Source organism: Micromonospora sp. NPDC047670 (genome assembly GCF_043204915.1).
GTDB lineage: Bacteria > Actinomycetota > Actinomycetes > Mycobacteriales > Micromonosporaceae > Micromonospora.
Map to the genome: position 1 here is coordinate 281,384 of NZ_JBIDDA010000006.1, position 55,067 is coordinate 336,450.

The following is a 55,067-nucleotide window of genomic DNA, read 5'->3' on the forward strand; positions in this document are numbered from 1 at the left end:
GATGAACTCCAGCGCGAGGAACCGGTGCTCGCCGAGGGTGAACTCGTCGTGCACCCGGGGCACCTGCGGCAGGTCGGCGAGCCGGCGCAGCGCCTCGGCCTCCCGGGCCAGCCGGGCGACGGCGTCGGTGCCGTCGGCGTCCAGGCCGGCGTGCGGCCGGGCCTCCTTCAGCACCACCTGCGTGTCGGTGCGCAGGTCACGGCCGACGTAGAGGCCGCCGCCGTTGGAGAAGTGGATGACCTTCTCGATGCGGTACGGCACCTCGTCGGTGCTGGTGGCGTTGCGGGCGGCCAGGTGCGGGCCCAGGAAGTCGGGCAGCGTCACCCAGGACGGCACGTGGAAGACGGGGTCGCGGCGGTCGGGCACCAGGGTGCCGGTGTCGTCCTCGATCGCCGGGACCACCTGCCCGTCGGGGGAGTGGCAGTAGCGGGCGGCGAAGCCGCCGTAGCGTACGTACACCGGGCCGGCGCCGTGGCGCAGGTCGCTCAGGATGTACGGGCCGGGTTCGCCGGCGAGCAGCTCGTCGAGCTCCTTGCAGACCAGCTCCAGCTCCGCGTCGTCGCGGGGGTAGACGGTGACGAACTTGCCGCTGGCCGCGCGGGAGGCGTACTTGGAGTTGCGCAGCAGCAGGGTCCGCGGGCCGCGGAGGAACTTGAACGACAGCCCGCGCGGGACGCAGTAGTCCCAGACCGTGTCCAGCACCCGCTCGGCGTTGTCCAGGGTCGCCGACACGTGGATCTTCCAGCCCTGCTGGGGCAGCGTGCCGCCCTGCGGGGCGTAGATGAGCCAGTCGTCGAGCGGCTCCGAGCGCCAGCCGTCGGGCACCGGTCGCCGGGCCGCCGCGAAGGTGGGCTGCTCCACCGCGCTGCCGAGCGAGTCGTAGAACAGCCGGTCGGCGGCGCAGTAGCTGTCGTAGCGATCGTCCACCGTGACCACTCCCTCCGCTGTTCGGTCGAGCCCTCGGCCCTGCTGGTGGATATGAGTCTGTCCGTTCGGGCCATGGCGCTTCCAGTGCGATCAGTCATGACGATGAATGCGTGCCGCACGGCCGGCCGTGACAAATGTCAGGCGCGCCGGCAGGCCCGCTGGTCCCGCGGGCGCCGGCGGGCCCCGTCGTCCGCGCCGGGGCGGGCGGTGCGAGCGCGCTGGTCGGTGGCGGTACGGTGCTCGCCGTGACCGCAGACGATCACCCCTCCGCCGCCGGCGGACCCGTCGCCGTGCTGGCCAACCCGACGGCGGGGCGTGGCCGGCACCGGGGACTCCTGCCGCAGGTCCTGCACCGGCTGGCGGCCGCCGGCCGGCCGGTACGCCTGCTGCACGCGCGCAGCGCCGACGAGGCCGAGGCGGCGAGCCACGTGGCGGTCGACGGCGGCGCGTGCGCCCTGGTCGCGGTGGGCGGCGACGGCACGGTGCACCGCGCGTTGCAGGCGGTCGCCGGCACGGCGGTGCCGTTCGGCCCGGTGCCGGCCGGCACCGGCAACGACTTCGCGGTCGACACCGGCTTCCCGGCCGACCCGCTCGCCGCCGCAGACGTGATCGCGGCGGCGCTGCGCGACGGCCGCACCCACCCGGTGGACCTGGCGCGGATGACGGGCCCCGACGGCGTGCGCCGCTGGTACGGCGCGGTCCTCGCGGCCGGCTTCGACGCGATCGTCAACGAGCGGGCCAACCGGATGCGCTGGCCCCGCGGCCCGCGCCGCTACGACCTGGCGATCCTGGTGGAGCTGGCCCGGCTGCGCCCGCGCCGCTACACGCTGCGCCTCGACGGGGCGACGCACGAGGTGGACGCCGTGCTGGTGGCGGTGGGCAACTGCGCCAGCTACGGCGGCGGAATGCGGGTCTGTCCCGACGCCGACCCCACCGACGGGCTGCTCGACGTGGTGGTGGGCGGCCGGTTCGACCGGCGCACCCTGATGCGGGTCAAGCCGCGCATCTACCGGGGCACCCACGTCGCGCACCCGCTGGTGCGCAGCTACCGCGCCCGCACGGTCGAGTTGGTCGCCGAGGGCATCACCACGTACGCCGACGGCGAGCGCGCCCTGGGCCTCCCGCTGACCGTCACCGCCGTCCCCGCCGCCGTCCGCCTGCTGCGCTGACCGCGCCGGGCCTCCCGGTCGCGTCACCGTCCGCGGTGGCGGCCCGGCGTCCGTCGGCGGCGGTCAGGGACCGACGGTGCGGATGATGCGGTCGAGCCACTCCGCGAGGAGGGCGCGTTCGGCGGCGGTGAGGTCGGTGGCCAGGTCGTCGAGGGCGGCGCGCAGGGCCACCGCGTGCCGGACCGGGCGGCCGGCGCGGGAGGTCGCGCGGGCGGCGGGGGAGTCGGTGACCAGCGCGCCGAGCACCGCCTCCCGGGTCCGGGCCGACAGGGCGGCGTCGCGCTGCTGCGGGGGCGTGCGGATCAGGGCGAGGGTGACCCCGCAGGCCGTGGCGTGCAGCATGTCCGTCGCCTCGTCGACGCCGGTGCGCAGCCGGCCCGCCTCGGCCACCCGGTACACGAGCTGCCGCAGGATGTCGGCCGCGACCCGGGCCGCCGTCGTGGTCTCGCCGGGGCGCGGATCGCCGTACATCAGGGCGTGGAAGGCGGGGTTGGCCACGCCGAAGCCGACGTGCATGTCCCAGCCCCGGCGCAGGTCGTCGACCGGGTCGCCGGCGAGGTCCCGGGCCGCCTCGGCGTGCAGGTACGCGGCGAACCCGTAGCTGGCCGCCGCGTCCAGCAGGCCGCGCATGTCGCCGAACTGTCGGTAGATGGTCGGCGCCTGCACGCCCGCCGCCCGGCTCACGGCGCGCGTGGACACCGCCTCCCGCCCGCCCTCGGCGAGCAGGGCGGCGGCGGCGCGGACGATCCGGTCCCGGGGCGACGTCTCGGTGATCATGACAGCGACGATAACGCCCTCATGTTAGCGCCGTTGGTTAACGTCGCTGTCGGTGTGCCGTTAGCGCTGCTTCTCGACGCCGGCCACGTCCAGCACGGCGCCCAGCCCGTTCGCCCGGCCCGCCTCGGCGGCCGGCAGCACCAGCACCGCGCACCCCGCCGCCACCGCGCCCGCGTCCGCCGGGGTGTCGCCCACCATCAGTGCGCGCTCCGGGTCGGCGCCGAGCATGCCGCAGGCGCGCAGGAAGATCCCCGGGTCCGGCTTGCAGCGCCCCACCTCGTACGACAGCACGAAGGCGTCGACCAGGTCGGCCAGCCCCCACGCCGCGAAGATCGGCCGGATGTCGAAGCCGATGTTGCTGACCACGGCCACCGGAACCCCCGCGGCGCGCAGGGCGGCCATGGTCGGCGCGGTGTCCGGGTAGGGCACCCAGCCCTCGGGGACCAGCACCCGCTCGTAGAGCGCCTCGGCGAACCCCTCGATGCCCGCGTCGACCGTCTCGGCGAGCCCCGTGTAGGCGCCCCGGTGGGCGTGCGGGTAGAGATCCCGGTCGGCCCACAGCTCGGCCAGTCGGGGCGGCACCCGCGCCGGCGGCGGACCGCCCGCCCGGCCGGCTGTCAGCAGCCGGTCGGCCAGCGCGGTGGCGCGCATCCGCTCCAGCGTCACCCCGCAGGAGGCCGCGGCGGCGAGCACCCAGTCGCGGGGCTCCTCCACCTGCGCCAGCGTGCCGTGGAAGTCGAACAGGACCGCCTCCACCCGGCGGCGGGACGGGCCGGGGCCGACGGCGTCGTCGGCGCCGGGTGGGGCGTGGGGCGGTTCGGCATGGTCCGGCACGTCGTGCACCCTACCGACCACCTCCGACCGGGCTGTCGGTTGGCCTTGTCACGTGGCCACCGACGGCACGCATTAATCTTGGGGACATGTCGAGCCCCGCCGAGCGGTACGCCGCGGCGCGCCGCCGGGCCGCGCAGGCCTCACAGTTCCCGGCCCTCGAAGAGTTCGCCCTCGACCTGGGGTTCGATCTCGACGACTTCCAGCGGGAGGCGTGCCAGGCCCTCGAACGCGGCAGCGGCGTGCTGGTCTGCGCCCCGACTGGCGCCGGCAAGACCGTGGTCGGCGAGTTCGCCGTACACCTGGCGTTGCGCGGCGCGCCGGCACGCGACGCCGCCGCGGGCGACGCGGTGGCGCCCACCGGCGGCGACGAGGTCGCCCCGGCCGCGCCCCGGCGGCGCAAGTGCTTCTACACCACCCCGATCAAGGCGCTGTCGAACCAGAAGTACCACGACCTGGTCGACCGCTACGGCGCCGAGCAGGTCGGGCTGCTCACCGGCGACAACGCCATCAACGGCGACGCCCCCGTGGTGGTGATGACCACCGAGGTGCTGCGCAACATGCTCTACGCCGGCTCGGCCACCCTGGACGGCCTGGCGTACGTGGTGATGGACGAGGTGCACTACCTCGCCGACCGGTTCCGCGGCGGGGTGTGGGAAGAGGTGATCATCCACCTGCCCGCCTCGGTCACCCTGGTCTCCCTGTCGGCGACCGTGTCCAACGCCGAGGAGTTCGCCGACTGGCTGGTCACGGTGCGCGGCGAGACCGCCGTGGTGGTCAGCGAGCACCGCCCGGTGCCGCTGTGGCAGCACATGCTGGTCGGCAAACGGATGTTCGACCTGTTCCACGACGCCGACGCCGCCCGCAAGCACGACGTGCATCCGGAGCTGCTGCGCTACACCCGCGACACCATACGCCGGCTGGAGCTGGGCGAGGGGCGCAGCGCCGGCCCCGGCGGCGGACGGCGCGGGCCGCGCTGGCGCGGCCCGATGCGCCCCGACATCGTCGACCGGCTCGACCGCGAGGGCCTGCTCCCGGCGATCCTGTTCATCTTCAGCCGCGCCGGCTGCGCCGCCGCCGTGCAGCAGTGCCTCGCCGCCGGCCTGCGGCTCACCTCACCAGAGGAGCGGGCGGAGATCCGCCGGGTCGTCGAGTCGCGGGTCACCGCCATCCCGGGCGAGGACCTGTCGGTGCTCGGCTACTGGGAGTGGCTCGACGGCCTGGAGCGCGGGCTTGCCGCCCACCACGCCGGCATGCTGCCGGTGTTCAAGGAGGTCGTCGAGGAGCTCTTCGTCCGGGGCCTGGTCAAGGCCGTCTTCGCCACCGAGACGCTCGCCCTGGGCATCAACATGCCGGCCCGCTGCGTCGTGCTGGAGCGCCTGGTCAAGTACAACGGCGAGGCGCACGTCGACCTGACCCCGGGGGAGTACACGCAGCTCACCGGCCGCGCCGGCCGGCGCGGCATCGACGTCGAGGGGCACGCCGTCGTCGTCTGGTCCCCGGAGACCGACCCCCGGCACGTGGCCGGCCTCGCCTCCACCCGCACCTACCCGCTGCGGTCCAGCTTCCGGCCGTCGTACAACATGGCGGTCAACCTGGTCGGCACGGTCGGCGCCGAGCCGGCCCGGGCGCTGCTGGAGTCCTCGTTCGCGCAGTTCCAGGCGGACCGCTCGGTGGTCGGCCTGGCCCGCCAGGTGCAGCGCAACACCGAGACCATCGAGGCGTACGGCGTGGAGGCGGCCTGTCACCACGGCGACTTCGACGAGTACTTCGCGCTGCGGGTGGCGATCGCCGACCGGGAGCGCGCCATGGCCCGGCAGGGGCAGAGCCAGCGCAAGGCCGCGGCGGTGGCCTCGCTGGAGCGGCTGCGCGTCGGCGACGTGATCCGGGTGCCGTCGGGCCGGCGCGCCGGGCTGGCGGTCGTGCTCGACCCGGCCACCGGCGGCTTCGGCGAGCCCCGGCCGCTGGTGCTCACCCAGGACCGGTGGGCCGGCCGGGTCAGCCCCGGCGACTTCACCACCCCCGCCGAGGTGCTGGCGCGCATCCGGGTGCCGAAGCACTTCAACCACCGCTCTCCGGCCGCCCGGCGGGACCTGGCCGCCGAGGTCAGCGGCACCGGGCTGGACCGGCACGGCGGTCGCCGGGGCGGCCGGTCGCGGCAGGCGGTCGGCGAGGACCACCGGCTCAGCCAGCTCCGCGCCGAACTGCGCCGGCACCCCTGCCACGCCTGCCCGGACCGCGAGGAGCACGCCCGCTGGGCGGAGCGACGCCGCCGCCTGGAGAAGGACACGGAGGAGCTGCGGCAGCGGGTGGCCGGCCGCACCGGTTCGCTGGCCCGTACGTTCGACCGGATCGTCGCGCTGCTCACCGCCCGCGGCTATCTCGCGCCCGACGGCGCGGTGACCGACGCCGGCCGGATGCTCGGCCGGATCTGGACGGAGGCGGACCTGCTCGTCGCCGAGTGCCTGCGCCGAGGGGTGTGGGACGGGCTCTCCCCGGCCGAGCTGGCCGCCGCCGTGTCGGTGGTGGTCTTCGAGGCCCGCCGCGACGTCGACGAGCGGGCGTCGCTGCCGCGCGGCCCGGTCGCCGAGGCGGTCGACGAGACGCTCAAGCTGTGGAGCGAGATCGAGGCCGACGAGGCGGCCCGCGGCCTGGCGGTCACCCGCGAGCCGGACCTCGGCTTCGCCTGGCCGATCTACCGGTGGGCCCGGGGCGAGGCCCTGGCGAAGGTGCTCGCGAGCGGCCACGAGATCGACGGCGAGATGCCGGCCGGCGACTTCGTCCGGTGGGCCCGGCAGGTGGTCGACCTGCTGGGTCAGCTCGCCGACTCCGGCGGCGCGTCGACGGAGCTGAGGTCCACCGCCCGGCAGGCGATCGCCGCGGTCAACCGGGGCGTGCTGGCATACCACGCCCCGGCCTGACCGTCACTGCTCGCCTCGGCGGATCGGATCCGTCGGCGCGACGGCATCCCCCGAGTTGTCCCGGGGATGCCGTCGGATCTGATGAGGGCCTCCGCAGGTCCTGCTCAGTCGAGCGCCGACTCGCCGCCGGGGTAGGCGAAGGACGCGCGCGGTGAGTAGAAGCCCCAGACGATGTCGAGCGGCTCGGCGGGGCGCAGGGCGTAGACCGGGTGCTCGGGAGCCAGGAACTCCACCGACTCGATCTCGAAGGGGTCGACCGGCTCCGCCACGAAGGGATAGTTCCCGCTCAGCAGCGTGCCGTCGAGCCGGGTGAGGTAGCGGAGCTGGCCACGGTTCACGGCATCACCGGTGCGACCGACCCGGGCCGTCGTGCGGATCACCGGTACGCCGTCCGCCGCCGTGGTGGCGACCAGCCGGTGCCCCGTCACCTCGATCGTGGTGGTGCCGGCGCTCGCCGGCACGCCCCGCGCGGTGGCGTAGTCGCGGACCACCGGGCTGGAGTTGACGTAGTGCGTCCACCAGCGGCCGGGGGTCACCCCGTCCGGGGCGTCGACTCCGGACAGGTCCGGACCGAGGTACGTCAGCGAGTAGGCGCCGAAGCCGGAGGTCTGCGCGGCGTCGTCGACGACGTACTGGTTCATGAAGACCTGCCGGTTCGGGGCCGGTTCGAGGCCCTCCGGCACCAACGCGGCGACCGCGTCGGGGTCGGCCGGAACCCAGCCGAAATAGATCATCCGGCTGTTCACCACGAGCTGCGGTGCGGCGAGCTCAGTCATGAGGCTCCTTCCACGCATCCGATCGATGGCTACGACGCTACGTGGCGCGCACCGCGCGGACACCGACGGATTGGCGACACCGGCAGCGCTGGCAACGGTGGCACGGCTGCCGTCTCCCGTCGGTCCTGGCGGGAAAGCGCGGTTGCGACGCGTACGGCGTGGTTGACGGGGCATCGGTTCATGATCGCGAAGCTAGGACCGGACCGGCTGCGCCGGGCGTACCCGGCGTTGACTCCGCCTGACGATCCGGTAACGGTCGGGTCGCCGGCTACCGCGTCAGGCCGATGAGCTGTCCGCGAGGATGCGTTCCAGCGTGCGTCGACCCATCCGGCTCATGGCCGGATTGCTGTCGACGTAATACCAGACGACCCCCATCGCCTGCTCCAGGGCCCACGCCTTGCCGCGCTCCCATTCGAGGTCGTCGCAGCCGAGATCCTCGCGAAGCACCTGCCGCGGCCCCGCCTCGAGCAGATGCCACGCGCTGACGAGATCCAGGGCAGGGTCGGCCGGTCCCAGGCCGCCGACGTCCAGAATCCCGGCCAGGCGGCCGTTGGACACGAGAACATTCCCGGGAATCAGATCACCGTGATTCATCACGTCTCTGGCCGCGCTGCGCGGCAGGTTCCGCAGGACTGCCCACAGCCGGCGCAGGCGCGGTACGTCCAGGAGTCGTTCGCTGTTGCCGAAACAGGTCTCCATCCACGCGTCGCTGGATCTGAGGTCGCCTCCTCGGCCTCCGCCGCGGAACGTCCGGCCGCGCGTGTCGATCGCGCGTACGTCGTGGATGAACTCGGCCAGATCGTGCGCGAACGCGACCGATTCGGCGGGATCCTCGTCGGCTGCCACGACACCTGGCACCCAGGTCTGCACGGACCACGGAAGTGGGTAACCCGCCCCGGGCTCACCAAGCGCGACCGGCTCGGGCGTGCGGAACCGCGTACGCCCCACCAGCTCGCGGGCTGCTTCGGCCTCAGACTCCAGCCAACGCCGCGCCGACTCGACGTCCCGCGGCTCGAGCGGGAAGCGGGCCGTGAGTCGGTCGCCGATGCGGAAGATGGCGTTGACCGTTCCCTGCGAAGGAACGCTCCTGATGGGCAGGGTTCGCCACTCGGGGAACTGCTCAGCTATCAACTCGCGTACCGTCTCGACCGGCACGGCCAGCTGGTTGGCATGCATCTGCACGCCGGAAGCATCGCCGACTTGATCATCCGCCGCAACGTGCTTCGAGACACGTAGGTCCTGTCAGGCGTTCCTCTGACGGGCGGGCCGGCCCCGGTGACCGCGCGGACGTGGGTCAGGCGCGCTGGGCGAGGGCGTCGACCAGGCGGCGCGCGGAGCCGGCCAGGTTCCACGTGTCGGCGAGCTCCAGCAGCCGGTCGGGGTCGGCCGGGGCGGCCGGCAGCGCGGTGGGCAGCTCGGGCAGCGGCACGTCGAGGGCGACCCGCACCACCTTCGGCGCGACGGCCAGGTAGTCCCGGGCGGCGGCGAGCTTGGTGCGCAGCCCGGGGGCGAAGCCGGAACCCGGCTCGTCCAGGGCGGCCAGGATGCCGGCGATGTCGCCGTAGCGCTCCACGAGCCGGGCGGCCGTCTTCTCGCCCACGCCCGGCACCCCGGGCAGCCCGTCGCTCGGGTCCCCGCGCAGGGCGGCGAAGTCGGCGTAGCGGGCCGCCGGCACGCCGTAGCGGGACCGCACGGCGGCGTCGTCGCAGTCGTCCAGCTTGGCCACGCCCCGCCCGACGTAGAGCAGCCGCACCGGGCGGGCGTCGTCGACGAGCTGGAACAGGTCCCGGTCGCCGGAGACCACCTCGACCGGCGCCGGCTGGGTCACCGACAGCGTGCCGAGCACGTCGTCGGCCTCGTAGCCGGCCGCGCCGACGTGGGTGATCCCGACGGCGTCGAGCACCTCCAGGATCAGCGGCACCTGCGGGCTGAGCGTGTCGGGCACCACCTCGCCCCCCTCGGGGGCCAGCCGGTGCGCCTTGTACGACGGCAGCAGCGCCACCCGCCACTCGGGTCGCCAGTCGTGGTCCATGGCGCAGACCATCCGGTCGGGCCGGCGGGTGCGGATCAGGGTCGCCAGCATGTCGAGGAAGCCGCGCACCGCGTTGACGGGGCTGCCGTCGGCGGCCCGGGCGGCGGACTCGGGGATGCCGAAGAAGGCCCGGAAGTAGAGGCTGGGCGCGTCGATGAGCATGATCGGGGGTTCCTGTGCCACGCCCGACAGCCTGGCACACCGCACCGACGATCGGGGGGCGCGGCGCGGCGGGCCGGCGCGGTCAGGGGCGCTCGTCGCCGGAGTAGAGCGTCTCGCGGCGGGCCAGGTACTGCACGGCGTAGCTCGCCACCAGCAGCGCGATCGCGACCGCCACCTCGATCCAGGCCGCCGTGCCGTCGGCGATCGTCAGGCCGACGACCAGCAGCGCCAAACCGGCAACCGCGAGGATCCCCGACCAGAGCAGCCGGCGGCGGCGCGCCGCCGCGCGGTCGTGGTCGGTGGGTGCCACGGCTGTCGTCCTCTCCTCGGGTGAGGCGCTCGCAGCTCCAGGCTATCGGCGCGGACGGTCGGTCGGGCCGGAACAGTACTGCGACCGTGCCGCGGCGGGGCGCAGACTGGCCGGTGTGACGTTCCTTCCCGGTCTGACGCTCGGCCGACGGTTCCACGACGAGGTGCTCGCGCCGATCCTGCGCCGGCGCTTTCCCGGCCTGCGCTACGCGGCCGGCCTGCTCGACGGCGGCTCGGAGCTGCTCGGGCTGGACACCGCACGCTCCACCGACCACGACTGGGGGCCGCGCGGGCAGCTCTTCGTGGCGGCCGCCGACGCGTGGCGGATCCCGCGGCTGCACGCGGCGCTGGAGGCCGACCTGCCGGCCGACTTCCTCGGCTGGCCGACCCGCTTCGCCGGTCACGGCCGCCTCGGCGTGCTCGACCCGGCGGGGACCCGGCACGGGGTCAAGGTCGACGAGCTGGGCGGCTGGTGGCGCGACCGGCTCGGCTTCGATCCGGCCGCCGGGGTGAGCGCCGCGGACTGGCTGGCCACCCCGACGCAGCGGCTGGCCGAGGTGACCAGCGGCGAGGTCTTCCACGACGGCCTCGACGGTGCGCTCACCGGGGCGCGGGCCGCGCTGCGGTGGTACCCGGACGACGTGTGGCGGCACGTGCTCGCCGCCGGGTGGAGCCGTGTCGCCCAGGCGGAACACCTGCCCGGCCGCTGCGCCGAGGTCGGCGACGACCTCGGCAGCCGGGTGGTCACCGCCGGGCTGGCCCGGGACGTGATGCGGCTCGGCCTGCTGCTGCGCCGCCGCTGGCCGCCGTACGACAAGTGGCTGGGCACGGTGTTCGCCCGGCTGCCGGACGCGGCGCCGGTGACGGCGGCCCTGTCCGACGCGCTGGACCCCGGCGACTGGCCGCGGCGGGAGGACGGGCTGGTCCGGGCGTTGGAGACGGTCGCCGCCTGGACCGACGACACCGGCCTGGCGGCCCCGGTGCGCGCCCGTGCGCGACCCTTCCACCGGCGGCCGTTCCTGGTCCTGGACGCGGGCCGGGTCGCCGCCGCGCTGCGCGCCGCCATCACCGACCCGGCCCTGCGCGCCCGTCCGCCGCTCGGCGCGGTCGACCAGTACGTCGACTGCGTCGACCTGCTGACCCACGCCGACCGGGCCCGGCGGCTGGCCGCCGCGTCGCCCGTCGTGGCGGACGGGCCGGACTGAGTGCGGGGTCGGCCGTCAGCGGCCGGCCGGCATCGGGTCCGTCCGGCGGTCGCCGGCCTCCCGGTCGTGGTCGGTGAGGTCGCGCAGGCGACGGACGGGGGAGAGCAGCAGCGCCAGGGCGCGCGGACCGCCGCGCCCGCGAAGACCAGCAGGATGGCGCGGGTCCCGGCGAGCAGGCCGCCGACCGGGATGGCTCCCCAGGAGACGAACCGGACCGTCGCCATCACCCGGGGGAGCAGCTCGGGCGGACTGGCGATCTGCCGGTAGGTCCGGGTGGTCACGCTGAGCACCACGACGCCGACGCCGCCTCCGCCGAGGCGCACCGCGGGCACGACCTGGTCGGCCGGCGACTGCCCGACGTCGTCCTGCCCGCGCACGACGGCCGACCGGTCGCCACCGCCGACCCGCAGAGCTGGAGCGTGCTCTATCTCTTCCCGGGGCGTTCGCGCCCGGGGCGCGGGCCCTTCCGCCGGGCTGGGCGGGCTCGCCGACTTCGTGGCGCACGCCGGGCTGCCCTTTCCGCTGCTGTCCGACCAGGACGGCCGGCTCGCGGCGGGGGGTTGCAGCTGCCCACCTTCCGGGCCGGCGGCGTCGAGCGGTTCAAGCGCCTGACCCTGCTGGTCGGTCCCGACGCCGTCGTCCGCGCGGTGCAGTTCCCGCTGACCGACCCCGCCGGCTCCGTCGACGAGATGCTCGCCCTCGTCCGGCGCCGGGCCGCCTCGTGGACGCCCGGCGGGGCAGGCCGCCGGAGCGTCGGGCGGGCTGGGTCGTCGCCCGAACGAACGTTAAGCTGACCGGATGGGATCCGAGGAGCTGTACCCGCCGCAGCGGCTGACCGCCGCGCAGCGCGCCACCGCCGCCGCCGGGCTGGACGCGCTGCTGCTCACCCCCGGCTCAGACCTGCGCTACCTGACCGGCTACGACGCGCACGCCGGCGAGCGGCTGACCTGCCTGGTGCTGCCCGCCGAGGGCGAGCCGACGCTGATCGTGCCCGCCCTGGAACGGCCGGCCGCGGAGGCGTCCCCGGCCCCGGCCACCGGGGTGCGCATCGTCGACCACGCCGACGGCAGCGACCCGTACCCCCTCGTCACCGCCGCCCTCGGCGGGCCGGTGGCGGCGGTCGGGCTCGCCGACCGGATGTGGGCCGAGCAGGTCCTCGCCCTGCGCGCGGCACTGCCCGGCGCGCACCAGCGGCTCGCGTCGGAGGTGCTGCGTGAGCTGCGGATCCGCAAGTCCCCGGCCGAGGCCGCCGCGCTGGCCGAGGCCGGCGCGGCGATCGACGCGGTGCACCGACGGATGGGGGAGTGGCTGCGGCCCGGCCGCACCGAGGCGGAGGTCGCCACCGACATCGCCGCGGCGATCCGGGCCGCCGGCCACGTCACCGTGGACTTCGTGATCGTCGCGGCCGGCCCGAACGGCGCCAGCCCGCACCACGGCACCTCCGACCGGCCGATCGGCGCGGGCGAGCCGGTGGTGGTGGACATCGGCGGCACGATGCCCTCGGGCTACCGCTCCGACTGCACCCGCACCTACGTCGCCGGCGGCGAGCCGCCGGCCGAGTTCGTGGACTACTACGCGGTGCTGCACGCCGCCCAGCGCGCGGCGGTGGCCGCGGTCCGCCCCGGCGTGACCGCCGAGGCCGTCGACGCCGCCGCCCGGGAGCCGATCTCCGCCGCCGGCCACGGCGCGGCGTTCCTGCACCGCACCGGCCACGGCATCGGCCTGGACGGCCACGAGGAGCCGTACGTGGTGGCCGGCAACGCCCGCCCGCTCGAGGCGGGGATGGCCTTCTCCGTCGAACCGGGCATCTACCTGGCGGGCCGGCACGGCGCCCGCATCGAGGACATCGTCGTCTGCACCACGGACGGCGTGCAACGGCTCAACACCACCCCCACGGAGCTCATCGCGCTATGACTGTCGACCGGATCCTCCCCACCGACGAGGCCCACGACCTGCTCGACCTCGCCACCGAACTCGCCGACCGGGAGCTCGCCGGACGGGCCGCCGGGTTCGAGGAGCGCGCCGAGTTCCCCCGCGAGGTGCTGCGCACCCTCGGTCGCGCCGGCCTGCTCGGCCTGCCGTACGCCGAGGAGCACGGCGGCGCCGCCCAGCCGTACGAGGTCTACCTCCAGGTGCTGGAGATCCTCGCCAGCCGGTGGCTCGCCGTCGCCGAGGCGGTCAGCGTGCACACCCTGTCCTGCTACCCGCTCGCCCAGTTCGGCACCGACGAGCAGCGCAAGCTGCTGCCCGACATGATCGGCGGGGAGTTGCTGGGGGCGTACTGCCTCTCGGAGCCGCAGGGCGGGTCGGACGCCGCCGCGCTGACCACGAAGGCCGTGCGCGACGGCGACACCTACGTGGTCACCGGCACCAAGGCGTGGATCACCCACGCCCGGGTCGCGGACTTCTACAACGTCTTCTGCCGCACCGGCAGGCCCGGCGCGAAGGGCATCTCCTGCCTGCTGGCCGACCGGGGCACGCCCGGCATCGTGCCGCAGGCGGCCGAGCGGACGATGGGCCTGCACGCCTCGCCGGTGGCGCAGATCGCCTTCGACGACGCCCGGGTGCCGGCCGAGCGGCTGATCGGCGGGGAGGGGATGGGCTTCACCATCGCCATGTCCGCCCTGGACTCGGGGCGCCTCGGCATCGCCGCCTGCGCGGTGGGGCTGGCCCAGGCGGCGCTGGACTACGCGGTGGGCTACGCGAAGGAGCGGCAGCAGTTCGGCCGGGCGATCATCGACTTCCAGGGGCTGGGCTTCACCCTGGCCGACCTGGCCACCCAGATCTCCGCCGCCCGGGCGCTGATGCTCGCCGCGGCCCGGCTGCGCGACGCCGGCCGGCCGTACTCGATCGAGGCGGCGAAGGCCAAGCTGTTCGCCACCGACGTGGCGATGCGGGTGACCACCGACGCGGTGCAGGTGCTCGGCGGCGCCGGTTACGTGACCGACCACCCGGTGGAGCGCTACATGCGCGAGGCCAAGGTGTTGCAGATCGTCGAGGGCACCAACCAGATCCAGCGGCTGGTCATCTCCCGGGCGCTGGCGAAGGACTGACGGTGGGTGACCGCACCGGTACGGAGCATGCGCCGCGTCGTGGCGGCGGAGGGCGCGTCGTCGCAGCCGGGCCGTTTTACCGGTAGGTTGCACGCCGTGGAGGAGATCGACCGTGCCATCGTCGCCGCGCTGACCGCTGACGGTCGGCTGTCGTACACGGACCTGGCGGAGAAGGTGGGCCTGTCGGTGTCCGCCGTGCACCAGCGGGTGCGCCGGCTGGAGCAGCGGGGCGTGATCAAGGGGTACGCCGCCCGGGTCTCCTTCGAGGCCCTGGACCTGCCGCTGACCGCGTTCGTGGCGATCCGGCCGTTCGACCCGTCGCAGCCGGACGACGCGCCGGAGCGGCTGGCCCACCTGCCGGAGATCGATTCGTGCTACTCGGTGGCGGGGGAGGACTTCTACCTGCTGCTGGTGCGGGTGGCCAGCCCGACCGACCTGGAGCGGGTGCTCCAGGAGATCCGGACGGCGGCGAACGTGACCACCCGCACGACGGTGGTGCTGTCGACCCCGTACGAGAACCGGCCGCCGAAGATCAGTGCCGAGCCCCCGGCTCGGGCGCGTTCCCGGGCGGCGGGGGAACCGGCTGGTTCCACCGCAGGATGACCGGTCGGCCGTGCTCGTGGCCGAGCACGCTGACCGTGGCGGTGTCCAGCCGCAGCAGCCCGCCGGCGGACGGCGGCAGGCCGACCCAGCGGGCACCGAGCACGCGCAGGCTGTGCGCGTGCCCGACGAGGGCGACGGTGCCGTCGTCGAGCAGGGGGTGGACCCGGGCGAGGACCCGGTCGAGGCGCTCGCCGACCTGGCTGGGGGACTCCCCGCCGGGGCAGCCGTCGGTCCAGAGGTTCCAGCTCGGGTGCTCGTCGTGGATGTCGGCGGTGGTGCGCCCCTCGTAGTCGCCGTAGTGCCACTCGGCCAGGTCGCCGTCGGTCCCGCTGACGTCGAGGCCGGCGAGCTGGGCGGTGTGCAGGGCCCGGACGCGGGGGCTGGTCAGGACGGCGGTGAAGCGTCGACCGGCGAGGAACCGGCCGAGGGCGTGGGCCTGCCGCTCGCCGTCGGGGGTGAGCGGCAGGTCGGTGTACGAGGTGTGCCGGCGGCTGGCGCTCCAGGTGGTCTCGCCGTGCCGGATCAGCAGGATCTCTCCCATTGGCCCAGTCAACCAGACACCCCTCACTCCCGTTCACCTAGTGTCCTAGGATGCTCTAGCGGGTATGAGGCCGCCGGGCCACAACAACCGGGTTTCCGACGGCCAAGGAACGGCTGGGCGGCGAGGGCGCAACGCAGCAGAGCGACGCGCGTGCCCGGCGGGTCGGCGAACACGCCACGTACGCCGGACGTGACGTGAAGGACGCCTTCACGAGGTGATGTCGCGGACGGCGGTGGGTCCGGCCCAGGGCTGGACCCACCGCACGGACGCGTCACCCCCGGGGCCGGCGGTCGGCTCCGGGGGTGACGGTGTACGGACGGTCAGTCGTCCAGGCGGTGGTCGGCCCACCACTTCTGCCCGGTCTCGGGCAGGGTGTCGATCGGGTCGTAGTAGGCGTAGCGCTTGTTGAGCGCCTCGGCGTCGGCGGACTCGATGGAGGTGCGGTAGTTCTTCGTCCAGTAGGAGATGCCGCGCTCGCGGTCGTACTCGGTGAGCATGTGCACCCAGCGCTTGCCGACGAAGGGGACGTCGCAGACGATGCGCGGCGTGGCGTAGCCGGGCAGGTAGCCCATGATGTCGTGCTGGAGCTGCTGGGCGTGCCAGACGGGGACCCGCCAGTGCTCGGCGTTGGGGATCATGTCGCACATGTAGAAGTAGTACGGCAGGATGCCCGCTTCGCCCTGCAGGGCGAAGCAGAGGTCGAGCAGGTCGGGGGCGGTGGCGTTGACGCCGCGCATGAGGACGCCCTGGTTGCGGACGTCGCGCACACCGACGTCGAGGGCGGTCTGGGCGGCCTTGGCGACCAGCGGGGTCAGCGACTGGGCGTGGTTGACGTGGGTGTGGATGGCGAGGTTGACGCCGCGGCGGGCGGCGGTGCGGGCGACGCGTTCGAGGCCCTCGACGACGTCGGGCTGCAGCCAGTGCTGGGGCAGGCCCATGAGGGCCTTGGTGGCGAGCCGGATGTCGCGGACGGTCTCCAGCTCCAGCAGCCGCATCAGGTACGACTCGAGGTTCTTCCACGGGACGTTGGCCACGTCGCCGCCGGAGACGACGACGTCGCGGACGCCGGGGTGGGCCTTGAGGTAGCTGATGTGGGCGTCGTAGCGGTCGACGGGCTTGAGGGTGAGCTTGAGCTTGTCGACGGCGGGGGTGGAGTTGCCGACGAGGTCCATGCGGGTGCAGTGCCCGCAGTACTGCGGGCAGGTGGAGAGCAGCTCGGCGAGGACCTTGGTGGGGTAGCGGTGGGTGAGGCCCTCGGCGACCCACATGTCGTGTTCGTGCAGCGAGTCGCGGCTGGCGTACGGGTGGGAGGGCCAGTCGGTGCGCCGGTCGGAGGCGACGGGGATCATGTAGCGCCGGATGGGGTCGGCGAGGAACGCCTCGGTGGTCATCGGGGCGAACGGGACCATGGTGTTGAGCATCTGCGGCGGCACCAGCATGGACATGGTGGCCAGGGCCTTCTGGTCGGCCTCGAGGTCGGCGTAGAAGGTGTCGTCGACGAGGTCGCCGAGGACGTTGCGCAGCTGCTTGATGTTCTTGACGCAGTTGACGCGCTGCCACTGGGCGCTCTCCCACTGGTCGCGGGTGATGTGGCGCCAGCCGGGGAAGCGGGTCCAGTCGGGTTCGACGAGGGGCGCGCGGCGGTATTCGTAGGGCTGTCCGGCGGTGGGGACCGCGACCGGCGCGGGGCGGGACGCTGGGATGGTCTCCACCGGTTGTGTCTGGGTCACGGCCCCTCCTCGGGTGGTGCGGTTGTTCAGCGGTCCGAAGGCTACTGGAAAATATCCGGTGAAGAAATTAGTCTGCCGGAAGTTTTCCCGCTACGCGAGCCCTGGCCGGGGCTTCGGGCGGCTTGACAGGGGAGGTCGGCGTGACGTCACCGGTGGGTCTGCACCGCGTTGTCGAACCGGCGGGGGTGCTGCCGCAGGCGGCGTGGCGGCTGGACGCGCGCCCGGAGATCGGGGCGAACGAGGTTCGTATCCGGGTGGAGCGGCTGAACCTGGACGCGGCGAGCTTCCGGCAGTTGTGGGAGAAGCACGGCGGCGACGGCGACGCGGTCCGCGCCGAGGTCCTGGAGATCGTGTCGACCCGGGGGAAGATGCAGAACCCGGTGACCGGGTCCGGGGGCATGCTGATCGGCACGGTGGAGGAGGCGGGGCGGCGGTCCCCGCTGGGGCTGAAGCCGGGGGAGCGGGTGGCGACGCTGGTGTCGCTGACGCTGACGCCGCTGACGATCCTCGACGGGCTGGCCCGCTGGGACGGGCGCAGTGAGCAGGTGCCGTGCGACGGGTACGCGATCCTGTTCGCCCGGTCGATCGCGGCGGTGCTGCCGGCGGATCTGGACCCGCAGTTGTCGCTGGCGGTGCTTGACGTGTGCGGTGCGCCGGCGTTGACGGCGCGGGTGGTGTCGCGGCACGTGGCGGACCGGGAGCGCGCGGGTGACCCGTCGCCGGTGCGGGTGGCGGTGATCGGTGGCGCGGGCAAGAGCGGGTCGTTGTCCCTGGCGGCGGCGCGGCGGGCGGGTGCCGCCCGTACGGTCGGGGTGGTGCCGGTGGCGGCGGAGCGGGACGCGCTGACGGCGGCGGGCCTGGCGGACGCGGTGGCGTTGGCCGACGCGCGGGATCCGGTGGCGCTGTCGACGGCGGTGACGACGGCGCTGGGGGCGCCGGCGGACGTGACGGTGGTCTGCGTGGACGTGCCGGGCTGCGAGCACGGGGCGGTGCTGGCGACGGCGGACGGCGGCACGGTGATCTTCTTTTCGATGGCGACGAGTTTCGCGGCGGCGGCGTTGGGCGCGGAGGGCCTGGCGGCGGACGTGACGATGCTGGTCGGCAACGGTTACGTGCCGGGGCACGCGGAGTTGGCGTTGGGGTTGCTGCGTTCGGAGCCGGGGGTCCGGGCGCTGTTCGAGTCGCGGTTGGCGGCAGACTGACTGTCATGACGAACCCCTCGACTCTGTACCGCGGTGGAGTGCTGCACTGTCCGGCCGATCCGACGGCGACGGCCCTGCTGGTGCGCGACGGCAGGATCGCCTGGCTGGGGGCGGACGCGGACGCGCCGGCCGCCGACCGGGTGGTGGACCTGGACGGGGCGTTGGTGACGCCAGCGTTCGTGGACGCGCACGTGCACGCGACGGACACGGGGTTGGCGTTGTCGGGGCTGGACCTGTCGGCGGTGCGGTCGGCGGGGGAGCTGCTGGACGCGGTGGCGGCGTTCGCGGCGGGGTTGGCGTCGGACGCGGTGGTGCTGGGGCACGGCTGGGACGAGTCGGGTTGGCCGGTGGCGCAGTTGCCGGACGCGGCGGCGTTGGACCGGGCGGCCGGGGGCCGGCGGGTGTACCTGTCGCAGGCGTCGATCCATTCGGCGCTCGTGTCGGCGGCGTTGCTGGCGGCGTGTCCGCAGGTGGTGTCGGCGGCGGGCTACGACCCGTCGGGCTGGTTGCGGCGCGACGCGCACCACGTGGTGCGGGCGGCGGCGTTCGGGTCGGTGACGCGGGCGCAGCGGGTGGCGGCGCAGCGGGCGGCGTTGGCGCACGCGGCGTCGCTGGGCATCGCGGCGGTGCACGAGTGCGGTGGCCCGGAGATCTCCGACGAGGAGGACTTCACCGGCGTGCTGGCGTTGTCGGGTGACGGCGTGGCGGAGGTGTACGGGTACTGGGGTGAGCTGCTGGGGGCGGCGCGGGCCCGGGAGTTGGGTGCGGTCGGGGCGGGGGGTGACCTGTTCGCCGACGGGGCGTTGGGGTCGCGCACGGCGCACGTGTCGCGGGACTACCTGGACGGCGAGGGTGGGTGCGGGCACGGGTACCTCAGCGCGGAGCAGGTGCGTGAGCATCTGCTGGACTGCGCGGCGCACGGGGTGCAGGGCGGGTTCCACGCGATCGGTGACGCGGCGATCTCGACGGTGCTGGAGGGTTTCGCGGGCGCGGCGGAGAAGCTGGGCACGGACCGGGTGCGGGCGGCGCGGCACCGGGTGGAGCACGCGGAGATCATGAACAAGCGGCTGATCGCCGGGTTCGTGGAGTACGGGATCGTGGCGAGCATGCAGCCGGCGTTCGACCGGTTGTGGGGTGGCGCGGGTCGGATGTACGAGTCGCGGTTGGGGTTGGACCGGTCGTTGGAGTCGAACCCGATGGGGGCGATGCACGGTGTCGGGGTGGCGTTGGCGTTCGGTTCCGATTCGCCGGTGACGCCGCTGGATCCGTGGGGTTCGGTGCGGGCGGCGGTGTGGCATCACAACCCGACGCAGCGGATGAGTGTGCGGGCGGCGTTCGCGGCGCACACCCGTGGCGGGTGGCGGGCGGTGCACCTGGACAGCGAGGGTGTGCTGGCGTTGGGGGCGCCGGCGACGTTCGCGGTGTGGTCGACGCCGGCGGGGGTGGAGCGGGGTTTGCCGGTGTTGTTGGCGCGGGATCCGGAGGCGCGGGGTCCGCAGGATCCGACGCCGCTGCCGGTGTGCCGGCGCACGGTGTTGCGTGGTGACGTGATCTACGAGGAAGGGTCTGCGTGAGCGAGCGTAGCGAGCGGGGCATCGATACCGCGCGGGCGTGCCGGGTCGTCGGCGAGCGCGGGGTGATGGCGTGACGGGCAAGCTTGACCTGGACCCGCGGCTGGTGGCGCGGGCGCGGGAGTTGGCGCGCCGCGCGGGGCAGCCGGTGGTGGATCTGGCGCGCAGCCACACGACGGTGTCGGTGGAGCGGGCGGTGTTGCGGCTGGCCGGGGTGAGCGGCGCGGACCCGGACGGCATTCCGTGGGTGAACCGGCTCGTCGACGTGGTGGTCGCGGACGTGGGGTTGGGGCACGGGGTGGCGCTGCCGGTGTTCGACGCCCTGGCGCGGGAGCAGATCAGCGACGTGACATTGCTGGCGCAGAAGGCGGCGGCCGGGTCGGTGCGGTTTCAGCAGCCGACCGGGAAGGCGGCCACCGCGGCCCGGAAGGCGGCCCGGAGGGCGGTCGGGGCGGGTGTGCGGTTGATCGACCGGCGGCGCGCGGAGCGGGATCGTCTGGTGCGGCGGTTCGGGGATCCGAAGCAGCGGCCGTGGATCTACCTGATCGTGGCGACGGGTGACATCTACGAGGACATTCCGCAGGCGCAGGCGGCGGCGCGGGCCGGCGCGGACGTCATCGCGGTGATCCGGTCGACGGGGCAGTCGCTGCTGGACTACGTGCCGGAGGGCGCGACCCGGGAGGGGTTCGCCGGCACGTACGCCACGCAGGAGAACTTCCGGTTGATGCGGGCGGCGTTGGATCAGTCGTCGAGGGAGTTGGGCCGGTACGTGCGGCTGACGAACTACGCGTCGGGGCTGTGCATGCCGGAGATGGCGACCCTGGCCGGCCTGGAGCGGCTGGACATGATGTTGAACGACTCGATGTACGGGATCTTGTTCCGCGACATCAACCCGATCCGTACGTTCGTGGACCAGCGGTTCTCGCGGCAGGTGCACGCGCGGGCGGGGATCATCATCAACACCGGTGAGGACAACTACCTGACCACCGCGGACGCGGTGGACGAGGCGCACACGGTGACGGTGTCGCAGTTGCTCAACGAGTTCTTCGCGCACGAGGCGGGGCTGGCGGACTGGCAGTTGGGGTTGGGGCACGCGTTCGAGATCAACCCGGACGTGCCGGAGTCGTTGCGGTTGGAGTTGGCGCACGCGCTGCTGGCGCGGGAGCTGTTCCCGGACGCGCCGCTGAAGTGGATGCCGCCGACGAAGCACATGACGGGTGACGTGTTCCGCGGCAACCTGCTCGACGGGTTCTTCAACCTGGTGGGCACGATGACCGGTCAGGGCATCCTGCTGGTGGGGATGATGACCGAGGCGGTGGTGACGCCGTGGTTGTCGGACCGGGACATCGCCCTGCAGAACGTGCGGTACGTGCTGGGTGCGGCCGGTGGGTTGCACGAGGACTTCGTGCCGGCGCCGGGCGGGTTCATCCAGCAGCGGGCCAACCGGGTGCTCGCTGAGGCGGTCGACCTGCTGGAGCGCATCGGTGAGCAGTCGCTGTTGACGGCGATCGCCGAGGGCACGTTCGGGATCATGAAGCGGCCGGCGGACCGGGGCAAGGGCCTGGCGGGGGTGGCCGCGCACGAGGCCGACTACTTCAATCCGGCCACGGAGCTCCTGGAAGGGGATGCGGCGTGAGCGCCGTCGAGGTCGGCGCGGCGGCGCCCGCCGAGAAGAGGATCGTGCGGCCGTACGGGGACACCACCGGCGACGGCATGGTGCAGGTGTCGTTCACGTTGCCGGTGCCGCACGACAAGCGGGCCGAGGGCGCGGCGGTGCAGTTGGCGAACAAGATGGGCATGGACCCGGCGATGCTGGTGCACGCGAAGCCCATCGGTGAGGGTTTCACCTTCTTCGTGGTGTACGGGCGGGTGAACCACCTGGTGGATCTGTCGGCGGTGCAGGTGGTGGAGCGTGACTTTCCGCTGCTGAGCGCCAAGGAGGTCAACGCGGTGGTGAAGCAGCGGTTGCGGCGCAAGTTGTCGGTGGTGGGGGCGTGCATCGGCACGGACGCGCACACCGTCGGCATCGACGCGATCCTGAACGTCAAGGGGATCGCGGGGGAGAAGGGCCTGGAGTACTACCGGGAGTTGAAGGTCACCAATCTGGGTGCGCAGGTGAGTGTGCCGGAGTTGGTGGAGGCGGCCCGGGTGGAGAGGGCCGACGCGGTGTTGGTGTCGCAGGTGGTGACGCAGCGTGACGCGCACCTGCACAACACCCGGGAGATGTCGGCGGCGTTCCGGGAGGCGATGCCGGCCGGGAAGCGGCCGCTGCTGATCGTGGGTGGGCCGCGTTTCGACGAGACGATGGCCGGTGAGTTGGGCGTGGACCGGATCTTCGGTCGGGGCACCACGCCGGGCGAGGTGGCGAGCTACCTGGTGCACGCGTTGATCACGGAGAAGAAGGCGAAGGCATGAGTGATTCCCGGGTCGGTCTGACGGTCACCCACCGGCGGTACGTGCCGTACTCGCATGCCCACTACGCGGGCAACCTGGTCGACGGGGCGTACGCGTTGGGGTTGTTCGGGGACGTAGCGACGGAGGTGTGTATCCGCACCGACGGCGACGAGGGGTTGTTCGCGTCGTATTCGGATGTGCAGTTCAGGGCGCCGATGAAGGCCGGGGACGTGCTGGAGGTGACGGCGACGGTGACCCGGGTGGGTACGCGCAGCCGCACGATCGACTTTGTGGCGCGGGTGGTGTGCCGGGGTCGTCCGGACAGGGGTGAGTCGGCGGCGGAGGTGCTCGACGAGCCGGTCGTGGCGGTCACCGCGACCGGCACGGTGGTCGTTCCGCCGGCGGCGTGAGGCACGCGGTCTGCGCCGACGTCGGGTCCACGTACACGAAGGTGGCGGTGGTGGACCTCGACGCGGGCGCGTTGGTCGCGGCGGCGTCGGCGCCCACGACGGTGGGCACGGATGTGCTGCACGGCTTGGACGCGGCGGTCAGCGCGGCCACCGCCGCGCTCGGGGTGGGTGACGCGCCGTGGTACGTGTGTTCGTCGGCCGGTGGTGGGTTGCGGCTGGCGGTCGTCGGCTACGAGCATCTGGTGACCGCGCAGGCGGGCCGGCGGGTGGGTCTGTCGGCGGGCGCGAACGTGGTGCACGTGGCGGCGGGGCGCCTCGGCGCGGCGGAGCTGGCGGGGTTGCGGGCGGCCCGCCCGGACGTGGTGCTGTTGGTGGGTGGCACCGACGGCGGTGACGCCGAGACGCTGACGCACAACGCGACCCGGTTGGCGAGGGCGCGTTGGCGGGTGCCGGTGGTGCTGGCCGGCAACGTCGACGTGCGTGCCGATCTGCACGCGCTGCTGGCTTCGGCGGGGGTGCCGGTGACGGTGGCGGACAACGTGTTGCCCCGCATCGGGGTGCTGGCGCCGGGGTCGGCGCGCGCGGCGATCCGGGAGGTGTTCCTGCGGCACGTCATCGGCGGGAAGCGGCTGTCGCGGGGGACGCGGTTCGCGCGGCTGGTGCGGGCGGCCACGCCGGACGCGGTCCTCACCGGTGTGGAGGTGCTCGCCGACGCTCTCGGCGGCGACCTGGTGGTGGTGGACGTGGGCGGCGCCACCACCGACGTGTATTCGGTGTTGACGCCGGATGAGCGGGCCAGCGGGCCGGGCCGGGAGGTGGCGGGGTCGCTGTGGCGGGCGCGCACGGTGGAGGGGGATCTGGGGATGCGGTGGAGCGCGCCGGGGGTGGTGCGGGCCGCCGCGGAGGAGCGGTTGCTGAGCGACGTGGAGCGTGAGGACCTGGCCGCGGCGGCGGTGGTGCGCGCCGACGATCCGGGGTTTCTGCCGGGCGGGGAGGCGGACCGGGCGGTGGACGCGCGGATCGCGGCCCTGGCGGCGACGGTGGCGTTGCGGCGGCACGCCCGTGGTGCGGCCACGGGTGAGCGGGCCGGGCGGGATCTGCGGGACGTGCGGCTGCTCGTCGGCTCCGGTGGGGTGTTGCGGCACGCGGCGCCGGGCGACGCGGCCGGTGTGTTGGGGGCGGTGTTGAGCGATCACGCCGGCGGGTGGGCGCTGCCGCGTGCGGCCCGGCCGGTCGTCGACTCCGACTATGTGCTGGCCGCCGGTGGGCTGCTGGCCGCCGAGCATCCTCGGGCGGCGGCGGCGTTGTTGCGTCGCCATCTGGCAACGGATTGAGACTCGCCGACGCGACACGCCGTGGCACATCACACGACAGGCCGGGGTGGGTTGACAGCGGCGGGGGTCTACGCCGTACCGTCTTTGAGTCCTACTACGGGAAGCGGCTGTTGTTCGCTTCGTCCCTTCGTCCGCTGGCCGAGCGACATGTGAGTGGTGCGTCGCGGCGGCCAGGTCCAGCGGGCGGGGGTCGGCGGGGCGGCGCGAACCGGCCGCGGTTACCGGTGTACGGGCAGGGTGAGGTGCACGGCCAGTAGACAACGGCCAGGCGGGGGCAGCCAGTCCGCGTCGGGTCGGTCCGAAGGTCGGCGCAGCTCATTCTCGCCCCACCGGCCGGGAAGGGCCTGGGAGCATCGGGGCGCGGCGCGAGCCGCGCCCCGATTTTCGTCTCCCCGCCCGGTGTTCGTTTCTTCGGCCGTGACGCTTCGGGCCGGGCCCGCCTCACGGGCGGGCGGGGTGGGCCTGGGTGCGGTAGGCGTCGAGTTGGTCGGCGAGGCGCCGCGGTTGGCTCAGCGCGATGAGGTGGCCGCCGGGCAGCACGTCGACGCCGACGCCGAGGCGTTCGCGGGCGAGGCGGCGTTGGAACTCGGCGGGGAAGAACCGGTCGTCGCGGCCGGTGATGACGCGGGTGGGCACGTCCGGCCAGCGGCGCAGCGGGTTGGGGTGGGTGAACACCGCCTCGGACTCCTGCGGCGCGTCGGCGGCGGTGAGGCGGGCCACCACCGGTTCGGCGACGTCGTGGAAGAAGTCGACCGCCAGGTCGACGTGGTCGCTGGGGGCGCGGCCCTGCGCGGCGGCGTGCGCGGCGCGGGCCTGCGCGTGGCCGGTCGCCTCCCACCACTGCCCGGCCGTCTCGCCGGGGGCGGGGATCATCGGGTTGACCAGGACGATCATCGTCACCCGCGGGTCGTCGGCGAGCAGCGGGGCGGTGAACGCGCCGAGGGAGTGGGCGACCAGCACCACCTGGCGGCGCTCGCCGATCGCGGCGCGGACCGTGTCGGCGTACTCGGGCAGGGCGGCGGTGTCGTCGGCGGCGGGCAGGTCCACCGCGACCGTGTCGTGGCCGCGGCGGCGCAGCTCGTCGACGAGCAGGTGCCAGTAGTCGGCGCTGCCGCCGGCGCCGGGGATCAGCACGTAGGTCACGAGCGGCCCCGGGCGGCGAAGTCCTCGGCGGTGCCGCCGCCGGGGAAGCGGGTGGTGAAGTCCAGCACCCCCACCCACGCCGGGCGCAGCCCGATGCGGGCCATGCGTACGTGCTGGCCGTGCATCTCGGCCAGCACGGCGTCGTGCTGCTCCTGCCCGCCGTAGCGGTGGTGGGCGGCGAGGTATTCGGGCGCGGGTCCGTCGACGTCGGTGACGGTGACCGGGCCGCGCAGCAGCAGCACCTGCGGGGGCGTGGCGGCGGTGTCGATGGTGACCGCGACGTCGGGTCGCGTCCGCAGGTCGCTGATCTTGCGCGCGCCGGCGAAGGTGCAGAAGACCACCTCGTCGCCGGTGAAGTGGAACAGCATCGGCAGCACCCGTGGGGTGTCGTCGGGCGCGACGTAGGCCAGGCGGGCCAGCTCCGTGGAGGCCAGCAGCCGCTGCGCCACCGGATGGTCGAGCAGTCGTACGTCGCCCTGCGGCAGGGCGGTGGTCGCGGTCATGGCGTCTCCCTCGAACGGCTCACTCCTACATTAGGAGTGATCGCTTCGTCCGGGCAAGCGCTTTGGCTACCCTGGTCGCATGCGTTCCTACGACGACCTGTGCGGCCTCGCCCGCGCCCTCGCCGTGGTCGGCGAACGCTGGGCGCTGCTGATCGTGCGGGAGCTGCTGCTCGGGCCGAAACGCTTCTCCGACCTCAACCGTGGCCTGCCCACCATCAGCCAGAACGTGCTCTCCGCCCGGCTGCGCGAGCTGGAGCAGGCCGGCGTGGTGACCCGCCGCACCCTCGGCCCCCCGGCCAGCGTCCGCGTGTACGAACTCACCCCGCGCGGCCGCGAGTTGGAGGAGAGCCTGCTGGCGCTGGGCCGCTGGGGCAGCCGGCAGCCGCTGCCGGCGAGCGGTCAGCTCAGCGTCGACGCCCTGATGCTCGCCCTGCGTACCACGTACGACCCGGGCCCCGCCGGCGGCCCGGCGGGGCCGGTGGGGCTGCGCCTGGGCGCCGACCGGTTCGTCGCCGACACCGACGCGGCCGGGCTGCGCATCACCCGCGGCGGCGGGGAGCGCTGCGCCGCCGTCGTCGACACCGACCCGCGCACCCTGCTGGAGGTGGTCTACGGCTACCTGCCCCGCGCCGAGGCGCAGCGCCGCGGCGCACTGCGCGTCGGCGGCGAGCGGCAGGTCGCCGAGCGGTTCCTCGGCTGCTTCACCCGCCCGGTGACCACCGGCGACGCCGGTGCGGCGCCGACCGCCGGGTAGCCTTCGGCGCGTGATCGAGGTGAGGTGCCCGTGACGACCGTGGACAGCAGCCAGCCGCGCGCCGACGCCCCGCGCGTGCCCGACGCCGTGGCGCGCGCGCTGCCGTTGCGGGTGGCCGCGCCGATGGCCGTGGCCGCCGGTCTGGCGTTGCTGGCGGCGTTTCCCCCGTACGGGGTGTGGCCGCTCGCGCCGGTCGGTGTGGCGCTGCTGGCCGCCGCGACGCACCGCCGCCGCGTGCGCGCCGGCGCCGGGCTGGGCTTCCTGACCGGGGTGGCGCTGTTCGCGCCGCTGCTGAGCTGGACGAACCTGCACACCGGCTACCTGCCGTGGGCGCTGCTGTCGCTGTTGCAGGCCGGCTACCTGGCGCTGCTGGGCGCGGCGAGCGCGTACGCCACCCCGCTGGCCGAGCGCGCCCGGTGGGGCTGGCCGGCGCTGACCGGTGTGCTGTGGGTGGGGCAGGAGGCGCTGCGCGACCGCACTCCGTTCGGCGGGTTCCCCTGGGGGCGGTTGGCGTTCAGTCAGGGCGACTCGCCGCTGCTGCGGCTGGCCGCGCTGGGCGGCGCGCCGCTGGTGACCTTCGCGGTGGCGCTCACCGGCGGGCTGCTCGCCACGGCGGCGTGGCGGGCGTGGGACGGGCCGCGCCGGTGGGTGCCGGTGGCCGGGCTGACCGCCGGGGCGCTCGCGGTGCCCGTCGCGGGGTTGCTGGTGCCGGTGGCCGCCGCCGGGGACGGCGACACCGTCACCGTGGCGATCGTGCAGGGCAACGTGCCGCGGCTGGGGCTGGACTTCAACGCCCAGCGCAAGGCGGTGCTCGGCAACCACGTCGACGCCACCGTCGAGCTGGCCGAGCGGGTGGCCGCCGGCTCCCAGCGCCGCCCGGACCTGGTGGTGTGGCCGGAGAACTCCAGCGACATCGACCCGTTGCGCGACGCCGACGCCGGCGCCCAGATCTCGCGGGCCGCCGACGCGATCGGCGCCCCGATCCTCGTCGGCGCGGTGCTGCGCGGCCCCGACGACGGTCAGGTCCGCAACGCCGGGATCCTCTGGCGTCCCGGCGCCGGACCCGACCTGGGGCAGGTCTACACCAAGCGGCACCCGGTGCCGTTCGCCGAGTACGTGCCGATGCGCGACCTCGCGCGGATGGTCAGCAAGCAGGTCGACCGGGTGCGGGCCGACTTCGTGCCCGGCACCGAGCCGGGCGTGCTGCGCGCCGGCGCGGCCGTGCTCGGCGACGTGATCTGCTTCGAGGTCGCCTACGACGAGGTGGTCCGCGACACCGTCACCGGCGGGGCGCAGCTGCTGGTGGTGCAGACCAACAACGCCACCTTCGACGTGGCGGAGGCGCGCCAGCAGTTGGCCATGGTGCGGCTGCGCGCGGTCGAGCACGGCCGGCCGGCGTTGATGGCATCCACGGTCGGAGTGTCCGGGTTCGTTGCCCCGCACGGGCGGGTAAGCGACGCCACCGGGTTCAACACCCGAGCGGTCGTGGTGCGGCAGCTGCGGCTGGACGACGGGCGCACCCTGGCCACCCGCGTCGGCCTGTGGCCGGAGGTGGCGCTGGCCGCCCTGGCGGTGGCGGCCCTGCTCGGCGCGGCCGTGCTGCGCCGCCGGCACCGCGCCGGATGACACCAGCCGGTACGCCGGCGGAGGGGGAAGCGACGGTGGGCCAGACGACCGACACCCGGGGACCGCACGCCGCTGAGCCGGGGGTGGGTCGGGTGCTCGTGGTGATCCCGACCTACAACGAGGCCGACAACGTGGCGCGGATCGTGGCGCGGGTGCGCCGCGCCGCCCCGGCGGTGGAGATCCTCGTCGCCGACGACAACAGCCCCGACGGCACCGGCGCGCTCGCCGACGCCCTGGCCGCCGCCGACCCGCGGGTGCACGTGCTGCACCGCGAGGGCAAGCAGGGCCTCGGCGCGGCGTACCTGGCGGGCTTCGCGTGGGCCCGCGAGCGCGGCTTCGACGCGGTGGTGGAGATGGACGCCGACGGCTCGCACGCCCCGGAGGACCTGCCCACGCTGCTGACGGCCGCCCGCGACGCCGACGTGGTGATCGGCTCCCGGTGGACCAGGGGCGCGCGGCTGGTGAACTGGCCGCTGCGGCGGCTGCTGCTGTCGCGCTGCGGCAACCTGTACGCGCGGCTGGCGCTGGGCATGCCGGTGTCCGACGCCACCGGCGGCTACCGGGTGTACCGGTTGTCGGCCCTCGACGAGATCGACCTCAATTCGGTGTGCTCGCAGGGCTACTCGTTCCAGGTGGAGCTGTCCCGGCTGGCGCACCGGGCCGGGGCGCGCATCGTCGAGGTGCCGATCACGTTCGCCGAGCGGGAACGCGGCAGCAGCAAGATGAGCCCGTTGATCATCGTTGAGGCGCTGTGGCGGATCACGGCGTGGGGCGTGCAGGACCGGCGTACGGCGGTGCGGCGGGGCCTGCACGGCACCCCCACCGGTCAGGTGCGGTGGCCCTGAGCCCGGGCGTGTCATGCTGGAGGCGACGCCTGCGCGGACCGACCGCAACCGCAGGCGTCGCGGATGGCGGATGAGGTGAGATGCGCCGAGGACTGAGGTACGTTCCGCTGGGCCTGTTGCTGGCGGTGCTGCTGGAGCTGGCGGTGTTCGTCGTGGTGGGCCGGGCGATCGGGTTCGGCTCGGCGCTGCTGGTGGTGTTCGCGGTGTCGCTGCTGGGGCTGGTGCTGCTGCGGCGGGAGGGGATGCGTGCCTGGCGCGGCTTCCGGGCCTCCGCCGAGGCCGGCCAGCCGCCGGGCCGGCAGGTCACCGACGGGCTGGTCGGGCTGCTGGGCGCGCTGCTGCTGGCCGTGCCGGGCCTGGTGAGCGGCCTGGTGGGGTTGTTGCTGCTGGTGCCGCCGGTGCGCCGCCTGGCCCGCGGCGGGGTGCAGCGTGCCGCGGAGCGCCGGGTGTCCTCGATGCTCGCCGGTGACCTGTTCGGGCCCCGTCGGGTGCGGGTGCGCCGGGGTGCGCCGCACCCGACGCCCGAGCCGCCGACCGTCATCGACGCGGGCCGCGCAATCGAGGGCGAGATCGTCGAACCCGGCCGCAACTGACGCGGACACGACGGCGCCCCGGGAGCCTGGCTCCCGGGGCGCCGTCGTGTCGCGGTGCGGCTCAGGCGCGGCCGCGGCGGGTGCGGACCTCCTGCAGCCGCTCGGCCAGGATGTCCTCCAACTCGGCGATGGAGCGCCGCTCCAGCAGCATGTCCCAGTGCGTGCGCGGCGGCTTGGCCTTCTTCTGCTCCGGCTCGCTGCCGTCGACCAGCCGGGCGACGCTGCCGTCGAACTTGCACTCCCAGGTCGTGGGGACCTCGGCGTCGACGGCGAACGGGACCTCGAACTGGTGACCCTTGGCGCAGAGGTACTCGCGGGTCTGGCGCGGCGCGAGCTCGGTGTTGCGGTCGGATTCGTAGCTGACCGCGCCCAGCCGGCTTCCGCGCAGCATACGCTCGCCCATGATCGACTTCCCCTCGTTCGTGGTGCTGGTCTTCTCTGTGTAACGGTCCGTTCCCGCCGGGCCATTCCCGCCCGGGGCGCTGCCGCGCCGCCGGGCGAGCCTGCACAAGGGTAGCCGGCCATGCCAGCCGCCCGGCGGGGTCGTCCCGGGCCGGGTCGGTTGGGTGGAGTGTTTCCGCTGCCAACGGGGATGTTAACCGCCCGAGTGGAGCGGAGGTCGCGATGGTCGGTGACGCGCCGGTACAGTCCCGGGCGCCCTCCGGGCGGACGTTCTTCGGCCACCCGCGGGCCCTGTCCACCCTCTTCCTCACCGAGATGTGGGAACGGTTCAGCTTCTACGGCATGCGGGCGATCCTGGTGCTGTACCTGACCGCGTCGCTGGCCGACGACGGGCAGGCGATGAGCGAGGCCAGCGCCAGCGCCGTCTACGGCACCTACAACGCCATGGTCTACCTGATGGCGCTGCCGGGCGGCTGGGTCGCCGACCGGCTCATCGGCGCGCGGCGCAGCGTGCTGTGGGGCGGGGTGGTCATCGCCGCCGGGCACTACGTGATGGCGATCCCGACGCGGTGGAGCGTCTTCGCGGGCATGGCGCTGATCGTCGTCGGCACGGGCCTGCTCAAGCCCAACATCTCCACGATGGTCGGCGACCTCTACGACCGGGACTCCCCGCGCCGCGACGCCGGCTTCTCGATCTTCTACATGGGCATCAACCTCGGCGCGTTCATCGCGCCGCTGATCACCGGATACCTCGGCGAGAAGATCAACTGGCATCTGGGCTTCGGGGCCGCCGCCATCGGCATGACCGTCGGCGTCCTACAGTACGTGCTCGGCCGGCGCAACCTCGGCGACGCCGGCGCGCGCCCCGCCGACCCGCTGCTCGGCGCCGACCGGCGCCGCGCGCTGACCCGCGTCGGCGCGGTCGCCGCCCTGCTCGTGCTCGTGGTCGCCGTCCTCGCCGTGGCCGGGGCGTTCACCGTCGACACCGTGGTCAACCTGCTCGCCGCCGCCACCGTGCTGATCACCATCGGCTACTTCGTGCGGATCATGGTGGACCGGGAGCTCAGCGCCACCGAACGCAGCCGGATGAAGGCGTACGTGTGGCTGTTCGTCTTCGCCGCCGCGTTCTGGCTGATCTACGACCAGGCCGGGTCGGTGCTGAACATCTTCGCCGCCGACAACACCGACCGCGAGGTCGCCGGGTTCACCTTCCCCGCCTCGTGGCTGCAGTCGGTCAACCCGATCCTGATCATCGTCGGGGCGCCGCTGTTCGCGCTGCTCTGGCTGCGGCTGGGCCACCGGGTCTCCACCCCGGTGAAGTTCGCCGTCGGGCTGGTGCTCAACGGCCTGTCGTTCGTGCTGATGGCCGCCGCCGCCCAGGCCGCCGTCGGCGGCGACCTGGTCTCGCCGTGGTGGCTGGTGGCCGTGTACGCCATCCAGGTCGCCGGCGAGCTGTCGCTGAGCCCCGTCGGCCTGTCGGCCACCACCAAGCTGGCGCCGGTGAAGTACGCCAGCCAGATGATGGGGCTGTGGTTCCTCGCCACCGCCGTCGGCGACGCGATCGGCGGGCAGGTGGCCCGGCTGGCCGACACCTGGCCCGAGCCGACGTATTTCCTCACCTTCGGCCTCGCCTCGGTGGCCCTCGGGCTCGGCGCGGTGATGTTCGCCCGGCGCATCCGGGGCCTGATGGCCGGCATCCACTGACCCGGCCAATCGGCCCGCACGCGCGCGGCGCGTGCCGTGTCCGGGCGTGGCAGGCAGGGGGGTCAGGCCGCCGGGGTCGGCGGCAGCGGCAGCGGCAGGCCCGGCAGCCCGTCGATGCTGCGGGCCACGTGCTCCTTGCCGGCGAAGTATTCGCTCAGCGACGCGTCGTCCTCCCGGGCGAACCGCTTGCCGTGCAGGTCCCGGTCGGCGTCGTACGTCATGAACGGCACCGCGTAGCCGCAGGTGTCGCGGATCAGCTCGGCGCGCACCACGATGACCGCCCGCAGGCCGTGCGCGCTGGTGTCGACGTCGGGAAAGTGCCCGACCAGCTCCCGCCAGCGGGGATCGTCGCGGAACACCGGCTCGCCGCGCCCGTGCACCCGCACGATGTTCGGCGGCCCCTGGAACGCGCACCACATCAACGTGATCCGGCCGTTCTCCCGCAGGTGCGCGATCGTCTCGGCGTTGCTGCCCGCGAAGTCCAGGTACGCCACGGTGTGCGCGTCGAGCACCGCCCAGGAGCCGCGCAGGCCCTTCGGGGACAGGTTGATGGTGCCGTCGCCGGACAGCGGGGCGGTGGCGGTGAAGAACATCGGCTGCTGCTCGATGAACGTACGCAGCCGGCCCTCGATGCGTTCGTGTGTCTTTCCCACCCGGACATCATCGTCGCGCCGCGCCGGTAACCGCCGCCCCGGTGTCGGTGCCGTCCCACCCGTCGGGCTGCCCCGGGCGCGCTCGCGTACCGAAGGCGTGCGCGAAAGTACCTAAGCACGTCAGATTCCCCGTCGTCGCCGCCTGCCTAACGTGGTGGTCATCAGGGAGCACGACCACTGAGCACGACCACTGAGGAGACAGCCATGAGCGACATGAACGAGCTGGTCCAGCGCTACCTCGCCGCGTGGAACGAGACCGACGCCGCCGCGCGGCAGGCCGTCCTGGCGGAGGTCCTCGTCGAGGACGCGACGTACACCGACCCGCTGGTGTCCGTGCAGGGCCGCGACGGGCTCGACGCCACCATCGCGGCGGTCCAGGGGCAGTTCGGCGGGCTGGTCTTCAGCCTCGGCGGCGCCGTCGACGCCCACCACGACACCGCGCGCTTCACGTGGCACCTGGGACCCGCCGGCGGCGAGCCGGTCGTCATCGGCTTCGACGTCGTGGTCATCGGCGCCGACGGGCGGATCCGCCAGGTGCTCGGCTTCCTCGACAAGGTGCCGGCCGGGATCTGAGCACACCTCCGGGGCGGACCGCCCGGCCGGTCCGCCCCTCGTCGTCGATGCCACATGGGGAGGAAAACATGACCGCCTACGTGATCGCACACCTTCGTGACTCGGAGGAGCTGCACCCGCAGGTGCTGGAGTACCTGGAGCGCATCCAGGCGACGCTGGACCCGTTCGCCGGCCGCTTCGTCGTGCACGGGGGACCGGTGGACGTCCGCGAGGGCTCGTGGCCCGGCAGCGTCGTCATGCTCGAGTTCCCGACGGGGGAACACGCGCGCAACTGGTACGAGTCGCCGGCCTACCAGGCGATCCTGCCGCTGCGCACGGAGCACCTGGACGGCGAGGTGATCATCGTCGACGGTGTCGGGCCCGACCACGACTCCGCCGCGATGGCCGCCGAACTCAGGAAGAGCGGTGACGTCGCTCAGGGGTGACGTCGTAGTTGAAGCCGAAGGCGCGCACACCGGTCACCGTACGGGGCCGGTGGCTCGTCTTCGGACCGAAGGCCACGTACGTGCCCGGTCCGTGGGTGCGCTCGCCCTCGATGAGCTCACCGCGCACGACGAAGTACGCCTCGCCGTAGGTGTCGTGGACGTCGAGCTGCGGCCACTGTGCGCCCGGGGCGATGTCGATCACCCACGTCCTGATCCCCGGCATGCCCGGCAGCGGCCGTACGTGCACGCCGGGCCCCAGCTCCACCGGCGGGACCGCGTCGACGTCCACGGGGAGCACCTGCCCGGGCAGCACCTGTTCCGGAATGGTCATCCGGACAAGATCTCACAGGCCCAGTCGGTCGGCGAAATCCCTCAGCTCGCCGCGGGAGGCGACGCCGAGCTTGGGATAGGCCTTGTAGAGGTGGTAGCCGACCGTCCGGTGGCTGAGGAAGAGCTGCGCGGCGATGTCGCGGTTGGACAGGCCCTGCGCGGCGAGCCGGGCGATCTGCAGTTCCTGCGGCGTGAGGCCGGCGGCCACGCCCTCGGCGGGCGCGGGACCCTGCTCCTGGGCGCCGGTTGCGGTGAGTTCGCCGCGGGCGCGTTCGGCCCACGGCCGCATGCCGAGCCGGTCGAAGACCTCCAGCGCGTCGTGCAACGGCCCGCGTGCCTCCGCCTTGCGCCGTGCCCTGCGCAGCCACTCGCCGTGCAGCAGCGCGGTCCTGGCGTACTCCAGCGGGCGGGCGTCGCGGTCGTGCAGGTCGAGGGCCGCCGTGTAGCACGCCTCGGCCCGGTCGTCGGTGGCGAGCAGCCCACGGCAGCGCAGCACGAGCGCGTCGGCCCACGGCTGCCGTACCGATCCGGCCCACCGCTGCAGGCGCGCCAGGGGCCCGGCGGCGCGTTCGGGTGTCCCCACCCGCACGGCCGACTCCACCAGGTCCGGGATGGAACGGGTGGCGCAGATGTGGTGGCGCATGGGCTCGCGGGTCAGGCGCTCGAAGCGGGCGAGCGCGGCCTCGGCGCGGCCCAGGCCGAGGTCCAGCAGCCCGAGCGACCAGTGCGCCCAGGGGGCGCCGGGGGAGATGGCCCCGGCGGTGGCCCCTGCCAGCCCCTGCTCGGCGTGGCGTCGGCAGGCCACCTCGTCGCCCCTGGCCGCGTCGAGGTGGGCGAGCACGCTGCTGAACTGGCTGACCCACTGCTGCTGCCCGGTGTCGCGGGCGAGCCTGAGGGCCTCGGTCGCCGTGGCGAGCGCGTCCAGGTGCCGTCCGGCGAACACCTCGCCCTCGGCCGCGAAGAACAGCACCGTCGGCAGCCGCCCGGCGCCGCCGCGGGCGCGGTGCTCGGCGGCGAGCGCGGTCGCCAGCTCGTAGGCGTCGGCGTCCTGACCCAACGCGAGCGCCGCTCCGCAGAGGATCGTCAACACCTCATCGGGGGCGCCGCCCCGGCGCCGCACCGCCGCGACGGTGTCGGCCAGCGGCGGCGGTCGCTGGCCGCGGCGCGGGTCGAGGTGCACGAGGTGGCGCCCCACCGGCGCGAGCGGGTCCGCGTCGTCCAGTGGCAGCGCGACCAGCCGGTCCAGCGTTGCCGCGAGCGGCCGTTCCCCCAGGTACCAGGAGGTGTGCACGGCTTCGATCAGCAGCACGGCGGCCCGGCCCGCATCGGTGTCGCGGATCAGCTCGGCGCCGTCGAGGAGCAACCGGTGGGCGGTGGGGTAGGAGCCCTGCCAGAAGTCGGCGAGCGCCCGCACGTGGGCGACGCCCGCTCGCACCGCCGCCGGGGCGTCGTCCAGCCGCCGGGCCGCGCGGCTGCCGAGCGCCCTGGCGCGTTCCAGGTCACCCGCCTCCAGCGCCGCCTGCGCCGCCAGGGCCTCGCGGCGAGCCCTGGCGGTGGGCTCGACGCTCAGGCGGGCGGCCCGCTCGTACGCCGCCGCGGCCGCCTCGTGGCCGCTGCGGTCGCGGGCGCGGGCGGCGGTGCGTTCCAGCGCGGCGGCGGCCTCCTCGTCGGCTCCGGTGGCGGCGGCCGCCAGGTGCCAGGCCCGGCGGTCGGCGTGCTCGGGCGAGCCGAGGGCCGCGGCGAGCGCGCGGTGCACGGCGAGGCGTTGCCCGAGCGGCGCCCGCTGGTAGACGACGGCGCGGATCAGTGGGTGGCGGAAGCGGATCGTGGTGCCGTCGGCGTCGCCGCGCAGCACCAGGCCGGCCCGCTCGGCGGGGGAGAGGTCGTCGACGCCCGCCCCCAGCGCGGCGGCGGCACGCAGGATCACGGCGAGTTCGCCGGTCTCGTCGGCCGCCGCCACGAGCAGCAGGCTCTGGCAGGACTGCGGCATCCGGCTGACCTGGCCGTGGAAGGCCAGTTGCAGGCGGTCGGTGAGGGGGAGCGCCCCCGGCGAGAACACGCTGCCGCCTTCGGCGGCCAGGGCGACCGGCAGCTCCAACAGGGCCAGCGGGTTGCCGTCGGCCTCGGCGAGCAGGCGGTAGCGCACGGCGGGCGCGAGCGGATGCCGGTCGAGCAGGGCCGCGGCGGCCTGCGGGGCCAGCCCGGACAGGCGCAACTCCGCGAGGCCGGGGGCGGGGAAGGCTCCCTCGCCGTCGCGGGCGGCGAAGATCATGACCACGCCCTCGGCGTGCAGGCGTCGGGCGGCGAACAGCAGCGCCTCCCGCGACGCCCGGTCGAGCCACTGCGCGTCGTCGACGAGGCACAGCAGCCCCGTCCGGTCGGCGTGCTCCGTCAGCAGGGAGAGCACCGCCAGTCCCACCAGCATCGGCTCGCAGCCGGCCGCGGACCCCAGCCCGAACGCCGCCTGCAGCGCCGCGCGTTGCGGGCCGGGCAGCGCGGCGAGGGACCCGAGCGCCGGGCGCAGCAACAACTGCAGTCCCGAGAACGGCAGCTTCGCCTCGACCTCGACGCCCGTACCGCGCAGCAGCCGCATGTTCCCGGCCGACGCGGCGGCATGCTCGAGCAACGCCGTCTTGCCGATGCCCGGCTCCCCGCGCAGCACCAGCGAGGAGCTGCTGCCCGCCCGGGCGCCCGCCAGCAGTTCGGCGATCGCGTCCTGTTCGGGCTCGCGCCCGTGTAGCTGCGCCGCGCTCATGAGCCCGCTTCGTCGCGGGGGCCGAGGCGGGACAGGGCGGCGGCGAGGTGGCTGACCTGCTCGGCCAGCTGGGCCACCCGCCGGTGCGCCTCGTCGCGGTCGGTCTCGGCGGCGCGCAGCCGTACCGCCAGCTCGTCGAGCCGGCCCTCGGTGGCGCTCGCGGCGTCGCGGGCGGCGGCCAGCTCCGCCCCCAGCGTGTCGTGCCGGCCGGCGAGCGCCGCCAGCTCCGCGCGGGCGTGGTCGGCCTGCGCCGCCGCCTCCCGGCGGGCCGCCTCGGCCTGCTCGCGGGCCCGCGTCGCCTCGGCGGTCGCCGTCCGGGCCGCGTCGGCCTCGGCGCGTGCCCGCTCGGCCTGTTCGCGTGTCCGCTCGGCATGCTCGCGCGCCGCCTCGGCGTCGGCGTGCAGGCGCTGCGCCCGCTCGAGCGCCTCGGCGGCGGCGCGGGCCGCCCGGTCGGCGTCGGCGCGGGCGGTGTCGCGCTCACCGGTCGCCTCGGCGGCGCGGCGGCGCTCGGCGTCCAACTCGACGCGCAGGGCACGCAGCTCGTGGCGGGCCGCGTCGCGGTCGCGTTCGGCCTGCGCGCGCAGCGCCTCCGCGGCGCTGGCCTGCCGGCGGGCCTCGTCCCGGGCGGCCTCGGCCTGCTCGGCGCGCTCCCGCGCGGCCGTGGCCTCCTCGGCGGCGCGGCGGGCCTCGTCGCGGGCGGCGTCGCGCTCGGCGGCGGCGGCCCGGGCCTGCTCGCGGGCGCGGACGGCGGCCGCGGCGGCGTCCTCGGCGTCGCGGCGGGCCTCGTCCCGCTCGGTCTGTGCCGCCGCGACCTGGGTCGCCGCGTCGGCGCGGGCCTGCGCCAGTTGGCGTTCCACCCCGACCGGGGACAGCTCGGCGTGCAGGGCCTCGGCGAGGGTCTCCGCGACCTGCTCCAGCCGGTCCACGGCCTCCCAGGTGCGGGCCACCTGACCGGGCAGGCCGGGGGCGTTGCGGTGACGCATCCGGCTGTTGCGCGAGGCCCGCTGGCAGGCACCGTCGTTGTCGCGGCAGTAGCGGAACGGCCGGCCCGCGCCGGCGCGCTGCGGCACGTCGCGTCCGCAGTGGGCGCAGGGGCGGGTGTCGGCGGGGGCGGGCTGGGCGTCCATCGAGGGCGGAGTCTACTGCCGGGCCCGACCGTCGCCACCGCAGCGCCCGCCCGCCCCGACCCCCGCCGGGGCCGATCCGGGTTGGTCGCGCCGGTGTGGCTGTCACCGGGCGGTCGGCCGCGCCGCCGGCGGGCCGGCCAGGCCGGGCTGCTCAGTCGGCTGTGCGGGCCGCCGGGTTAGGGTGTAGCGGCGTTGCGGCAGCAGCGCGACGAGCATCGCCGCCGCGGGCAGCAGCCCGAAGCCCCAGCGGATCGCGGTCAGCGCACCGTCGGGCTGGGTGACGCCGTCGCCGGCGGTGGAGGCGACGAACCCGCCCGCGGCCAGGCACAGCGAGTACGCCCACGGGCCCAGCGCCGCGCCGGTGGCGACCGCGCGAGCCAGGTCGGCACCGAGACGTTCGACAGCCCGCGCGACGCGATACGCGCCATCGACCGTGTCCACTGATCCGCGACCCCCGGCCACGCATCGATGAGTCACTATGCTTGGCGCTCCGGTCACGGATCCGGCCGGAACGGTTCCTGGCAACGGCGGCAGCGAAGGAGAACGTCCTGTGCTGTATCCCTGCAACCGCTGCGGACACATGAACACCACACAGCCGAGCATGTGCTGCGCTTCCTGCTACAAGGAGATCGACGAGGAAGCGGACGATTGGGCGCGGGGCCAGGTGGAGGCAGCCAGGCGGCACGACAACGTCGACAAGGGAGGCTGTGCCGTCATCGCGCTCGCCGTCGTGGCACTGCCCACCATCCTCGTCGCAGTGGCGACCATGCTGGCCGCGTGAGCGACTCCCCGGCCGACCGCCGGCAGGAGAGGTCGGCCGGGTGACTGCGTGCCTGATTCCCAGGCTGGAGGGGTTCGCGGCTACGTGTGGGTCAGGAGAGCGACGATTGCCGCGACACCCCGCCGAACGACCCACCGCGGTCCGGTCCAACCCGAGCCCCGCGAAGCCCCTCTCGGCGATGTCGCCCTTCCTCCGACGAACGTCGGTGGCCCAACTATTGGCGGCCGTCGCTACACAACCTGATTCGGCGCGGCCACGGCGTAGGGGTAGGTTCGGCACCGAATGTGCGAACCACTCGGGGGGCTGATCCATGGCCGACGGCTACCACTACAAGAGGATGGTGTTGCGCGACACGGCGCACCAGCCCGGCCCGGCAGGGGGCGTGGTCCTTCTCGGATCGGATGTCGACAACCCGCTTCACCGTGTCGAACTGATAGCCCGAGCGGGGCGATGGCCGCTTCTCGACAGCAACGAAGACGCCCCCGATGCGAGCTACCGATGCTTTCGCATGTGGGGTGCCGCCCCGGGCCTGTGGATGAAGTATCTGGAGGACGTCGTCTCCCGTACCTCGGTGCTCGTCATGTTCGGTGAGGACCTGTTCCAGGTGGAGGAACTGAGCCGCAGGGTGCTTCTTCTGTTCCAGCTCCATCCGTATTCACGTGAAGAGCTGCTGTCCGGCCCTGGCCAGACGGAGGGAAGGGAGAAGGCGAGGGCGATCCTCCGTGTCGCGCTCGCGATGGGTGAAGACTTCGACCCCGAGTTGTTCGGCGTCATCTCGGACGCATCCCGCGACCCCGACCCGCAGGTACGTAGCGCGGCCGCCTGGTCCACGGTCCACCTGGAGTGCGCGCAGTCCGTCGCCATGCTCTCCGACATCGCACAGAACGACCCCGACGAAGCGGTTCGTAACTCGGCCGCGGAGATGTTGACCGAATTCCAGCGAGGGAACCAGGAATAGGCGGCCAAGACCATCGACACGGAGACCTCGCTGCGCCGGCACCGCGACGCCGCCGGATAGCGTGACCGGGTGGCCGTCTCCCCGTACGTCGCGAAGCTGCGCGCCCACGTCGGCACGGACCTGCTCCTGCTGCCCGGAGTCAGCGCGGTCGTGCGCGACGACGCCGGGCGGGTGCTGCTGGCCCGCCGCGCCGACAACGGCCGCTGGTCCCTGCCCGCCGGCCTCATCGACCCCGGCGAGCAGCCGGCCGACGCCCTCCTGCGAGAGGTGTACGAGGAGACGGGCGTGCACGTGCGCATCGAGCGCGTCGGCGGCGTCGCCACCCACCCGGTCGTCTACCCCAACGGCGACGCCTGCGAATACCTCAACGTGTGGTTCCGCTGCCGGGCCGTGGGCGGCGAGCCCCGCGTCAACGACGACGAGTCCACCGAGGTGGCCTGGTTCGACCCGGCCGACCTGCCGGAACTCGACGGCTGGGCGCGGCTGCGCATCGACACGGCCCTGCGCGAGGACGCGCCCACCTGGCACGCCGCGCCCGGCGAGCGGCACCCGGCGCTCGGCCAGCCCGACGCGCTCTGATCGGCGGGCCGGAGCCGCTGCCGGGTGAGCGCGGGGCCGGGCTCGCGTCGGTCGCGCGGCGCCACCGCCACCGGCGGTCCGAGGCGCCCCGCGCCCGGGGCACGACGGGCGCCTGACCTCGGATGTCAGGGCATGGCGACGGCGGCGCGGGAGCGATCCGCGGCGATCCGCACCGCCAGGGCCGCCAGCACCGTACCCGTCAGCAGTCGCTGCACTCGCAGCCAGAGCGGCCGCCGGGCGAAGAACCCGGCCAGCGCGCCCGCGGTGAGCACGATCAGCGCGTTCACCGTCAGCGCCACCGCGATCTGGGTCAGCCCCAGCACCAGGCTCTGCCCCGCGACGTTGCCGCGCGCCGGGTCGATGAACTGCGGCAGCAGCGACACGTACAGGATGGCGATCTTCGGGTTGAGCAGGTTGGTGACCAGGCCCATCGTGAACAGCCGCCGCGCCGGGTCGGGCGGCAGCGGCGCCGGGGCGAACGGCGACTGCCCGCCGGGGCGCAGGGCCTGCCAGGCCAGCCAGATCAGGTACGCCGCGCCGGCCAGCTTCACCGCCGTGTAGAGGGCGGGCACCAGCACGAACACCGTGGCGATGCCGGCCACCGCGGCGACCAGGTAGACGCCGAAGCCGGCGGCGACGCCGAGCAGCGAGACCAGCCCGGCCCGCCGGCCCTGGGTCACCGACCGCGAGACCAGGTAGACCATGTTCGGGCCGGGGGTCAGCACCAGCCCCAGCGCCACCAGCGCGATGCCCACCAGCGCACCCGTACCGACCATGTCGACCCCCGTCCCACTCGGCTGCCGCCGACCCTACGCCCGCGGGCTGCTCAGCCGGCGACCGGCGCCCGGCGGGCGGCGACGGCCGCGCGGGTCTCCTCGTCGGTCAGGTCCGCGTTGATCGCCGCGCCGGCGGCCAGCCCCGCCGCGGCGGCGGTGATGACCTGGGCGCGCAGGTCCGTGACGTTGCCGGCCACCCACACGCCGGGCACCTCGGTCGCCCCGGCCGGGCCCGCCGGCACCGTGCTGCCGACCACCTGGCCGCCCACCTCCTGCACCACCGGCGCGAGGCCCAGCGACGCCAGCACGTCGGCGCGGGCGTGGAAGCGCGGAGCCACCACCACCGCCCCGGCGGGCAGCACCTCGCCGCCGGCCACCCGCACCCCGGTGAGCGCGTCGTCGGCGACCTCCAGCGCGGCGACCGGACCGTCGAGCACCCGTACGCCCCGGGCGGCGAGCTGCTCGTCCTCCTCCGGGGTGAACGCGCACGGCGCGTGCCGCACGATGGTCACGTCGGCGCTCCACTGTCGCCACAGCAGCGCCTGGTGCGCGGCAAGCGGGCCGGTCGCCAGCACCACCAACGGCAGGTCGCGCACCTCCCACCCGTGGCAGTACGGGCAGTGCAGCACGTCGCGGCCCCACCGCTCGGCCAGCCCCGGCACGTCGGGCAGCTCGTCGACCAGGCCGGTGGTCACCAGCAGCCGCCGGGCCTCGACCGTGCGTCCGTCGGCGAACGCCAGGCGGAACCCGCCGCCGCCGCGCGGCGTCGCCTCGCGCACCGCGGCGTCGACGAACTCCCCGCCGTAGCCGGCCACCTCGGCGCGGCCGGCGGCCACCAGCTCGCCGGGGGGCGTGCCCTCGCGGGCGAGGTAGTTGTGCACGTGCCCGGCCGGCGCGTTGCGCGGTTCGCCCGCGTCCACCACCAGCACCGAGCGGCGGGCCCGGGTCAGGGCCAGCGCCCCGCTCAGCCCGGCCGCGCCGCCGCCCACGACCACCACGTCGTACGTCTCACGCACGGAACTCTCCCTCCGTCTGCGGCGGTCCCCATGCCCGCCGACGTCCCGACTGTCCATCGGGATTGGCTCCGTCGGCAAACATCGTTGCCGGAATGGCAAATCAGAGGTGTGCCGACCGGCGCCACGGGGGTCAGCGACCACCGTGTCCCGGCGGCGGGCAGAATGGGCCGATGCTGCGCGCCCCGGCCACCGCGACCCTGCCGGAACTGGTGTTGCGTCCCTGGCGCGACGACGACGCCGACGCCCTGGTGACGGTGTACCGGGACCCGGTGCTGCGGCGCTGGACCCGGGCGCCGGTGACCACGACCACAGCGGCGCGTCAGTTCGTCGCCGCGGCGCACCGGGACTGGGCCGACGGCTGCCGATTCAGCTTCGCCGTCGTCGAGCCGGGCCCGGCCGGCGAGACCCTGGTCGCGCAGGTGGTGCTCAAGAACGTCGCCGAGGATCGCGACGACGCCGAGGTCGGCTACTGGACGGCCGCGCCCGCCCGGGGGCGGGGCATCGCCCCGCACGCCCTGCGGGCGGTCACCGGCTGGGCGTTCGCCCGGTTCGCCGCCCTACGGCGGCTGGACCTGATGCACCAGATCGACAACCCGGCGTCCTGCCGGGTGGCGGAGAAGGCCGGCTACCGCTTCCAGGAGGTGCTGCCGGCCCGCCCGCCGTTCCCCCGCGACGGCCACCGGCATTCCCGCCGGCCCTGACCACCGGGAATGCCCGGCACCGCCGCGGCGCTGTCCCCTTGCGGCGGCCCGACCCAGAGGGCCGCGTTACCGTGGTCGGGGAGGTGTCGGCAGGTGGACAGGTGGGACGCGACGGTCGAGGCCCGGATCCGCACGGCGCAGGAGCGCGGCGAGTTCGACAATCTGCCCGGCATGGGCAAGCCGATCCCCGGGCGCGGCCAGCCGTACGACGAGTCGTGGTGGATCAAGAGCTTCCTGGAGCGGGAGGCGCTCCCGACCGACCTGCTGCTGCCGACCCCGCTGCTGCTGCGCCGCCGCATCGAGCAGGTGCCGGCAGAGGTGCGCGACCTGCCGACGGAGGAGTCCGTGCGCGCGTTCGTCGCCGACCTGAACACGGAGATCGTCGCCTGGCTGCGTACGCCCACCGGCCCGCGGGTCGTGGTGCGCCCGGTCAACGCCGACGACGTCGTGCGCCGGTGGCGCTCCGAGCGGCAGGCCGCCGCGGCGGCGTCCCCGACGCCTGCGCCGCCCGCCCCGCCGCGCCGGCCCCGCCGGGGCTGGTGGCTGCCCTGGCGGCGCCGGGCCGCGTAGCCCGGCTCACTCCACCGCGGCCCGCCACGACCACGAGGTGCGCCGAGCCCGGCCGGGCAGCTCTCCACGGCCGGTCAGCCACCGCAGCACCTGCGGCGCCGGGCCCGCGGGCGCGTCCGGGAAGAGCCGGCGCACCACGGCGGCGCTGAGCCGCTCCGGCGGCTGCCAGGGCACGCCGAGGCCCCGGGCGATGTCGTCGGTGTGCAGCAGCGTCTCCGCCACCCCCATCGCGGCGAAGCCCGCCGGGTCGCACGGGCCGAAGTGCCACGCCCGCGTCTGCGGCGCGGCGGCGTCGAGCGCCGCGCGCAGCAGGCCGCCGCAGGCGACCACGACCCGCAACACCTCGGCCGGGGCGGCTGCGGGGGAGACGACCAGGTCGAACGGCAGGTAGGCCGCGTCGGGCCGGCCGACGACCTGACCGGCGTACGCCAGCAGGTCGTGCGCCACGTGCGCGGCGGTGTCCCAGCAGCTCCACTCCAGTGCGCCGGCGGGGACGCCCCAGTCCCGCCCGGTGTGCGGGCCGAGGACGGCGGTCATCTCGGTCACGGCGCGTTCCACGTCGACGCCGGTCAGCTCGGGCATCCCGCCACCGTGCCAGCGCCACCGGTCTCCCGCAACCGAAAGCCGTTGCCCAGCACCGCCCTCGGCCACTAGGGTCGGGGCGTGACTGCCGGGTCGGCCATGGGCCACGAGCGGACAGGGCACCCGGCCGTCCGGTGAGCCGGGGGCGGGCCCGTGGCCCGCCGATGCGCCCCGCACCCACCGGTGTCGACGTCGAGTCCACCGGTCACAAGTCTTCCCCCCGCCCCCGCCGGCGCCCATGCCGGCGCGACCGCACCCCTCGCCGCCACCTGTCGCCGGGCGGGCGATTAACCGTGGCCGCATCCTCATAGCAGAGAGCAGAGTCTTGCCCAACGACTTCAACCAGCAGATCATCGACGAGTTCCGCGCCAACTCCGGCCGGGTCGGGGGGCCCTTCGAGGGCGCCCGGCTGATCCTGCTCACCACCACCGGGGCCCGCTCTGGTGCCCCGCACACCACCCCGGTCGGCTACCTGCCGGATGAGGACCGCATCCTGGTCATCGCCTCGGCCGGGGGCGGCCCGAAACACCCGGACTGGTACCACAACCTCCTCGCCGACCCGTCCGCCACGGTGGAGGACGGGGTCTTCACGTACCGGGCGCGCGCGGAGGTGCTGACCGGGGCCGAACGCGACGAGGTCTTCGCCCGGGCCGTGGAGGCCGAGCCGGGCTGGGCCGCGTACCAGGCCAAGACGTCCCGGGTGATCCCCGTGCTGGCGTTGCGGCAGGTCGCGGGCGGCCCGCCGAACGCGGCGTCCCCGGGCGCCGCGCTCAAGCTGATCCACGACGCGTTCCGGCGGGAACTCGCGCTGATCCGCGCCGAGGTCGTCCGCTCCGGTCCGGGCCTGGGCGCGCAGTTGCGGGTGAACTGCCTGACCGTCTGCCAGGGGCTGCACCACCACCACGTCAACGAGGACGCCGGCTTGTTCGTCGCCCTCGACGGGCAGCCCGAGCTCGCCGCGACCCTGGCGCGGCTGCGCGAGGAACACCGGCGGATCGCCGCGCTCGTCGAACGCCTCCAGCAGGTCGTCAACGCCACCGACGCCGACCCGGCCGAGGTCCGCCGGGAGGTCGAGCGGCTCACCACCGAACTGGAGGCCCATCTGGCGTACGAGGAGGAACAGCTCATCCCCGTCCTGGACGGAACCGGCTGACGGCCGGCGGCGCTCCGCGGGCTCCCGGCGACGCAGCAGAAGGTCGCCGTGGCCGCGGAGCGCCCCGCCGCGCTCCCAGAAGCCCCCGACTGCGCCCGCGGCCTCCACCTCAACGACCCGACCGCCTGGCTCGCACCCCGACGAATCAACGCGATGCCGCAACCAGACACCTTCGTCCAGACAGTTTCTTGCGCAACGTCCGAAGACGAGGCACTAGTTTCGGTGGGTCTGCCGTGGGGGCAGGGCCACCGAGGACGAGGGGACCATCAGCCATGTCGCGCAACACGCAGACCGTCGAGACCTATCTGGACGGTTTCCGGAGAAACGACCACGCGCAGATCCTGTCCTGCCTGACCGACGACGTCGAGTGGACGGTCTTCGGCGCCTTCCACCTCAAGGGCAAGGAGGCGTACGACGCGGCGATCGAGGGCCCCGGTTTCGTGCCTCCGCCCCGGCTGGAGGTCGTACGCATGGTGGAGCAGGACGACACCGTGATGGCGGAGCTGGTCGGCTCGGTGCGGCGCGACACCGGTGAGGAGATGCGCATGTCGATGGCGGAGGTGTTCGTCATGCGCGACGGCAAGATCGCCGAGCGTCGGGCATGGGTGATCGAGCTGAAGGAGAACGATCACCGTTGAGGCCGGCGGACTCCTCGGGGAGCGGCGGGCGCTGCCGCGCCGTCGGGCTGCGAGGGCGCGGGCGCCTCGCCCGTCGGGTCAGGGGCCTGTTCGCCGGCCGTCACGGAATCGAGCCAGCGCAGGAGGCGGGTTCCCTCGCGGGTCATGATCTCCGGGTCTCGCAGGGCGTTGGCCAGCAGCGACATGCCCTGATAGGCGGCGACGAGGGTGACGGCGAGGTCGTCCGGGTTCGGCAGGCCCAGGAGGCGGAACTGGTGTCCGGTCCAGTCCAGCAGCCGCCGGATCGCGGCGCCGGCCTGCACGTCGAGGGTCCCGTCGGCGCGCTTGTCGAGTTCGACGGCCAGGGTGCCGGTGGGGCAGCCGTAGCGGGCGGCGACGTCGCGCTGGCTGACCCAGGCTTCGATAAGGCCCTTGAGGCGGTCGCGCGGGTCGGACAACTGGCCCAGCCGACCGGTGAGTTCGTCCAGGTGCGCGTTGTGCTCGGACAGCGCCGCCTGGACCAGCTCGTCCTTGGTCTTGAAGTAGTAGTAGACGTTACCGACGGGGACGTCGGCCGCGCGCGCGATGTCGCCCAGGGTGGTGCGTTCGACGCCCTGCTCGTGCAGGACCCGGGCCGCCGCAGCCGTGAGCCGTCGACGCTTGTCGGCCGCCCGCGCCCGGGGCTTGGCTGAGTTAGTCACCCAACCAATTTATCGGTACAGCGCGTGCGGCGATCGTGCTACCGTTCGCTCAGTTAGTCAGCTAACTGAATTTAGGGAGAAACTTGATGATCGTGGTGACGGGCGCGACCGGCAACGTCGGGCGGGTGCTGGTCGGGCTGCTGGCGGAGGCGGGCGAGGAGACCGTGGCCGTCTCGCGGCGTCCGCAGCTCGCAGGGCTTCCGGCCGGTGTCCGGGGCGCCCAGGCCGACGTGGGGAACGCCGCGAGCATGCGGCCGGTCCTCGAAGGCGCCGACGCCCTCTTCGTCCTGTTGGGCGGCGAACTCAACAGCCGGGGCGAGAGCCCGAGCGCCCTGCTGGACGTGGCGCGGGACACGGGAGTCAAGCGGGTCGTCCTGCTCTCCTCGCAGCTCAACTCCACCCGCCCCGAGTCCCGCTCGCACGCTCGCCTGCGCGAGTTCGAAGCCGCCGTGCGCGGGTCCGGGCTGGACTTCACGATCCTGCGCCCGGGCGGGTTCGCCTCCAACGCCTTCGCCTGGGCCGAGTCGGTCCGTACGAAGCGGACGGTCTTCGCCCCGTTCGCGGATGTGGCGCTGCCCGTCGTCGACCCGGCGGACATCGCCGGGGTCGCCGTGGCCGCGCTGCGCGAGGACGGCCACGCGGGCCGCACGTACGAGCTGACCGGCCCCGAAGCCATCAGCCCGCGCCAGCAGGCAGGGGTGATCTCCGAGGCGCTGGGGGAGGCGGTGGCGTTCGTGGAGTTGTCCCGCGAGGAGGCCCGCGCTGAGATGGCGCGGTTCATGCCGCCGGAGGTCATCGACGGAACCCTCGACGTCCTGGGCGTTCCGCTGTCGGCAGAGCAGCAGGTCAGCCTCGACGTGCAGACCGTCCTGCGCCGCCCGGCCAGTCCCTTCGCCGCCTGGGCCGAGCGCAATCTGCCGGCCTTCCGGTAGCACCCGTCCCGGGCGCACGTTCGTTCGTGCGCCCGGGACGAGCAGCGTCTCGACGCCGCACGGATTATCAGATTTCCAGTAACAATAATCCAGTAATTAGCCCGAACAAAATCGACAAATCGGCAACACACCATAATGACTGTTCTTGTGTAACAGCAGTCTCCGGTCGTTGTGGGGTCCGAAGTGTGCCGCCGATGAGCCGACCGGTCGCAAGCTTCATGAGGGCCGGTCGCGAGGTCTCGTGCACCCCGTGCCGCGGTTACGCCCACGCCGACATCCACAGGAACCGCGGGGCAGGACCGACGAGGTCCGAGCCGACTACCTCTGGTCCCTGCACCGGGTCAGAGCGCAGGAGCGCGTGCCGGTAGCGCTGCCGCGGTCTCGGCCGGAAACCGCTTGAGCCTTCCTTCGGCGTTCGCGTAGGTTGCCTGCGGTTCATCACAGTGAGGACAGAGGACAACCCGCGTGACCCCGCCTGCTCTTTAGACCTGACACCTTCTTCCGCTCACCTGTAGCCGACGCTCTCGTCGGTTCCGCCGGGCTGCCCTCGCGCGCCCGGTCATGCAGCGTCCGAGGCCGCGCGTAATCGGCCTCGTGTCAGGTCTAGAGAGAGAATTCTCTTGTCTTCACAAGCTCATACCGTGCTGCCCTGGGTCGTTCGTCGGACCAGGCTGCCTCTGCTGTCGCTGCGGTGCGTGGACTGCCGGTCGGAGTCGGCCACCACCGGCGAGGGCAGGTTCCGTGTCAACGCCAACGGCAAGCTGCTGGACGTGTGGCTGCTGGTCCGCTGCGTATCCTGCAACCGGACGAGCAAGCTCACCGTGCACGAGCGAGCGCCGGTCAGCTCCTTCGATCCGGCCGAGCTCGACGGCTATCACGCCAACGATCCGAAGCTGGTGGCGTCCAGGCTGTTGGATCCCTTCCTCGCCCGGCGCAACCGTTTCGCCCTGGACTGGACGGGCGCCTGGCGGCTGGACATTCCGTCGGCATGGCGCGCCGAGGCATGGCCGGTCCAGGTGGAGGTCGTCTTCGAGGATCCGGTACCGGTGCGCCCGGACCGGCTCATCGCACAAGGGCTCGGCTTCAGCAGGAACGAGGTGCTGCGCCGGATCAAGTGCGACATTCCGCTGCGCCGTCCGACGAGCGCCGGATTCACCTTCACCGTGATGGCCGGGGACTAGTAGGGACGCAGCCGGGCGGGCCACCCCGCCCGCCCGGCTGCGTCTTTACAACCGCGCCGAGACCGACGCGCAGCCACACCCGCTCGCACGCGTCCTGGGTCGAGGAGAGTCGCCGGGGCTGCCTTTCAGAGCCGTCGGACGCGCAGTACGCAGGTCAGCATCGGCAGGGTGAACTCGCCGTTCGCGGTCTCCGGTCTGCTCGCGAGGTAACCACGGATCCGGCCGAGCGTGGCCTGTTGTTCCTGTTCCGGCATGACCAGCATGCCCGCCCTCGTGGCGAGGGTCGCCACGAGGGAGTCGGCGGTGCGGCGCTGCCCGTGGGGGAACTCGGCCTGCTCCGGCAAGCCGAACCGGGCGGCCCCGCCATCTTTCGGCAGGTGCGCGTCGGCCGTCTCGGCGCGCCAACTGGTGAACGTGTCACGCGGGCCGATCGCCGCACTCGGGCTGACCCGCGCGAGCCCGGCGACCCAGTCGACCCGGTCGTCCATGACGTTCCACAGGCCGGCCAGGACGCCGCCCGGCACCAGGACCCTGGCGATCTCGGGCCCCGCGACGGCCATGTCGAACCAGTGCATGGCGTTGCCGGCCAACACGGCGTCGACGGACGCGTCCGGCAGCGGTATCGCTTCGGCGCTCCCCGGCAGCGCACCGACGTCCGGCAGTGCGCGGCGCAGCTCGGTCAGCATCGCCGGGTCGGGCTCGACCGCGGTGACGTCGGCACCCACCGCAACCAGCGTGGCGGTGAGCTTGCCGGTTCCGGCACCGAGGTCGAGCACCCGCAAGCCGGGCGCGGTTGCGAGCGCCCAGCGCACCGCGGCCTGCGCATAGTCCGGGCGGTGCTCGGCGTATGCGGTCGCCGCCGCGCCGAACGACGAGGCGTGAAGGAGCCGTTCGTCCTGTCCCACCCGACAAGCCTATCGGCGCCGCGCGCCCGCCGACGACAGCGTCGCCGACCCCACGCGCCGCTACCTGCCCCAGTTCCTGTGGGTGGCGGCTAGCCCGCCCGTAGGGCGTCGGCGGTGGGGGTGCCGGCGAGCTGCGCGACCGGCCCCTCGTAGAGGATCCGCCCGCCGTGCCTGCCGGGTCCCGGGCCGAGGTCGATGATCCAGTCCGCGTGGCGGATCACGCCGAGGTGGTGCTCGATGACGACGACGGTGTGGCCGCGGTCGACGAGCTGGTCGAGGATCCGCAGCAGGGTGCCGATGTCGCGCAGGTGCAGACCGGTGGTGGGCTCGTCCAGGACGTAGAGGCTCGGTTCGGCGGCGTCGCGCAGTTCCCTGGCTATCTTGACCCGCTGGCACTCGCCCCCGGACAGCGTCGTGAGTGGCTGGCCGAGGCGCAGATAGCCGAGCCCGACCTGTTCGAGGTGCCACAGCGCCTCGCGGATCGCCTGGTCGGGTACGCGCTGGATGGCGTCGCTGACGGTCAGGGCGTCGATGTCGGCGATGGAGAGTCCGTTGACCCGGTGGCGGAGCACCTCGCTGGTGAAGCGCTGTCCTCGGCAGGTCTGGCAGACCGTCTCCTGGCCGTCCAGGAACGCCAGGTCCGTGTGCCGGACCCCCAGTCCCTCGCAGTCCGGGCAGGCGCCTGCGGAGTTGGCGCTGAACATGCCGGCGGGCAGCCCGCTGTGCCTGGCGAAGAGCCTGCGGACGGGGGCGGCGATGCCCGTGTACGTGATGGGGGTGGACCGACGGTTGGCGCTGACGGGTCTCTGGTCGATCACGACGGCGTCGTGCTGGGCGACCAGCTCCGCGGCGAGGCTGGACTTGCCCGATCCGGCGACTCCGGTGAGGACGGTGAAGACCGCGGTGGGGAAGTCGACGGTCAGGTTCCGGAGGTTGTTGCGGGTGGCGTCGGCCACCGTGATCCGCCCGGTGGCCGTGCGGGGGGCGGTGACGACGGGCGCCTGCGCGGCGAGGGCCGTCGAGGTCGGTGTGCGCGCCGCCCGGAGCTGGTCGAAGGTGCCCTGGAAGACGAGTGTCCCCCCGTCGGTGCCGGCGTCGGGTCCGATCTCGATGATCTGGTCGGCGATCGCCATGACGGCGGAGTCGTGTTCGACGACGAGGACGGTGTTGCCCTTGTCGCGCAGTTGCCGCAGCAGGGCGGTCATCGCGGCGACGTCACGCGGGTGCAGGCCGACGGTGGGTTCGTCGAAGACGTAGAGCATCTCGACGAGGCTGCTGCCGAGGTGCTTGACGGTCTTGATGCGTTGCGACTCCCCGCCGGACAGGCTGGTGGTGGCCCGGCCCAGGTGCAGGTACCCGAGCCCGATCGTGGTCATGGCCCGCAACCGGTCCACGAGCGCGCTCACGACGGGGGCGACGGCCGGGTCGCTCACCCCCCGCAGCACCTCGGTGAGCTCGGTGACCTCCATGCGCCCCAGCTGCCCGATGGTGTGGCCGAGGACCGTGGCGCTGCGGCTGGCCTCGTTGAGGCGGTCGCCGCCGCAGTCGGCGCAGACGGCGGAGCGGGTGAACCGGGCGAGGGTCTCCTGCTTGCGGTCGGACAGGTCGTCGGAGGTGTGCAGGTAGATGCGTTCGAACCGTTGCACCACGCCCTCGTAGTCCCTGGGGGGCCGGGTGCCGAGGCGCGCGGCGTGCTCGCCGCCGTAGAGCAGTGCCGCGCGCTGCGCCTCGCTCCAGTCCCGCAGTGGCGTGTCGGCGTCGAAGCTGCCGATGTCGGCGTACTGGGAGTACCAGTAGCCGCCGTTGCCGAAGCCGGGCAGCAGGATCGCCCCCTGGGCGAGGGACCTGTCCAGGTCCAGGAACCGGTCGACGGCGCTCACCACGACCTCGCCCAGGCCGGAGCAGGTCGGGCACATGCCGGCGGGGTCGTTGAACGAGAAGTGGTTGGATGCGCCCACGTGGGGCGAGCCGACGCGGGAGAACAGCAGCCGCAGGTAGGTCCAGGCGTCGGTGACGGTGCCCACCGTGGACCGGGCGTTCCCGCCGAGCCTGCGCTGGTCGATCACCACCACCGGCGACAGCCCGCCGATCTCGTCCACGTCGGGGCGGGTCCACTTCGGCAGGCGGTTGCGCGCGAACGGCGGGAACGTCTCGGTGAGCTGATGGCCGGCCTCTGCCGCGATCGTGTCGAACACGAGCGACGACTTGCCCGACCCTGACACGCCCACGAACACGACCAGCCGGCCGCGTGGGACGTCCACGTCCACGGACTTCAGGTTGTTGGTCCGGGCACCCCGGATGCGGATCGTTCGCTGTGACATGCAGTCGAACGTACGAAGAGATGCGGACGGAACCTGACCGCGATGTCGGCGACACTGGTGCCATGGCCGATGTCACCCAGCGCGTCCTCGCCCTGCTCGCCGCGCTGCAGACGGGCCGGGCGTTCAGCGGCGACGAGCTGGCCGCGCGGCTCGACGTCAGCCCCCGGACGCTGCGCCGCGACGTCGACCGCCTCCGCGGCTACGGCTACCCCGTCGAGACCCGGCCCGGCCCCGGCGGCCACTACCGGCTCACCGCCGGCGCCGCGCTGCCGCCCCTCGTGCTCGACGACGACGAGGCGGTCGCGACCCTCCTCGGGCTGGCCACCCTCGCCGCCACCGGCAGCGCCGCCGAAGGAAGCGTGGACGACGCCGCCACCCGCGCCTACGGCAAGGTCGACCAGTACCTGCCGAAGCGTCTGCGTCGCCGCGCCGCGCAGCTGCGCGCGAGCCTGGAGACCAGCCCGGCGCTCGCCCCCAGCACCAGCGCCGACGACCTGGCGAGTCTGGCCGCCGCCATCCAGCACCGCAGCGTCGTCACCTTCGACTACGCCGGCAGGCAGGGCGCGACCACCTCCCGGCGCGTCGAACCGCACCGCCAGATCCACCACCACCTGCGGTGGTACCTCCTCGCCTGGGACACCCAGCGCGGCGACTGGCGGGTGTTCCGCATCGACCGCATCACCCACCTGCGCACGTCGACGAGCACCTACGCCCCCAGGCCGCTGCCCGCCGACACCGCCCTCGACTACCTCCGGCAGGGGCTCAACAGGGACCGCGAGCGGGTCGTCCTCACCGTGGACGCGCCCCTGCCGGCCGTCGCCGACGCGTTGCGGTACCAGGAGGCCGAACTCGCGGCCCTGGACGAGCGCCGGACCAGGGTCGTCCTGATGCTCGACACCTGGCAGTGGCTGCTGCTGAGCCTCGCCTTCCTGGACGCGGACTTCACCGTCCACGAGCCGGCCGGCTTCCGCAGCGCCTGCCAGACCTTCGGGGCGCGCCTGACCAACTGCGGTTGAGCACTGCCCGGGTCGGTCAGGCGCGCGCGCCGCCGAACCCGAGCAGGACGGCCAGGCCGAGGGCGCTGCGCGGGGCGTACGGCACCCGCCACAGCCCGCCGTGCGCCGCGCCGTACGCCTCGTCCTGCCACGGGTGCGGCAGCGACGGGCCGCCGGTGCGCAGGGCGTGCACCAGGAGCGCGGCCATCAGGGTGTTGCTCGTCGCCGGCTCGAACACCTCGATGCCGAACCGGTGCGCGCCCGCGTACGCGGCGGCGAGCGCCCGGTTGCGCAGCACCGAGCGGGTGCGGGTGGGTGGCGCCACCGCGAACGACACGGTCGCGCCCGCCTGGCGGGCCACCGTCGCCCGCCACCGCTGCAGGCGCTTGGCCAGCGCGTAGTTGGGACCCTGCTGGGGCACGAGGCTGTCGTTGACGCCCGGGTCCGTCCCCGGCGGGTAGTTGCGGTGCAGGAGCCTGCCTCCGGAGGCCACCCGCAGCGACCGGCGGAGGATGCCGCGGGCGGCGTAGCCCTGCTCGGCGTGGCGCACGGCGTCGCCGGGTACGGCGAAGACGTCGGTGGGGGTGGCCAGGAACGCGAGCGCGACGTCGTCGCGGCACTCCTGCAACCGCAGCGTGAGCGCGTCGACCGCCGTGGCGACCCGGACGTTGGTCGCGCCGTCGGCGTAGACGTAGTTGCCCAGCACGAGCCGGCCGTCGACGTCGAGCAGCCAGTCGGCGACCTGCGGGAGGTGGTGCAGCAGGTCGGCGCCCGCGCGGGCGGCGAGCGCGTCGTCGTCGGGGCCGGTGCCGGCCGGCACGGGCAGGTGGAGCCGCCCGCCGCTGCGGCGCGTCGTGTGCAGCAGCCGCCGCCAGATCTCCGGCCGCGGCAGGTCGACGGCGACCACGTCGCCGCCCCAGCGCAGCACGGACGGCAGCGGGCCCATCTCCGCGCCCGCGCCGAGCACCACGATGCGCTGGTCGCGCAGGTCCAGCCAGCCCGGGTTCGCCATGACGGCGCGTACCGCGTCGGCGCAGGACGGCTCGACGACGCCGGCGGTGACCCACGCGTCGAGCCGGCGGCGCAGGTCGTCGCCGCGCAGCCGCTGGCCCCGGTACGGCAGGGACAGCTCGCGCTCGGCCGCGCCCGTGCCGGCGACCGTCGCCGTGCGTAGCGGCGCGACGTCGGCGGGGGTGGTGAAGACCTCGCCGAGGCCGATCTCGGTGCCGTCGGCGCGCAGCACGCTCATCCTCCGGTGCAGCGAGTCGAGCCCGTCCCGGGCGATCGTGACCGCGGCGTCGCGGGCGAGCAGCCCGGCCTCGACGAGCCGCCGGAAGTGCCCGAGGTAGCCGTGGCGCCAGTTCGTCTCGTGCTCGGCCGAGCGCGCGCCGACCGGGTCGACGGCGCGCAGGGCGTCGGCGACGACCGCCCGCCCGAGCGCGGAGGTGCTGCGCCCCCCGTCGGTCTTCGGGAACACCACCCCGGTCGGGCCCTGCACGGCCACCACCCTCCCGTACCGGCCCGTCGGGCCGCGCTCGCTCGTCGGTGCCACTCTGCCGTACCCGCCGTCGGCGCGCAGAGCCCGGGCCCCTCGCCGCGACGCGTCGGCCGACGACCTGGCGGCGGTGCGCGCCGGCCCCGGCCGTGGTCGTCGCCGTCCGGGGCCCGGGGCCTGGTCGCCGCTGGCGGTTCCGGCCGGAAGCCGCGGGCTGACAGCGGTTGCCACCTACGGCGAGGATGGCGGGATGAGAAACGAGCCGATCGAGCTGGCGAGCGCGCTCGCCAGCTTCACGGAGCTGTGGAGCCCGCGCATCGTCACCCGGGTCAACGACTACGACGTGCGGATCGCGAAGGTCGCCGGCGAGCACGTCTGGCACGCCCACGACGACACCGACGAGTTCTTCCTGGTCCTGGAGGGGGAGCTGCGCATCGCCCTGCGCGACGGCGACGGCGGCGCCGAGCGGGAGGTGGTGCTGCCCCGCGGGGCGGTGCACGTGGTGCCCCGCGGGGTGGAACACCGACCGTCTTCGCCGGGTGGCGCGTCCATCCTCATGTTCGAGCCGGCGGGCACCCTGAGTGTCGGGGACCGGCACGACCCGGTGCCCGACCATGTGGACGCCACCACGGGGCACGCGCTCTGAGCGCTCACCGCGCGGCGGCCGCCAGGTCGCCGCGCGGTGCCGGCGTGCAGGTGAGTCGTCGCACGCCGGGCACGGCGGCGGTGCCGGCGCAGGCGACGAGGACCAGCGCGCCCGCCGCGAGCAGCGGGGTGGAGTCGCCCCAGGCCCGCGCCGCGATCGGCGCCAGGGCGTAGCCCAGCGGCATCGCGCCGAGGGAGACCAGCCAGTCGTACGAGGCGACCCGGGCGAGGACGTGGGGCGGGAACTGCCCCTGCACGACGGTTTCCCAGACCGGGTTGAGGTAGCCGATGGCGCTCAGCGCGACCCCGTAGGCGGCGATGACCAGCGGGGCGGGCGCGGCGACGGCGAGCAGGGCCAGCGGCGCGGCGTAGCTGGCGAGCCCGAGGTTGGCCACCAGCACCGGGCGGCGGGGGCGGATCCGGGTGGCGAGCAGCGAGCCGGCGAGCATGCCGACCGCGCCGGCCTGGAGCATCAGCACCCAGACCCCCTCGCCGCCGAGGCGTCGTACGGCGATCGCCGGGCCGAGGGTCGTCAGGACGGCGGCGGCGCCGTTCCAGACGCCGTGGCCGAGCAGGCTGGTCCAGAACCAGTCGCGGCTGCGGACCTCCCGCCAGCCGTGCGCGAGGTCGACGAGGACGGTGCGCCTCGGCATCGGGACGTGGCGGACGCGGACGACCGCGAGCAGCAGCGCGCTGAGCGCGAACGTCGCGGCATCGAGGATGAAGGCCCAGCCCGGCCCGGCGGCCCAGATCAGCGCGCCGGCCAGCGCGGGGCCGGC

Annotated in this window: 54 protein-coding genes and 3 pseudogenes (2 of these 57 running past the window's edge); 31 read left to right on the forward strand and 26 right to left on the reverse strand. The window is 74.2% G+C overall.

What is annotated here, in order from left to right:
• Nucleotides 1–927, reverse strand: the 5' portion of a protein-coding gene (gene lanKC, locus ACGF7U_RS17435) for a class III lanthionine synthetase LanKC (RefSeq protein WP_393107657.1). Its footprint begins 1,680 nt before the window's first position; only the first 927 of its 2,607 coding nucleotides appear in the window; it begins with the start codon at nt 925–927; its stop codon lies off the left edge, out of view.
• Nucleotides 928–1,163: 236 nt separating this feature from the next.
• On the opposite strand from lanKC, the gene ACGF7U_RS17440 reads away from it, so the two are divergent.
• Nucleotides 1,164–2,096, forward strand: coding sequence for a diacylglycerol kinase (locus ACGF7U_RS17440; RefSeq protein ID WP_393107659.1), 933 nt, complete (start codon nt 1,164–1,166; stop codon nt 2,094–2,096).
• 63 nt (nt 2,097–2,159) lie between these two features.
• Here ACGF7U_RS17440 and ACGF7U_RS17445 read toward each other — a convergent pair whose 3' ends face one another.
• Both ACGF7U_RS17445 and ACGF7U_RS17450 read right to left on the reverse strand, forming a co-directional pair.
• The gene (locus tag ACGF7U_RS17445) at nt 2,160–2,873 is read right to left on the reverse strand and encodes a TetR family transcriptional regulator (protein WP_393107661.1); all 714 of its coding nucleotides are present in this window, start codon (nt 2,871–2,873) and stop codon (nt 2,160–2,162) included.
• A 60-nt stretch (nt 2,874–2,933) separates the two neighbouring features.
• Nucleotides 2,934–3,707 (reverse strand): HAD family hydrolase, encoded by a 774-nt coding sequence (locus ACGF7U_RS17450; protein WP_393107663.1) that lies wholly within the window; start codon nt 3,705–3,707, stop codon nt 2,934–2,936.
• 86 nt (nt 3,708–3,793) lie between these two features.
• Between ACGF7U_RS17450 and ACGF7U_RS17455 the strand changes: the two genes are divergently transcribed.
• The gene (locus tag ACGF7U_RS17455) at nt 3,794–6,625 is read left to right on the forward strand and encodes a DEAD/DEAH box helicase (RefSeq protein ID WP_393107665.1); all 2,832 of its coding nucleotides are present in this window, start codon (nt 3,794–3,796) and stop codon (nt 6,623–6,625) included.
• Nucleotides 6,626–6,729: 104 nt separating this feature from the next.
• Here the strand turns inward: ACGF7U_RS17455 and ACGF7U_RS17460 are convergent, their stop codons facing one another.
• From ACGF7U_RS17460 to ACGF7U_RS17475, 4 genes are all read right to left on the reverse strand, one after another.
• Nucleotides 6,730–7,401, reverse strand: a complete 672-nt coding sequence (locus ACGF7U_RS17460; RefSeq protein WP_393107667.1) for a hypothetical protein — start codon at nt 7,399–7,401, stop codon at nt 6,730–6,732.
• 276 nt (nt 7,402–7,677) lie between these two features.
• Nucleotides 7,678–8,577, reverse strand: a complete 900-nt coding sequence (locus ACGF7U_RS17465) for an aminoglycoside phosphotransferase family protein (protein ID WP_393107996.1) — start codon at nt 8,575–8,577, stop codon at nt 7,678–7,680.
• A gap of 118 nt (nt 8,578–8,695) precedes the next feature.
• The gene (locus tag ACGF7U_RS17470; protein WP_393107998.1) at nt 8,696–9,595 is read right to left on the reverse strand and encodes a 5'-3' exonuclease H3TH domain-containing protein; all 900 of its coding nucleotides are present in this window, start codon (nt 9,593–9,595) and stop codon (nt 8,696–8,698) included.
• Nucleotides 9,596–9,677: 82 nt separating this feature from the next.
• Nucleotides 9,678–9,905 (reverse strand): hypothetical protein, encoded by a 228-nt coding sequence (locus ACGF7U_RS17475; protein WP_393107669.1) that lies wholly within the window; start codon nt 9,903–9,905, stop codon nt 9,678–9,680.
• Between the two features lie 115 nt (nt 9,906–10,020).
• Between ACGF7U_RS17475 and ACGF7U_RS17480 the strand changes: the two genes are divergently transcribed.
• Complete coding sequence (locus ACGF7U_RS17480; RefSeq protein ID WP_393107671.1) at nt 10,021–11,109, forward strand: DUF4037 domain-containing protein; 1,089 nt, start codon at nt 10,021–10,023, stop codon at nt 11,107–11,109.
• 15 nt (nt 11,110–11,124) lie between these two features.
• On the opposite strand, the pseudogene ACGF7U_RS17485 reads toward ACGF7U_RS17480, so the two are convergent.
• Nucleotides 11,125–11,411: pseudogene (locus ACGF7U_RS17485) on the reverse strand (MFS transporter); the annotation flags it as partial.
• Nucleotides 11,412–11,669: 258 nt separating this feature from the next.
• Here ACGF7U_RS17485 and ACGF7U_RS17490 point away from each other — a divergent pair.
• The 4 genes from ACGF7U_RS17490 to ACGF7U_RS17505 all read left to right on the forward strand — a co-directional run bounded on the left by ACGF7U_RS17490 (nt 11,670) and on the right by ACGF7U_RS17505 (nt 14,765).
• Nucleotides 11,670–11,903, forward strand: coding sequence for a hypothetical protein (locus ACGF7U_RS17490; protein ID WP_393107673.1), 234 nt, complete (start codon nt 11,670–11,672; stop codon nt 11,901–11,903).
• A 4-nt stretch (nt 11,904–11,907) separates the two neighbouring features.
• Nucleotides 11,908–13,023: a M24 family metallopeptidase gene (locus ACGF7U_RS17495; protein WP_393107675.1), complete on the forward strand. Its 1,116-nt coding sequence runs from the start codon at nt 11,908–11,910 to the stop codon at nt 13,021–13,023.
• Nucleotides 13,020–14,162, forward strand: coding sequence for an acyl-CoA dehydrogenase family protein (locus tag ACGF7U_RS17500; protein WP_393107677.1), 1,143 nt, complete (start codon nt 13,020–13,022; stop codon nt 14,160–14,162). The genes ACGF7U_RS17495 and ACGF7U_RS17500 overlap by 4 nt, the downstream gene beginning before the upstream one ends.
• A 96-nt stretch (nt 14,163–14,258) precedes the next feature.
• On the forward strand, nt 14,259–14,765 hold the full coding sequence (locus ACGF7U_RS17505; RefSeq protein WP_393107679.1) for an Lrp/AsnC family transcriptional regulator: 507 nt from the start codon (nt 14,259–14,261) through the stop codon (nt 14,763–14,765).
• Here ACGF7U_RS17505 and ACGF7U_RS17510 read toward each other — a convergent pair.
• The gene (locus ACGF7U_RS17510) at nt 14,695–15,306 is read right to left on the reverse strand and encodes a histidine phosphatase family protein (RefSeq protein WP_393107680.1); all 612 of its coding nucleotides are present in this window, start codon (nt 15,304–15,306) and stop codon (nt 14,695–14,697) included. The genes ACGF7U_RS17505 and ACGF7U_RS17510 overlap by 71 nt on opposite strands.
• Nucleotides 15,307–15,626: 320 nt before the next feature.
• Nucleotides 15,627–17,036, reverse strand: a complete 1,410-nt coding sequence (locus tag ACGF7U_RS17515) for a KamA family radical SAM protein (protein ID WP_393107681.1) — start codon at nt 17,034–17,036, stop codon at nt 15,627–15,629.
• A 152-nt stretch (nt 17,037–17,188) separates the two neighbouring features.
• Here ACGF7U_RS17515 and ACGF7U_RS17520 point away from each other — a divergent pair, with 152 nt between their 5' ends.
• The 6 genes from ACGF7U_RS17520 (at nt 17,189) to ACGF7U_RS17545 (ending at nt 23,947) form a co-directional block, all read left to right on the forward strand.
• Nucleotides 17,189–18,238 (forward strand): zinc-binding alcohol dehydrogenase, encoded by a 1,050-nt coding sequence (locus tag ACGF7U_RS17520; protein WP_393108000.1) that lies wholly within the window; start codon nt 17,189–17,191, stop codon nt 18,236–18,238.
• A 5-nt stretch (nt 18,239–18,243) separates the two neighbouring features.
• A complete protein-coding gene (locus ACGF7U_RS17525) occupies nt 18,244–19,812 on the forward strand; it encodes an amidohydrolase (protein WP_393107683.1) in 1,569 nt (522 codons plus the stop codon).
• A gap of 70 nt (nt 19,813–19,882) precedes the next feature.
• The gene (locus tag ACGF7U_RS17530; protein ID WP_393107685.1) at nt 19,883–21,445 is read left to right on the forward strand and encodes a lysine 5,6-aminomutase subunit alpha; all 1,563 of its coding nucleotides are present in this window, start codon (nt 19,883–19,885) and stop codon (nt 21,443–21,445) included.
• Complete coding sequence (locus tag ACGF7U_RS17535; RefSeq protein WP_393107687.1) at nt 21,442–22,224, forward strand: OAM dimerization domain-containing protein; 783 nt, start codon at nt 21,442–21,444, stop codon at nt 22,222–22,224. The genes ACGF7U_RS17530 and ACGF7U_RS17535 overlap by 4 nt, the downstream gene beginning before the upstream one ends.
• Nucleotides 22,221–22,613, forward strand: coding sequence for a hotdog domain-containing protein (locus ACGF7U_RS17540; protein ID WP_393107689.1), 393 nt, complete (start codon nt 22,221–22,223; stop codon nt 22,611–22,613). The genes ACGF7U_RS17535 and ACGF7U_RS17540 overlap by 4 nt, the downstream gene beginning before the upstream one ends.
• Nucleotides 22,610–23,947 (forward strand): glutamate mutase L, encoded by a 1,338-nt coding sequence (locus ACGF7U_RS17545; protein WP_393107691.1) that lies wholly within the window; start codon nt 22,610–22,612, stop codon nt 23,945–23,947. Before ACGF7U_RS17540 ends, ACGF7U_RS17545 begins: the two co-directional genes overlap by 4 nt.
• A gap of 441 nt (nt 23,948–24,388) precedes the next feature.
• On the opposite strand, the gene ACGF7U_RS17550 is transcribed toward ACGF7U_RS17545, so the two are convergent.
• Entirely contained in the window at nt 24,389–25,090 is a 702-nt protein-coding gene (locus tag ACGF7U_RS17550; RefSeq protein ID WP_393107693.1) for an alpha/beta fold hydrolase, read from the reverse strand.
• Nucleotides 25,087–25,593 carry a pyridoxamine 5'-phosphate oxidase family protein gene (locus ACGF7U_RS17555; protein WP_393107695.1) on the reverse strand — a complete coding sequence of 169 codons (507 nt, stop codon included), beginning with the start codon at nt 25,591–25,593 and terminating at the stop codon, nt 25,087–25,089. Before ACGF7U_RS17555 ends, ACGF7U_RS17550 begins: the two co-directional genes overlap by 4 nt.
• A gap of 79 nt (nt 25,594–25,672) precedes the next feature.
• On the opposite strand from ACGF7U_RS17555, the pseudogene ACGF7U_RS17560 reads away from it, so the two are divergent.
• From ACGF7U_RS17560 to ACGF7U_RS17575, 4 genes and pseudogenes are all read left to right on the forward strand, one after another.
• A pseudogene (locus ACGF7U_RS17560) lies at nt 25,673–25,963 on the forward strand (winged helix-turn-helix transcriptional regulator); the annotation flags it as partial.
• 342 nt (nt 25,964–26,305) lie between these two features.
• A pseudogene (gene lnt, locus ACGF7U_RS17565) lies at nt 26,306–27,999 on the forward strand (apolipoprotein N-acyltransferase); the annotation flags it as partial.
• A 9-nt stretch (nt 28,000–28,008) separates the two neighbouring features.
• Nucleotides 28,009–28,818 (forward strand): polyprenol monophosphomannose synthase, encoded by an 810-nt coding sequence (locus ACGF7U_RS17570; RefSeq protein ID WP_393108002.1) that lies wholly within the window; start codon nt 28,009–28,011, stop codon nt 28,816–28,818.
• An 80-nt stretch (nt 28,819–28,898) separates the two neighbouring features.
• Nucleotides 28,899–29,411: an FxsA family protein gene (locus ACGF7U_RS17575; RefSeq protein WP_393107697.1), complete on the forward strand. Its 513-nt coding sequence runs from the start codon at nt 28,899–28,901 to the stop codon at nt 29,409–29,411.
• 61 nt (nt 29,412–29,472) lie between these two features.
• Here the strand turns inward: ACGF7U_RS17575 and ACGF7U_RS17580 are convergent, their stop codons facing one another.
• Nucleotides 29,473–29,814 (reverse strand): RNA polymerase-binding protein RbpA, encoded by a 342-nt coding sequence (locus ACGF7U_RS17580; protein ID WP_046564157.1) that lies wholly within the window; start codon nt 29,812–29,814, stop codon nt 29,473–29,475.
• Nucleotides 29,815–30,035: 221 nt separating this feature from the next.
• Here ACGF7U_RS17580 and ACGF7U_RS17585 point away from each other — a divergent pair, with 221 nt between their 5' ends.
• Complete coding sequence (locus ACGF7U_RS17585) at nt 30,036–31,517, forward strand: peptide MFS transporter (RefSeq protein WP_393107699.1); 1,482 nt, start codon at nt 30,036–30,038, stop codon at nt 31,515–31,517.
• A 62-nt stretch (nt 31,518–31,579) separates the two neighbouring features.
• Here the strand turns inward: ACGF7U_RS17585 and ACGF7U_RS17590 are convergent, their stop codons facing one another.
• The gene (locus tag ACGF7U_RS17590; protein ID WP_393107701.1) at nt 31,580–32,170 is read right to left on the reverse strand and encodes a pyridoxamine 5'-phosphate oxidase family protein; all 591 of its coding nucleotides are present in this window, start codon (nt 32,168–32,170) and stop codon (nt 31,580–31,582) included.
• A 204-nt stretch (nt 32,171–32,374) separates the two neighbouring features.
• Here ACGF7U_RS17590 and ACGF7U_RS17595 point away from each other — a divergent pair, with 204 nt between their 5' ends.
• Nucleotides 32,375–32,743 carry a nuclear transport factor 2 family protein gene (locus tag ACGF7U_RS17595; RefSeq protein WP_393107703.1) on the forward strand — a complete coding sequence of 123 codons (369 nt, stop codon included), beginning with the start codon at nt 32,375–32,377 and terminating at the stop codon, nt 32,741–32,743.
• A gap of 68 nt (nt 32,744–32,811) precedes the next feature.
• Nucleotides 32,812–33,168, forward strand: a complete 357-nt coding sequence (locus ACGF7U_RS17600) for a DUF1330 domain-containing protein (protein ID WP_393107705.1) — start codon at nt 32,812–32,814, stop codon at nt 33,166–33,168.
• On the opposite strand, the gene ACGF7U_RS17605 is transcribed toward ACGF7U_RS17600, so the two are convergent.
• The 4 genes from ACGF7U_RS17605 to ACGF7U_RS17620 all read right to left on the reverse strand — a co-directional run bounded on the left by ACGF7U_RS17605 (nt 33,137) and on the right by ACGF7U_RS17620 (nt 37,821).
• Nucleotides 33,137–33,499 (reverse strand): cupin domain-containing protein, encoded by a 363-nt coding sequence (locus ACGF7U_RS17605; protein ID WP_393107707.1) that lies wholly within the window; start codon nt 33,497–33,499, stop codon nt 33,137–33,139. The two genes, ACGF7U_RS17600 and ACGF7U_RS17605, sit on opposite strands and share 32 nt — an antisense overlap.
• Nucleotides 33,500–33,511: 12 nt before the next feature.
• Complete coding sequence (locus tag ACGF7U_RS17610; protein WP_393107709.1) at nt 33,512–36,253, reverse strand: AAA family ATPase; 2,742 nt, start codon at nt 36,251–36,253, stop codon at nt 33,512–33,514.
• Nucleotides 36,250–37,380: a hypothetical protein gene (locus ACGF7U_RS17615; RefSeq protein WP_393107711.1), complete on the reverse strand. Its 1,131-nt coding sequence runs from the start codon at nt 37,378–37,380 to the stop codon at nt 36,250–36,252. The genes ACGF7U_RS17610 and ACGF7U_RS17615 overlap by 4 nt, the downstream gene beginning before the upstream one ends.
• Nucleotides 37,381–37,482: 102 nt before the next feature.
• Nucleotides 37,483–37,821 carry a hypothetical protein gene (locus tag ACGF7U_RS17620; protein WP_393107713.1) on the reverse strand — a complete coding sequence of 113 codons (339 nt, stop codon included), beginning with the start codon at nt 37,819–37,821 and terminating at the stop codon, nt 37,483–37,485.
• Between the two features lie 37 nt (nt 37,822–37,858).
• On the opposite strand from ACGF7U_RS17620, the gene ACGF7U_RS17625 reads away from it, so the two are divergent.
• The 3 genes from ACGF7U_RS17625 to ACGF7U_RS17635 all read left to right on the forward strand — a co-directional run bounded on the left by ACGF7U_RS17625 (nt 37,859) and on the right by ACGF7U_RS17635 (nt 39,698).
• Complete coding sequence (locus ACGF7U_RS17625) at nt 37,859–38,161, forward strand: hypothetical protein (RefSeq protein ID WP_393107715.1); 303 nt, start codon at nt 37,859–37,861, stop codon at nt 38,159–38,161.
• 310 nt (nt 38,162–38,471) lie between these two features.
• Nucleotides 38,472–39,119 carry a HEAT repeat domain-containing protein gene (locus ACGF7U_RS17630; protein WP_393107717.1) on the forward strand — a complete coding sequence of 216 codons (648 nt, stop codon included), beginning with the start codon at nt 38,472–38,474 and terminating at the stop codon, nt 39,117–39,119.
• 69 nt (nt 39,120–39,188) lie between these two features.
• Nucleotides 39,189–39,698 carry an NUDIX domain-containing protein gene (locus ACGF7U_RS17635; RefSeq protein WP_393107719.1) on the forward strand — a complete coding sequence of 170 codons (510 nt, stop codon included), beginning with the start codon at nt 39,189–39,191 and terminating at the stop codon, nt 39,696–39,698.
• Between the two features lie 125 nt (nt 39,699–39,823).
• Here the strand turns inward: ACGF7U_RS17635 and ACGF7U_RS17640 are convergent, their stop codons facing one another.
• A complete protein-coding gene (locus tag ACGF7U_RS17640; RefSeq protein ID WP_393107721.1) occupies nt 39,824–40,474 on the reverse strand; it encodes a LysE family translocator in 651 nt (216 codons plus the stop codon).
• Nucleotides 40,475–40,524: 50 nt separating this feature from the next.
• Complete coding sequence (locus ACGF7U_RS17645; protein WP_393107723.1) at nt 40,525–41,547, reverse strand: NAD(P)/FAD-dependent oxidoreductase; 1,023 nt, start codon at nt 41,545–41,547, stop codon at nt 40,525–40,527.
• A 113-nt stretch (nt 41,548–41,660) separates the two neighbouring features.
• On the opposite strand from ACGF7U_RS17645, the gene ACGF7U_RS17650 reads away from it, so the two are divergent.
• Together ACGF7U_RS17650 and ACGF7U_RS17655 are read left to right on the forward strand one after the other, a co-directional pair.
• A complete protein-coding gene (locus ACGF7U_RS17650) occupies nt 41,661–42,191 on the forward strand; it encodes a GNAT family N-acetyltransferase (protein ID WP_393107725.1) in 531 nt (176 codons plus the stop codon).
• A 93-nt stretch (nt 42,192–42,284) separates the two neighbouring features.
• A complete protein-coding gene (locus tag ACGF7U_RS17655; protein ID WP_393107727.1) occupies nt 42,285–42,761 on the forward strand; it encodes a DUF1992 domain-containing protein in 477 nt (158 codons plus the stop codon).
• Nucleotides 42,762–42,767: 6 nt separating this feature from the next.
• On the opposite strand, the gene ACGF7U_RS17660 is transcribed toward ACGF7U_RS17655, so the two are convergent.
• Nucleotides 42,768–43,343, reverse strand: a complete 576-nt coding sequence (locus tag ACGF7U_RS17660) for a maleylpyruvate isomerase N-terminal domain-containing protein (RefSeq protein ID WP_393107729.1) — start codon at nt 43,341–43,343, stop codon at nt 42,768–42,770.
• A 325-nt stretch (nt 43,344–43,668) separates the two neighbouring features.
• On the opposite strand from ACGF7U_RS17660, the gene ACGF7U_RS17665 reads away from it, so the two are divergent.
• The gene (locus ACGF7U_RS17665; RefSeq protein ID WP_393107731.1) at nt 43,669–44,496 is read left to right on the forward strand and encodes a nitroreductase/quinone reductase family protein; all 828 of its coding nucleotides are present in this window, start codon (nt 43,669–43,671) and stop codon (nt 44,494–44,496) included.
• A 272-nt stretch (nt 44,497–44,768) separates the two neighbouring features.
• On the forward strand, nt 44,769–45,134 hold the full coding sequence (locus ACGF7U_RS17670) for a nuclear transport factor 2 family protein (RefSeq protein WP_393107733.1): 366 nt from the start codon (nt 44,769–44,771) through the stop codon (nt 45,132–45,134).
• Here ACGF7U_RS17670 and ACGF7U_RS17675 read toward each other — a convergent pair.
• Nucleotides 45,125–45,814, reverse strand: coding sequence for a TetR/AcrR family transcriptional regulator (locus ACGF7U_RS17675; protein WP_393107735.1), 690 nt, complete (start codon nt 45,812–45,814; stop codon nt 45,125–45,127). The genes ACGF7U_RS17670 and ACGF7U_RS17675 overlap by 10 nt on opposite strands.
• A gap of 86 nt (nt 45,815–45,900) precedes the next feature.
• Here ACGF7U_RS17675 and ACGF7U_RS17680 point away from each other — a divergent pair, with 86 nt between their 5' ends.
• Both ACGF7U_RS17680 and ACGF7U_RS17685 read left to right on the forward strand, forming a co-directional pair.
• Nucleotides 45,901–46,746, forward strand: a complete 846-nt coding sequence (locus ACGF7U_RS17680; RefSeq protein ID WP_393107737.1) for an NAD(P)H-binding protein — start codon at nt 45,901–45,903, stop codon at nt 46,744–46,746.
• 641 nt (nt 46,747–47,387) lie between these two features.
• Nucleotides 47,388–47,927 (forward strand): DUF1062 domain-containing protein, encoded by a 540-nt coding sequence (locus ACGF7U_RS17685; protein WP_393107739.1) that lies wholly within the window; start codon nt 47,388–47,390, stop codon nt 47,925–47,927.
• Between the two features lie 125 nt (nt 47,928–48,052).
• Here the strand turns inward: ACGF7U_RS17685 and ACGF7U_RS17690 are convergent, their stop codons facing one another.
• Together ACGF7U_RS17690 and ACGF7U_RS17695 are read right to left on the reverse strand one after the other, a co-directional pair.
• Nucleotides 48,053–48,832, reverse strand: a complete 780-nt coding sequence (locus ACGF7U_RS17690) for a class I SAM-dependent methyltransferase (protein ID WP_393107741.1) — start codon at nt 48,830–48,832, stop codon at nt 48,053–48,055.
• Nucleotides 48,833–48,921: 89 nt separating this feature from the next.
• Entirely contained in the window at nt 48,922–51,153 is a 2,232-nt protein-coding gene (locus ACGF7U_RS17695; RefSeq protein ID WP_393107743.1) for an ATP-binding cassette domain-containing protein, read from the reverse strand.
• Between the two features lie 62 nt (nt 51,154–51,215).
• Between ACGF7U_RS17695 and ACGF7U_RS17700 the strand changes: the two genes are divergently transcribed.
• The gene (locus ACGF7U_RS17700; RefSeq protein ID WP_393107745.1) at nt 51,216–52,169 is read left to right on the forward strand and encodes a helix-turn-helix transcriptional regulator; all 954 of its coding nucleotides are present in this window, start codon (nt 51,216–51,218) and stop codon (nt 52,167–52,169) included.
• A gap of 16 nt (nt 52,170–52,185) precedes the next feature.
• Here the strand turns inward: ACGF7U_RS17700 and ACGF7U_RS17705 are convergent, their stop codons facing one another.
• Nucleotides 52,186–53,646, reverse strand: a complete 1,461-nt coding sequence (locus ACGF7U_RS17705; RefSeq protein WP_393107746.1) for a hypothetical protein — start codon at nt 53,644–53,646, stop codon at nt 52,186–52,188.
• 247 nt (nt 53,647–53,893) lie between these two features.
• On the opposite strand from ACGF7U_RS17705, the gene ACGF7U_RS17710 reads away from it, so the two are divergent.
• On the forward strand, nt 53,894–54,289 hold the full coding sequence (locus tag ACGF7U_RS17710; RefSeq protein WP_393107748.1) for a cupin domain-containing protein: 396 nt from the start codon (nt 53,894–53,896) through the stop codon (nt 54,287–54,289).
• A 4-nt stretch (nt 54,290–54,293) separates the two neighbouring features.
• Here the strand turns inward: ACGF7U_RS17710 and ACGF7U_RS17715 are convergent, their stop codons facing one another.
• A protein-coding gene (locus tag ACGF7U_RS17715) for an MFS transporter (protein ID WP_393107750.1) crosses the window boundary here: on the reverse strand, nt 54,294–55,067 show its 3' portion. The gene runs 450 nt beyond the window's last position; the window shows 774 of its 1,224 coding nt (coding positions 451–1,224); its start codon lies beyond the right edge, outside the window; the stop codon is at nt 54,294–54,296.

Coding starts and splice junctions, on each gene's coding strand:
- ACGF7U_RS17575 (WP_393107697.1), top strand. CDS start 28,899: ATGCGCCGAGGACTGAGGTACGTTCCGCTGGGCCTGTTGCTGGCGGTG.
- ACGF7U_RS17585 (WP_393107699.1), top strand. CDS start 30,036: ATGGTCGGTGACGCGCCGGTACAGTCCCGGGCGCCCTCCGGGCGGACG.
- ACGF7U_RS17580 (WP_046564157.1), bottom strand. CDS start 29,814: ATGGGCGAGCGTATGCTGCGCGGAAGCCGGCTGGGCGCGGTCAGCTAC.
- ACGF7U_RS17700 (WP_393107745.1), top strand. CDS start 51,216: ATGGCCGATGTCACCCAGCGCGTCCTCGCCCTGCTCGCCGCGCTGCAG.
- ACGF7U_RS17670 (WP_393107733.1), top strand. CDS start 44,769: ATGTCGCGCAACACGCAGACCGTCGAGACCTATCTGGACGGTTTCCGG.
- ACGF7U_RS17510 (WP_393107680.1), bottom strand. CDS start 15,306: ATGGGAGAGATCCTGCTGATCCGGCACGGCGAGACCACCTGGAGCGCC.
- ACGF7U_RS17540 (WP_393107689.1), top strand. CDS start 22,221: ATGAGTGATTCCCGGGTCGGTCTGACGGTCACCCACCGGCGGTACGTG.
- ACGF7U_RS17640 (WP_393107721.1), bottom strand. CDS start 40,474: ATGGTCGGTACGGGTGCGCTGGTGGGCATCGCGCTGGTGGCGCTGGGG.
- ACGF7U_RS17605 (WP_393107707.1), bottom strand. CDS start 33,499: ATGACCATTCCGGAACAGGTGCTGCCCGGGCAGGTGCTCCCCGTGGAC.
- ACGF7U_RS17625 (WP_393107715.1), top strand. CDS start 37,859: ATGCTTGGCGCTCCGGTCACGGATCCGGCCGGAACGGTTCCTGGCAAC.
- ACGF7U_RS17445 (WP_393107661.1), bottom strand. CDS start 2,873: ATGATCACCGAGACGTCGCCCCGGGACCGGATCGTCCGCGCCGCCGCC.
- ACGF7U_RS17630 (WP_393107717.1), top strand. CDS start 38,472: ATGGCCGACGGCTACCACTACAAGAGGATGGTGTTGCGCGACACGGCG.
- ACGF7U_RS17525 (WP_393107683.1), top strand. CDS start 18,244: ATGACGAACCCCTCGACTCTGTACCGCGGTGGAGTGCTGCACTGTCCG.
- ACGF7U_RS17465 (WP_393107996.1), bottom strand. CDS start 8,577: ATGCATGCCAACCAGCTGGCCGTGCCGGTCGAGACGGTACGCGAGTTG.
- ACGF7U_RS17470 (WP_393107998.1), bottom strand. CDS start 9,595: ATGCTCATCGACGCGCCCAGCCTCTACTTCCGGGCCTTCTTCGGCATC.
- ACGF7U_RS17645 (WP_393107723.1), bottom strand. CDS start 41,547: ATGGACAGTCGGGACGTCGGCGGGCATGGGGACCGCCGCAGACGGAGG.
- ACGF7U_RS17495 (WP_393107675.1), top strand. CDS start 11,908: ATGGGATCCGAGGAGCTGTACCCGCCGCAGCGGCTGACCGCCGCGCAG.
- ACGF7U_RS17680 (WP_393107737.1), top strand. CDS start 45,901: ATGATCGTGGTGACGGGCGCGACCGGCAACGTCGGGCGGGTGCTGGTC.
- ACGF7U_RS17660 (WP_393107729.1), bottom strand. CDS start 43,343: ATGCCCGAGCTGACCGGCGTCGACGTGGAACGCGCCGTGACCGAGATG.
- ACGF7U_RS17695 (WP_393107743.1), bottom strand. CDS start 51,153: ATGTCACAGCGAACGATCCGCATCCGGGGTGCCCGGACCAACAACCTG.
- ACGF7U_RS17650 (WP_393107725.1), top strand. CDS start 41,661: ATGCTGCGCGCCCCGGCCACCGCGACCCTGCCGGAACTGGTGTTGCGT.
- ACGF7U_RS17500 (WP_393107677.1), top strand. CDS start 13,020: ATGACTGTCGACCGGATCCTCCCCACCGACGAGGCCCACGACCTGCTC.
- ACGF7U_RS17710 (WP_393107748.1), top strand. CDS start 53,894: ATGAGAAACGAGCCGATCGAGCTGGCGAGCGCGCTCGCCAGCTTCACG.
- ACGF7U_RS17455 (WP_393107665.1), top strand. CDS start 3,794: ATGTCGAGCCCCGCCGAGCGGTACGCCGCGGCGCGCCGCCGGGCCGCG.
- ACGF7U_RS17610 (WP_393107709.1), bottom strand. CDS start 36,253: ATGAGCGCGGCGCAGCTACACGGGCGCGAGCCCGAACAGGACGCGATC.
- ACGF7U_RS17600 (WP_393107705.1), top strand. CDS start 32,812: ATGACCGCCTACGTGATCGCACACCTTCGTGACTCGGAGGAGCTGCAC.
- ACGF7U_RS17555 (WP_393107695.1), bottom strand. CDS start 25,593: ATGACCGCGACCACCGCCCTGCCGCAGGGCGACGTACGACTGCTCGAC.
- ACGF7U_RS17460 (WP_393107667.1), bottom strand. CDS start 7,401: ATGACTGAGCTCGCCGCACCGCAGCTCGTGGTGAACAGCCGGATGATC.
- ACGF7U_RS17595 (WP_393107703.1), top strand. CDS start 32,375: ATGAGCGACATGAACGAGCTGGTCCAGCGCTACCTCGCCGCGTGGAAC.
- ACGF7U_RS17615 (WP_393107711.1), bottom strand. CDS start 37,380: ATGGACGCCCAGCCCGCCCCCGCCGACACCCGCCCCTGCGCCCACTGC.